Origin of the sequence: Pseudoalteromonas sp. NGC95, assembly GCF_015864705.1 — a bacterium.
Lineage (GTDB): Bacteria > Pseudomonadota > Gammaproteobacteria > Enterobacterales > Alteromonadaceae > Pseudoalteromonas > Pseudoalteromonas arctica.
The window spans coordinates 1-57671 of record NZ_JADYWR010000005.1 but is presented as its reverse complement, the minus strand read 5'-3'; the positions used below and the strand labels follow the sequence as shown (position 1 = coordinate 57671).

Genomic DNA, 57671 nt, shown 5'->3' with positions numbered 1-57671 from the left:
CACGGAAGAACAACCGCCAACGGAGAGCGCTTTAGCCAACAAGCCGCCACGGCAGCCCATTTAGAATTCGATTTTGGTACTAAGGTGGTTGTTACTAATCTAGCCAATAACAAATCAGTCACGGTAAGAATTAACGATAGAGGCCCGTATGTGCGAGGTCGTATTATTGATTTATCAAAAAGTATGTTTAAAAAGATAGCCGACCCTAAGGTCGGCGTTATTGATGTATCAGTAAAGGTTTTAAAACCGGGTAGTTAGCGCAACATAACCAGGATAAGCCCCACTGAGCTCTTTATGAGAGCCTTGTGCGACTACTTTACCGCCTTCCAACCATACAACATTATCCATTTGAGCAAGTAGAGCGGGATCGTGCGTAATTGTGAGCACGCTCGCGTTATTCATAACATGCATTATTGCTTGCATTACCCCTTGCTTAGACTGATTATCAAGACCTTCTGTTGGTTCATCAAGAACTAAAATAGCTGGGCTTTTAAGTAATGCTTGTGCAATGGCTATACGTCTAGACTGACCTTGCGACACATTACGCCCGCCAGTGCCTAATCGTGTTTTTAAACCTTCTTTTAGCTCATTAAACCACGGGCTTAATTGCGCTAACGAGAGGGCTTCAATCATTTGCTCTTTAGTTGCATTTGGCGCGGCATAACGTAAATTTTCACTCAGTGTGCCATCAAAAATATGGTGTTGCTGGGCTAATATATTTATCACACTTGCGCGTATATCATTATTTAACGAATGTAAGTTAACAACGCTATTTTGATTATTTAGCGTTATGCTGCCTTGTTGTAAAGGCCATAAACCAGTCAGTAAATTTACAAGCGTTGTTTTACCGCTTCCGCTTCTACCTACAATCGCTACTTTTTGCTGGGGCATTAGCTCAAAACTGATATTAGTAAGCGCTGTTTGCTCACCATATTGGTAGCTAATATTGTTAAGTGCTAACGTGTGGTTTTGCGCGCTAAAGTTTTCATCAACGTCTACATGTGCATCTTTAGCTTGTGAGTTAGCGGCTTTATCTTCAAGTGTAAACAACCGCTCTGCTGCTTTTAATACACTAGGAAGCTCTATAAACGCATTGGGTAGTAGCAATACGCTTTCAAAGCTTGCCAGTACAAATAAACTTAACATAGCAAGTTCTACATTTACCATACTGCTTGCGTAAACCAGTGGGACAATGGTTACTATGCTAGCAAGCATCGCTAATTGAACAACCAACAAGCTTAACCCATCTGAGTTTGCTAGTGCTTTGTGGCGAATAAATAATTGCTGATTGTACTGCTCGCTTAATTCGTCGCACTTATTAAGTTGCTGCGAACGGGCTTGATAAATACTAAGCTCTCTAAGGCCTGTGAGTGTATCTGAAAGCTCAGAGCGAAGTTGTGCACTAAGTTGTGTTTCTTTATGGCTGTTTTTAGTGAGCTTTGCGCTGAGTAGGGCAGGTATAACCACACCAATAAGTATAATGCCAGTAAAGCAAATAAGGGCGACGTTGCCATTATAGGCCGACATAAACAGCATGATGATTGGCACACTTAAAAGAGCGACCAGCATAGGAAGTAAAACGTTTAAATAAAACTTGTCGAGTGCGTCTACATCGTTTTGTAATCGGTTAACTAGATCAGCGCTGCGGCTCATTGCTAAATCAACATTGTTAAGCTTACTTAACGTTGCAAAGACATTGGTACGTATTTCACTTAGTAATAAAAACGTGGCGTTATGAGTAACTAGGCGTTCGCCATAGCGCGATGCAGTTCGTACAATTGCTAAAAACCGAATCGTTCCTGCTGGAGTAAAGTAGTTCATTTGCACGCCCGCAATACCAGCAGCGGCCATTGATGCTAAAAACCAGCCAGAAATAGCCAACAAGCCCACATTAGCTAATACCGTAATCGTTGCTAAAAATGTACCCAATAGCATCGCTTTATAATGAGGAGCACAAAGCTTTAATAAGCGAATAAAATTATGCATGCGCAACCCCTTGTTTGGCCGTTTTTAATAAATCAGCAAATGCACCATTTTGCGCTGCAAGTGTTTCAAAGTGACCTTGCTCAGCTATTTTCCCATCGTGCATAACAATGATATTGCTGGCATGTTTAACGGTATTTAGTCGATGAGCAATGACTAATACTAAGTTATTTTTAGCATATTCATTAATAGCATCTTGAATAAGCTGCTCTGTTTGGCTATCAAGGTGCGCTGTAGGCTCATCAAGCACTAAAACTGGTGCTTGTTTTATGAATGCACGAGCCAGTGCGATACGTTGCTTTTGCCCGCCAGAAAGTCCTTCCCCTTGCTCACCTATCAGTGTGTTAAAACCATCGGGTAGGGTATTTATAAATTCAAGCACACCAGCTTGCTTTGCTGCATGTTCAAGCTCTTGCTGTGTGGCAGTTGGTTTGGCCAATTTAATGTTGGCAGCAATGGTGTCGTAAAACAGCGTCGCTTTTTGTGGTATCCATGCAATGTTATTTTGCAGGTAAGTAATATCGGTTGTGCTTAAACTCTGATCATTAATAGATAGGTGGTTTATCACCTCAGGGTGAAACCCTAATAAGCAATCAAACAACGTACTTTTACCTGAGCCACTACTGCCCACAACTGCAATTAAGCCTTTATTTGGCAGTGTTAAATTTATATTTTTAATCCCTTCGTTACTATCTGGGTATATAAAATTAAGGTCGGTAATACTTATGGAGTTAATTGTATTTAAAGTTAAATTGTTTTCAGGCGTGTTTGTAGTCGCTGACGCATTTTCGTCACTTGGCAGTGGTGCATTTAAAATCGCAACCATATCGGCAGCGGCACTAATGCCTTGTAAGCGTGCATGGTAATGGCTACCTAGCTGGCGCAGTGGTAAATAAAATTCAGGCGCTAAAAGTAGCACCACAAAGCCAGTAGCAAAATCAAGAGTGCCAAAAAACAGTCTAAAACCAATAATTACTGCGACTAATGCCACGCTAATGGTGGCTAAAAACTCAAGTGCAAATGATGATAAAAACGCGATCTTTAAAACATCGAGTGTAGCGTGTCTAAAATCATCTGAAATTTTAGCTATTTGTTTAAGCTCGGTACGTGTTGCATTAAATAGCTTGAGTTGAGTTAAACCTTGTACGCGGTCAAAAAAGTAATTGCCCAGTACAGCAAGTTGCTTCCAGCGTTTTTGGTTTAAAGCTTCGGCTTTTGAGCCTACCAAAATCATGAAAAAAGGAATGAGCGGGGCGGTTAATAAAAATATCAACCCAGCTTTATAATCTGTCGGAAAAATAACAACCAATATTGCCAGCGGAATAAGCGCGCTGTAAGCAGCACCGGGTAGGTATTTAGCATAATAGTCGTGGAGTGCTTCTACGCCATTATGTAGGGTATTTAATGTAGCGCCTTGGCCGTGTTGTTCTATATAGCTTGGGCCAAGTAAGCTGAGCTTATTTAGAAGTGTTTGGCGCATAGCCGATTTTATTTTAAGTGCAGCATATGCACTCAAGCGTTCGCTTAATGCTAAAAACACCGCGCGCAATAAAATAATGCCTGCTAAGGGCCATAATAAATGAGTAACTTGGGCTAAATTATTACCTTCAAACATAACGTTGTGAATAGTTTGCGCAAGTAAATAAGCACCTGCAATCATAAGTAATGCGTTAAAAGTACCCAGTGCAATGCTTAACTTTAACCACACTGCAGCGGGTTTACTTTGACGCTTTAAAAAAGCGCGCAGTGATTGCTGCTGCGCGCGATCTGGTCGGGGGTTAGTCGTCATCTTTTGTGTTGTTAGCATCGTTTAATAAATCGTGCATGGCTTGTTCATCATCAGCAATGCTGTTTTTATTTTGATGAAATTCGTACCACATTACATTTATTACACCTAAGGTACAGGCCAAAAGTACACCTAAAATCCAAGCGAAATACCACATAGTTTAGTCTCCTTAGTAGCTACCGTGAGTGTTGTTTTCAATTTCTTCAACCGTTACTCTGCGCCACATTTTTACATAACACCAGGTGGTGTAAGTTAAAATAAGTGGGACAAAAATACACACTGCAACAAACATTACATTGAGCGTTTTATGGCTCGATACCGCATCCCAAATTGTTAAGCTAATATTTGGATTGTTGCTTGATGGCATAATAAATGGGAACAGTGAAACACCGGCCGTCATAATCACGCCAATTAACATTAAGCTTGTTGAAATAAGTCCAAGTGCTGGTTTGTTCAATTTAGAAAAAAATAGCGCACTTAGTGCCATTGCAAACGCTAAAATAGGAAAGGTCATAGTCCATGGACGTTCACTGTAATTGCTAAGCCACGCGCCTTGGGCTGTTGTTACTACTTTAGCTAATGGATCTGCATGGCTTTGTGTATCAGGCATAGATACAATTTGGTAACCCGTTAAATTAGCAACCCAAAAACCAGCGCCTGCAAACAGTATAATAAACACAATCAGTGAATAACGACCATATTGCCCTGAGCGATCTGCTACTGCATCAGCTGTACGAAGCTGTAACCACATCCCCGCATGAGCAATTAGCATAGTGATACTCACTAAACCAGCAAGCAAACCAAACGGGTTAAGTAAACCAAAAAATGAACCTTGGTAGCTAACACGCATTAAGTTATCAATATTAAATGGTACGCCTAAAAATAAGTTACCAAAAGCAACACCAAAAACTAATGCTGGAATTGCGCTGCCTGCAAGCAAGCCCCAATCCCAGTTATTACGCCAGCGTTTTGAGTCTACTTTACTGCGGTAATCAAACCCTAGTGGTCTAAAAAATAGAGCAAAGAGTACTAGCATCATGGCAAAGTAAAAGCCCGAAAATGCAGCTGCATAAACCATAGGCCACGCTGCAAATAACGCGCCGCCTGCGGTAATAAACCATACTTGGTTACCATCCCAGTGTGGACCAATGGTATTAATTACCGTACGGCGCTCTGAATCTGTTTTACCAACTAGGCGAAGCAACATAGCAACGCCCATATCCATGCCATCGGTAATAGCAAAGCCAATAAGCAGCACACCAATGATCAACCACCAAAGCATTTTTAATGTTTCATAATCAAAAATCATGATTGCTCTCCTTCAGTTTGATCAGTTTTATTTGGCAATTCAAAATGATATTTACCAGTATGTAGCGAGCTTGGTCCTTGCTTAACAAAGCGGATCATCAACCAACCTTCAACAATGGCTAAACCAGTATAGAAAACAATAAATCCAGTTAAGCTAATTAAAATATCGTTTACTGTTAGTGACGACGTGGCTAAAAAGGTCGGCAGTATTTCAGATATAGCCCAAGGTTGACGGCCATACTCAGCAACTATCCAGCCAAATTCAATAGCTATCCAAGGTAGTGGAATGCTCAATACGGCAGCCCATAACAACCAGCGTTTTTGCTCAATAACGCGATGTGCGTTGTAGTAAAATGCCAATATAAATACACCCAGCATGGCTACACCACAGGCAACCATAATCCTAAATGACCAAAACATAGGGCCTACTTTAGGGAAAGAGTCTTTAACCGCTTTTTGAATGTGCTCTTCGGTAGCATCTACAACATCAGGTGTGTAGCGCTTAAGTAGCAAGCCATAACCTAAATCATCTTTTAGGGTATTAAATTTGGCAATATTATCTGGCGTATCTTCACCGTTTCTGAGTTTTGTAAGGTATTCATAAGCAATCATACCGTTGCGAATACGTACTTCGTGTTGTTTTTCTAGGTCGTTAATACCCGTTACTTGCTCATCAAGTGAACGTGTAGCAATTAACCCAAGTGCGTAAGGTATTTTAACCGCAGCATGTGTTACTTGCTCTTCTGAATCAGGAAAACCAAATGCGGTAAACGCAGCCGGAGCCTCTTCTGTGTGCCATTCAGCTTCAATCGTGGCAAGTTTTACTTTTTGAACTTCGCCTACTTCGTAACCTGATTCGTCACCGAGTAAAATTACACATAGAATTGATGCTAAACCAAAGCCCGATGCGACCGAAAAAGAACGTTTAGCAAACGCTAAATCACGGCCTTTTAATATGTACCAACTACTTATGCCCAGTACAAACATAGATGCAGCTACATAACCTGCCGATACGGTATGAATAAACTTAACTTGTGCTACAGGGTTAAACACAAGCTCTGCAAAGCTGGTCATTTCCATGCGCATGGTTTGATAGTTAAATTCAGCACCTACTGGGTTTTGCATCCAGCCGTTGGCTATTAAAATCCACAGCGCCGACATGTTGGTACCAATGGCCATTAAAAAGGTTGCACCTAAATGTTGGCGTTTAGAGAGTCTGTCCCAGCCTAAAAAGAACATACCTACAAAGGTCGATTCTAAAAAGAATGCCATTAAACCTTCAATAGCAAGGGGAGCACCAAAAACATCACCTACGTAATGGGAGTAATAAGACCAGTTAGTACCAAACTCAAATTCCATGGTAAGGCCTGTCGCCACACCAATTGCAAAGTTAATACCAAACAATTTTCCCCAAAACTTAGTCATATCACGATAAATTTCGCGACCGGTCATAACATAAACCGATTCCATAATAACTAAAATCCAGGTCATACCTATCGTTAACGGTACGAATAAGAAATGAAAGAGAGCGGTAACAGCAAACTGTAATCGCGATAGATCCACAAAGGTTTCATCTATCATTATTGGCTCCTTGAGAGTGACGGATTAACAGGGCAACATTTAATTGGCAAAGTTAAGGTTTAATGAACTTTCAGTAATTACTGAAAGTTTGTAATAGTATTTACTTTTGTGCAATTTTTGTCAACATACATATTAGTAAAACTTAATATATATTTCCTATGCTACATCAGTATTAAAAACAAACAACATAAAGCCTTAACTTACGTGATAAAAAACCAGTTATTTAAAGCGTTTAACCAAACAGTAAAACACGGTAAACTAACAAGCATGAACGCCTGGTTTACTTGTGAAATAAAATCAAATGAATAAAGATAAAAAACAACTACGTATTGGTATTGTGGCAGGTGAACTGTCGGGCGATATTTTAGGTGAAGGTTTAATTAAAGCCCTTAAAAAACATTTTCCGGACGCTATTTTTGAAGGAATAGCAGGACCTAAAATGCAAGCGCAGGGCTGTAAAACACTTTACGACATGGATGAGCTTTCGGTAATGGGGCTTGTTGAGGTGCTAGGGCGTTTGCCGCGTTTGCTTAAAATACGTAAACAACTCGTGCAGCATTTTGTAGATAACCCACCTGATGTATTTATTGGTATTGATGCACCCGATTTTAACTTACGCGTTGAAAAGCCACTTAAAGATGCGGGCATTAAAACAGTACAGTATGTAAGTCCGTCTGTTTGGGCGTGGCGCGAAAAGCGAATTCATACAATAAGTGCAGCGACTAATTTAGTGTTGGCGTTATTACCATTTGAAAAAGAATTTTACGATAAACACCAAGTGCCATGTACATTTGTAGGTCATACCTTGGCAGACGATATAGCGCTTGAGCACGATGATACTAAAGCACGTGCAGAACTCGGCTTAAGCCTTGATGACAAAGTACTGGCGTTACTTCCTGGTAGCCGAGGCTCAGAAGTTGGTTTACTAAGTGAAACTTACATTAAAACAGCCGCAGAGCTGCAAGCTAAAAACCCCAATCTTAAAGTTGTGGTGCCACTGGTTAACGAAAAACGCAAAGCGCAGTTTACTGATATATTAAACGCTACCGCGCCAAACCTTAATGTTAACCTGCTTGATGGACAATCAAAATTAGCGATGCAAGCTGCTGATGCTATTTTATTAGCGTCGGGCACTGCAACACTCGAAGGCATGCTTTATAAAAAGCCAATGGTAGTGGGCTATAAAATAAAGCCTTTGAGCTATTGGATATTTAAAACTTTATTTACGTTTAATATTAAGTATTTTTCGTTGCCTAACTTATTAGCAGACGAAGAGCTAGTGCCTGAGTTTTTACAAAGTGAGTGTAATGTGGCTAATTTAACAAATGCGCTTACTCCTATGCTCAACACTGATAACAAAGAGCTAAAAGCACGCTTTTTAGCTATTCACGAAAAAATTAGATTAAATGCCAGCGAACAAGCAGCGAACGCTGTGGCGGAGTTAATAAATGCAAATTGATAGACCTAATGTATCCTTAATTGCCGGTGTAGATGAAGTAGGGCGCGGCCCACTTGTTGGTGATGTAGTTACTGCTGCAGTCATTTTAGATCCGACTAAACCAATAGCTGGCTTAGCGGATTCTAAAAAATTAACAGATAAAAAACGCCAAGCGCTTGCGATTGAAATAAAAGAAAAAGCATTGTGTTATGCGTATGGGCGCTGCAATCCAACAGAAATTGATGAGTTAAATATTCTGCACGCGACTATGCTTGCCATGACCCGTGCAGTAGAGGCATTAAGTACGCAACCTGAATTTGTATTTATAGATGGTAATCGTTTGCCAAAACTCACTATGCCAGCGCAAGCTATTGTAAAAGGCGATAGCTTAGTGGCCGAAATTTCAGCGGCGTCTATTTTAGCTAAAGTAGCGCGCGATGACGAAATGATTGAGCTTGATAAACGCCACCCTGAATATGGTTTTGCAGGGCACAAAGGGTATCCAACAAAAGCACATTTTGCAGCGCTTGAGCAGTACGGCGCGATTGATGAGCATCGTAAAAGCTTTAAACCTGTGCAGCGTGTATTGGCGCAAGCCAATGGTGAGGGTTAAGCATGGCTGCTCCTGATTTTGTTCATTTAAGAGTTCATTCAGATTTTTCGATGGTTGACGGCCTTGCTAAAACAAAGCCAATAGTTGCTAAAGCGCAAGAGCTGCAAATGCCCGCTATTGCGATTACCGATCAAATGAACTTTTGTGGCTTAGTGCGTTTTTACGGCGCAACACATAACGCCGGTATTAAGCCTATTGTGGGTGCTGACTTTTGGGTTCGTAGCCCAGAATTTCCTGATGAGCCAAGCCGTCTAACCATATTAGCCAAAGACAACGACGGCTATAAAAATATTACCTTATTAATATCTAAAGCGTATCAACGTGGGCATGTGTTTCATCGCCCAGTGATTGACCGAGAATGGCTGGTGGAGCATAAAACGGGCTTAATTATTCTCTCGGGCGCTAAAGATGGTGACTTAGGTAAAGCGTTACTAAAAAATAATCCAAGTGTTATTGAATCGGTAGTTAGCTTTTATAAGCAGCATTTTAGCGACAACTACTACCTTGAGCTTGTTCGCACTAACCGACCGCTTGAAGAAGACTACTTACACATGGCGGTAGAGCTTGCTACCAAAGAGCAGTTACCTGTTGTAGCGACCAACGAAGTAGTGTTTTTAAAGCCTGAAAACTTTGAAGCGCACGAAATTCGCGTTGCTATTTTTGACGGCTACACGCTTGACGATAAACGCCGCCCTAAACGATTCTCTGAAGAACAATACCTAAAAACATCAGAGCAAATGGCTGAGCTGTTTAGCGATATACCAGAGGCGCTACAAAACACCGTAGAAATAGCTAAACGTTGTAATGTAACGGTTCAGCTAGGGACTTACTTTTTACCTGATTATCCAACTGGCTCACTTAAGATTGATGAGTTTTTAGTTAAAGTATCAGAAGACGGTCTTGAAGAGCGATTACAGTTTTTATTCCCCGACGAAGAAGAGCGAAAAGTAAAACGCGTTGAATACGATGAGCGACTTGATATAGAGCTTGGCGTAATTAACCAAATGGGATTCCCAGGTTACTTCTTAATCGTAATGGAGTTTATTCAGTGGAGTAAAGATAACAATATTCCGGTTGGGCCTGGTCGAGGCTCAGGTGCAGGTTCGTTAGTTGCATACGCACTTAAAATTACCGATTTGGATCCACTTGAATTCGACTTGCTTTTTGAGCGATTTTTGAATCCAGAACGTGTATCAATGCCCGATTTCGACGTCGATTTCTGTATGGATAGACGAGACGAAGTAATTGATCACGTGTCGGCTTTGTATGGGCGTAATGCGGTATCGCAAATTATTACCTTTGGCACCATGGCTGCAAAAGCGGTAATACGCGATGTAGGGCGAGTGCTTGGGCACCCTTACGGGTTTGTTGATCGTATCTCAAAAATGATTCCAGGCGATCCTGGGATGACACTTGCTAAAGCGTTTGATATAGAACCACGCTTGCAAGAAGCCTACGATGGCGACAACGAAGTAAAAGACTTAATCGACATGTGTCGCATTTTAGAGGGGTGTACACGTAACGCCGGTAAACATGCGGGTGGCGTAGTAATATCGCCAACCACTATTACCGACTTTGCCGCGCTTTATTGCGATGACGAAGGTAAGTTTCCGGTCACGCAATTTGATAAAAACGACGTAGAAACTGCAGGCTTAGTTAAGTTCGATTTCTTGGGTTTACGTACACTGACTATATTGCAGTGGGCGGTCGATATGACCAATGTGCGCATGGAGCGCCAAGGTAAAGATCTCGTTGATATAAATACCATCCCACTGGATGATAAAAAAAGTATTGAATTGCTACTTCGCGCTGAAACGACTGCTGTATTCCAGCTAGAGTCGCGCGGTATGAAAGACTTAGTACGCCGACTTAAGCCCGACTGCTTTGAAGATATGATTGCACTCGTGGCCTTGTTCCGACCAGGTCCGCTGCAATCAGGCATGGTAGATAACTTTATCGACCGAAAACTGGGCCGCGAAGAAATCTCATACCCAGATGCGCAGTATCAGCACGAAAGCTTAAAACCAATACTTGATCCAACGTACGGCATTATCTTGTATCAAGAACAAGTAATGCAAATTGCGCAAGTACTAGCAGGTTACACGCTAGGTGGCGCCGACATGCTGCGTCGTGCAATGGGTAAGAAAAAACCCGAAGAAATGGCAAAGCAGCGTTCAACGTTTGAAGATGGCGCAAGAAATAACGGCATTGACGGCGAACTCGCAATAAAAATCTTCGACTTGGTAGAAAAGTTCGCAGGTTACGGTTTTAATAAATCTCACTCGGCGGCGTATGCACTTGTTTCGTATCAAACGCTGTGGATGAAAACGCATCATCCTGCAGAGTTTATGGCTGCGGTAATGTCGGCTGATATGGATAACACCGACAAAATCGTTATTTTGGTGGATGAATGTGAAAACATGAAGCTCACCTTATTGCCGCCAGATGTGAATGCAGGTGAGTTTAAGTTTACAGTAAACTTGCAAGGCGAGATTGTTTACGGCATTGGCGCGATAAAAGGTGTAGGTGAAGCACCGGTTGATGCAATATTAGAAGCGCGTGCAAAAGGGGGCCCATTTAAAGATTTATTTGATTTTTGTGCCCGAGTTGATTTAAAACGCTTAAATAAACGCGTGACCGAAAAATTAATTTATTCAGGTGCACTCGATAATTTAGGGCCAGAAAAAACCCAAGCTGGCCGTGCTACATTACTAGCAAGTTTAAAAAGTGCAATGCGTGCGGCCGACCAACACAACAAAGCTGAGCTATTAGGGCAAAGTGATTTATTTGGTTTATTAGCCACTGAGCCTGATGAGGTTGAACAAGCCTTTATTAAAGCCACAGGCCTAACTGATAACGAATGGTTAGATGGTGAAAAAGAAACCCTAGGCCTTTATTTAACTGGGCATCCGATAAATCAGTACCGCCGTGAGCTTAGGCATTATACCAGCGGGAAAATAGTTGATTTACAGCCAACGAACCGCGATGTATTTGCAACAGCCGCAGGTTTGGTGATTGCTTCTAGGGTATTAATTAACAAAAAAGGAAATCGTTGGGCCTTAGTAACTTTAGATGACAAGAGTGCACGGATTGATGTACGCTTGTATTCAGACGAGTTTGAAAAGTACCAAGATATGCTCCAAGTTAACAATATCTTGGTAATATCTGGACAGGTCAGCTTTGATAACTTCTCCGGTGGTATTACAATGACCGCCAGAGAAATAAACACCATTGCTCAAGCGCGTGAAAAGCGTATTAAAGCGATTAAAATGACGCTGAACATGGTGCAAGTCGAGGCAGGTTTCTTCGATAAATTACAAAAAGTACTCGAACCCTATAAAATGGGAACGTGTCCGATCAAGGTTTATTACCAACGTCCAGATGCGTTGGCACAATTAACTCTTGGGATCGAATGGTGTGTTACGCCAAGTGACGATTTAATTCATAAGTTATCACTAATGGCTGCGCAAGATGTAGAACTAGAATTTAACTGATTAGGTAGTTTAGAGCATGAGCCTCAATTATCTTGATTTTGAGCTTCCAATTGCAGAATTAGAAGCAAAAATTGAAGAATTACAAAATATAAGCCGCGCTGGCGAATTAGACCTTGAGTTAGAAGAGGAAGTCAGCAAATTAAAAGAAAAAAGTGCCAAACAAAAACAGGAGATTTTTTCTAATTTAGGCGCTTGGCAAGTATCACAGTTAGCACGTCATCCGTTGCGTCCTTACACTCGAGATTATATCGAGCGCATTTTCACGGAATTTGACGAGTTTGCTGGCGATCGTACTTTTGCTAACGATCCGGCTATTTTAGGAGGCGTTGCGCGTTTAGATGGCGAACCAGTAATGGTTATTGGCCAACAAAAAGGCCGTGACACTGCTGAAAAAATTAAACGCAACTTTGGTATGCCAAAGCCAGAAGGTTACCGTAAAGCATTACGCTTAATGGAAATGGCTGAGCGTTTTAAAATGCCAATCATGACCTTTATCGACACGCCGGGTGCATATCCAGGTGTTGGCGCTGAAGAACGTGGTCAATCTGAAGCAATCGCGCGTAACTTAAAAGTAATGGCGACACTTAAAGTGCCGACAATATGTACGGTTATTGGCGAAGGCGGTTCAGGTGGTGCATTAGCGATTGGTGTGGGCGACAGAGTTAACATGTTGCAGTACAGCACTTACTCTGTAATTTCGCCTGAAGGTTGTGCGTCTATTCTTTGGAAAAGCGCCGACAAAGCCCCACTTGCAGCAGAAGCAATGGGTGTAACCGCAGAGCGAGTTAAAGAACTAGATTTAATCAGTAACTTAATTGATGAACCTCTAGGTGGCGCGCACCGCAATTACGATGCTATGGCACGTAACTTAAAAGTTCGCCTTAAACGTGACTTAGCAGACCTACAAGCACTTACACTTGAAGAAATGCTTGATCAACGTTATAAACGTTTAATGTCGTTTGGTTATTGCTAAACACATTAAATGTTAAAAAAAGCCGCTTATGCGGCTTTTTTGCTTTAAAATGTTCAGAGTTTTTATATAAAAGTGCGCCCATATGCATACATCAGCAATTTATCAGCAATTAAAAAAATCATTAAATAGCTATATTGAGCAAGGTAACACCGCTTTTACAGTGGCGCTTTCTGGTGGCGTTGATTCTGTGGTGTTGTTGCATTTAATGCGCACTTTAAAAGTAGATAACCCTGCAATTAATGTATCGGCTATTTATGTCCACCATGGCTTGAGCCAGTATGCTGATGACTGGCAACACTTTTGCAAAAACGTATGCATTGAGCTTAATGTGCCTTTTGAAGCTGCGAAAGTTGTTATTGAGCCGCAGTCGCGCACAAGTCTTGAAGCCCAAGCACGCGACGCCCGTTATAAAGCACTTGATGAACTAAGCCCACAAGGCAGCATTATTTTACTGGGCCAACACTTAAACGACCAAGTAGAAACGTTTTTATTGCGCTTAAAGCGTGGCTCAGGTTTAAAAGGGCTAGGTTCTATGTATAAAGAGCGCTTGCTGCAAAGTGGGCGTATATGTTTTAGACCATTACTAAATGTAGCTCGCAGCGATATAGAAGCGTTTGCAACGCAGTTTAGTGTTAGCCACATAACCGATGACTCTAATACAGATGAAAGTTTTGATCGTAACTTTTTACGCTCAAAAATAGTACCTGTGTTAGCTGAGCGCTTTAATGGGTTTGAACAATGCACTGCACGAAGTATTGAGCTACTACAGCAGCAACAAACATTACTTGATGAATATACTCAGCTTGATTTAAATAAGTGTATTAACGAGCATCAAGCACTTTGCATTGGCCAGATAAGCGAATACAGCGCAGCGCGCATTGCAAATATAGTACGTGCGTGGCTTGCACTATTTACACAAGTGATGCCATCGCAAAAGCAGCTCGAGCAAATTATTAATCAAGCAATGTGCGCAAAAAACGATGCACAAATGCGTATTGATTTGCTCGATGGGCAAATACGTCGTCATCAAGGTTATTTGTATTTTTTAACACCAAGTGAAGTATTAACAGATATTGAGCTGAATCATTCACAGCTAAAACTGGCAGACGGGCGCTTATTAATTAAAAGCACCGGTTGCGGAGTAAGACCTCCACACGCTAATGAGCAAGTAGTAGTACGCTTTGATTGCAATAGCGCACGCATAAAACCACTTAAAAAGCCTGGTAGTAATACAGTTAAGCATTGGTTTAAAGATGCAAAAATAGCGCCCTGGCTTCGCGCCAGTGTGCCGCTTATTTTTTATAATGATGAATTAGTTCAAGTGGTTGGTTATTTTATAAGTGCTAAACATATTGATGAAAATGGTATTTTTTGGGAGTGTAAATAAATGAGTAAACAGCCGCATGTTGGTTTGTCGTTAGTTACTAAAGCGCCAGTGGGTATGCTAATAACGGCCGTTATAGCTATTATTGCTAATATTTTACTTGAGTTAAATATTGTAACGTTAGGTTATGCAGTTGCGGGTGGAATTGTATCTGCAGTGCTTTTATTAGCTTATTGGTTAGGTAAAGGTGGATTGTTTTTTATTTTAGGCGTGAGCCTGCCACTGCTTTTAGTATTATTTACACCGCTTGCTACTATTACCGCATTACTTAATTTAATTAGCGGATTCTTTTTTGGTTTTTGTGCTGCTTTGTTTATTTATAAATTGGTAAGTGCAAAGCCTAGCGGGGGAAGCTAGGCTTTTTATTTAATACAGTTAAGTAAAAACTAATATGCTTTTGCGCAGTTTCTACCAGATGCCTTTGCTTTGTATAAGCCTTTATCGGCGCGAGCAAATATTTCAGTTTCGCTGTCTTGGCTGTTAGCTAAAGTAAAACCAATACTGGTTGTTACTTTATACTTAGACATTAGAGGCGATTTTCTTACTAAGCACATTATCCGCTCAGCAATCACTTTATTCGTTGTAAACTCAGGGTCTTCAATAAGTAAAGCAAACTCATCACCACCAAATCTAAATACCGAATCGGTGCCGCGTATGCTGCCACACAGTACTTTTGAAAACTCTTTAAGTGTATCGTCACCAATTTTATGGCCAAAGTTGTCGTTAACTTGTTTAAAATTATCTAAATCAAGCAGCATTAAACTAAATGGACGCTGGTAACGACGGCAGTTTTCAAGTTTTTGCAGTAAAAAGTCATTAAACTGACTACGGTTATTTAAGCCTGTTAATGCATCTTTTGTGGCAAGCTTTAGTACTCGGCTATACATCATTGCATTACGAAGTGGATAAACCAGCGCAGTATGTAAAGTATGTAGCTTTTTCTCAATGGCTTGACCAAGCGGGAATTTACTAAAATAAATTAGCTGCCCTAAGTGTTCTTTACCAATCGTCAAATCAAAAATATAGGGTGTACTATTTGTATCACTCTGTGATGTTTGTGTAGTTCCTAGTGTTGACTGAAACTGTAAACCAGAGAAATTTAACAATTGTTTTGTAAATTTTGCGTATATAGCTAAAACATCCTCAATCACTAAGCTAGTTTGTAGCTCTGTAACGAGTTTATGTGTTTCTGTTATTTCATTTGTTGGCGAATGTTCAGCCGAAAACGGCAAAAAATCACCGCGACCAGACACACGCTGCGTCAAAATATGGACGTTTTCCATTAAATTCTCCCCCGAGGGTGTTACTTTGCAATTACTAAGCGATTTTTGTGCCATATTTTAAAACTGGCTGAAAAACAGAAGGTTGCTATATTTAAAGTAAGTCCCTTGGTTTAATTGACGCGTGAGGCCGAATTTGCAGAGTATTAACGTTCAAATTTTTGGCTTGCTAGTGGCAGCAGTTCTTTTTGTGTGGTTTTTTAAACGCATTGGCTTGCCGCCTATTTTGGCGTACCTAGCAACGGGGGTTTTAGCCGGTAGTCATGGTATTGGTTGGTTAGCGCAATCTCATGAAATAGAGTTTGTAGCAGAGCTTGGAATTGTGTTTTTGTTATTTAGTTTGGGGTTAGAATTTTCTATTTCGCGGCTAATGGCAATGCGAAGCCTAGTATTTGGGCTGGGCTCGTTACAAGTAGGTATAACCAGCTTACTCTTCATTATTATTTTATATTGTTTAGACTTTTCCCTACTCACCAGTTTTACCATTGGTACAATTATGGCGCTTTCTTCTACGGCTGTAGTGGTTAAGCTATTAAAAGAAACGGGTGAGCTTAATCAGCGCCGTGGGCAATTAGCCGTTGGTGTACTGCTTTTTCAAGATATTGCTGTTGTTCCCCTATTAATAATACTTCCTTTATTTGCATCAAGCGACTCTCAAAGTATTGGCTGGGCTTTAGCGTTTGCCCTAAGTAAGGGCGCATTTGTATGCGTGCTTCTTTGGGCAATTGGTAAATGGGTATTGCCTATTGTGTTTAAAGAAATAGCGCAAGTACGAACCGATGAGTTGTTTGTGCTTACCACTATATTAGTAGCCTTATTTGCGGGCTTTTTAACGTATATGTTTGGCTTATCTATGGCATTGGGCGCTTTTTTAGCGGGAATGATGTTAGGTGAGAGCCATTACAGGCACCAGCTAGAGGCCGATATACGTCCATTTCGCGATATATTAATGGGGCTGTTTTTTGTAACTGTGGGTATGCAGTTAGATATTTTATTTGTACTGGCGCATATAGTAATAATTATTGGCGCATTGCTTGGGTTACTCGTATTAAAAATTACAGTAGTAGCACTTAGTGCGCGGCTAATGCATGAGCGAAACCAAGACTCGCTCGCCTGTGGCATTATGCTGTGGCAAATGGGGGAGTTTGGTTTTGTACTTATCGCACTTGCTGGCCAGCATCAGCTACTAAACTCAGAGCAAGCTTCATTTTTAATTGCCCTTGGTGTGTTATCAATGGCATTTACACCATTTTTGATTGATAAAACGCCATTTATTTTAAAGCGTTTGGGTATACTCGACCGCCCTAGTTTAGCGCTGGAGAGTGAGCCACAAAGTAGTACACTTTATAGCGACCATGTTGTTATTTGTGGTTTTTCGCGAGTTGGGCAAACTATAGCGCGTTTTTTAAAGCCCGAAGCAATAGACTACGTTGCCATCGAAAGTAACCCAATTTTAGTACAAGAAGGCAAAGCGGCGGGTGAGCCTGTTATATTTGGCTATGTTAAACAAAAAGATATTTTAAAATGCGCAGGAGTAGAGCGAGCTCGCTTGGTTATTATTACTTTTACAGAGCTTGATCACGCACAAGTTGTTATTGATGCCATAAAACAAATAGCGCCCAACGTTAAAATACTTATTCGTACTCGTGACGATAGCCAGTTAGATTATTTAAAAGGGCTAGGCGTAACCGAAGTAGTGCCAGAGTCGTTAGAGGCGAGCTTAATGCTCGTGTCGCATGTGTTGTCTATGTCGGGCGTACCGATGACGCGTATTGTGCGTAGAGTAAGTAAAGAACGTCGTAATCGTTATCCATTAATGCAAAGCTTTTACGCAGGGTATTTTAAAGATAGCGAAGATGCCTCAAGTGAACGATTAGAATACTTACATGTTGTAGCGCTACCTCAGCAAGCTTATGCCGTGGGTAAAACAATTGAATATCTTAATTTAGAAAAGCGGCGAGTGCTCGTAAAAGCACTGCGCAGAGAAGGAGCCGAAATAGATACGCCATCAGCGCAAACAACATTATTGGCTAATGATGTTTTAGTATTACAAGGTAAACCAAGGCGTGTTGAGCGGGTAGAGCACTATCTGCTCGACGGAATCGAATAGTGACTTAGATTAATCTAACTCTGAAAGATTAATCTAACTCTAAGAATTCACGCATCTTAGGCAGCTGCGCCATACCGTCTTCATAGCCAATTTGCATTAAATGCTGGGTGTAGCGTTTTTCAAACAATAGGTAACTGGTTAAGCTCGATTGCGAATGCTTTTTTACACCTATGGTACGTAGCAATACTTTAATGGCCCATGGCATATCGTCGTAATACTGCGCTGCAATTGCGTTAAAGTTTTGCGAAGGGTTAATGACAAAGGTATCTATTTGTTTAAGTTCTTGATGTTTGTCGCGAGCGGGTAATAGCCCTAATGTTCGGTTAACACGAGCCAAACGCTCTAAATCCGATTGCATAGTGTCGGTAAATACACTGTCGAGTAAATGCCCTGCAACAGCGGATAGACCCGGATAATGTGGCGAGTAACCCGGTGGGTGTAATTCTTTGGGTTGGTCGACCCCAATAATAAATATTTTTTCAGCGCCTAAATGAATCGACGGACTCAGCGGAGAAAGTTGATGTATAGAGCCATCCCCAAAGTAATGGTTATAAATATTTACACTGGGAAACACCATAGGGATGGCACTCGATGCCATTAAGTGCTCAACATTAATACGAGTTGCACGGCCTTCGCGTTTAGCACGCTGCCAAGATGTTTGCGTATTAGATTGAAAAAATGCAACAGAGTCGCCCGTTGTATAACTTGAGGCCGTAATAGACAGCGCATCTAAATAATTACGATGTAAATTGCGCTCAATGCGGTGTAAATCTAAAATTTCGTTTAATAAACCACGCAGAGGGCGGTTGTTTAGCAAGCTCGCTGGTGGATGGTTAATATGTTCTGACTGAAAGCTCGTTAAAATATTACGCGCAATATGACCAAATACGCTTAAAAAATCACTTTTATAGACCATAGAGGTTGAAAAGTTTTTCCAAACTGATTCAAGCTTTCGTACAGCCAAATGCGCACAGGAGGCGTAACATGCTAACGCAGCTGAGTTAATAGCCCCAGCAGAGGTGCCATTTATTACTCTAAATGGCAATGGAGCGGTACGAGGCATACTATGAGCTAGCGCTTTAAGAACACCCACTTGATAAGCAGCACGTGCGCCACCACCTGTGAGTAATAAGGCAATTTTAGGTTTTTGTGGATCAACTTGCTTGATTTTCATATTGGTGGTTAAACTGTTCTACGTCTTTACTTTATTTATTAACTGTAAGTCTTTAAGCTAGAAGAATCAAAGGATAACTGCCCTAATACTTATTACATTGTTTAATCACCCAATTTAGTACGTAACTTACTTTGCTATAATTGCCGTATTATAAAATGTAATAGTATTTGTGTAAGAATGAATTTAATCCACTTAGCGTACTCTAAGTGATATCGCATTTTAATTTTTATGGAGTTCGTATGTCAGATAAACCAGAAGCATCAGATGTTCAAAAACGTCCACCTAATAACAATATTCTTTTCGCCGTTATTATTTTAATAGTCGTAGCATGTGCGGCCGCCTTCGTATTGCTAACACCCAGTGACGAGCAAGCAACACGCACTGAGGTAGAGCCCACAGTTAAAGAACAACCTATGATGGAGCTTAAACCCGAGAACGACCCCGTGGTAGATGCGCCGTCTGTAAAACCAGAAAAGCCAGCAGAGCTTGAAGTACCAGCACAAAGTCCAAGTGAGCCTGTGCCAGAAGTAGAGCCACTACCAACGCTTAACGAAAGTGATGCAGTTGTTGTTGCTAAAATGGACGAGTACCTAAGCGACTCAGTAATGAGCTTAATGGTGACCGACGATGTTATTCGTCGTGGTGTGGTATATGTAGATAACTTAGCAAAAGGAAAAATAGCTAAAAAACACATGCCTGTTGTACAGCCAGAAGAAAAATTTAGCGTGAATGAAGGTGATATCTTAACTATTAACCCTAACAGCTACGAGCGTTATACACCGTATGTGAAAATATTTACCAGTATGAGTGCAGCGCAAGCCGTTCGCATGTACGAAGAGTACAAGCCACTTATTAATAATGCATACAGTGAAATTGGTTACGGCGATGACGAATTTAATCAAACGCTAACCGATGCAATCGATTTATTACTTGATACGCCAGAGCCTGAAGGTGACTTGCCGTTACTTCGTGATTCAGTAACGTACCAGTATGCGTTTTCGGAGTGGGAGCAATTACCAGATGCACAAAAACAGCTTTTACGTATGGGTCCAGAAAACATGAAAAAAGTAAAAGCAGCATTACGTAATATAAAAGCGCAGTTAGAGAACAATTAATACGCACTAAAACAGCTAAATACGTCGCGATTGTATATGAAGTATGCAATCGCACTTTCTTTTTAGATTATCCCTTGAATAACAGAGCAAAAGTAGAGATAATCCCTCCCGCGCCAACCAAGGCCCTCAATGGTAGTCTTATTGGTCCTCTCGCAACACTAGCAGGCGAACCTGGTCAGGCCCGGAAGGGAGCAGCCACAGTTTGTGACGTGTGTGCCGAGATGTGGCTGGTAAGACTGCCACCCAAATTCCTCATTTGGGTGTTTGAACTAATAAAGTTAATTCCTCAAAAATAATTCCTCTAATTAAATAATACTATTTATTTATAGATTACTTTATAAATTACTTTATAGATTGTTATGTCATTTTTGTTAAAAATATTACTAATAACTACATGATAGTATTAATTAAAAGTAAATTAACCTCTCTTTTAAACATGTTGCTCATCCTCGATTCGTAAATACGACTTAAGTCTAGATTGTGTAGTACGAAGTTAGGATTAGAATAATGTCAAATTTAGAGAGGAGCTCAGTATGCACTTGGAACGTATTCGCAATAGTAACCTGCATGACAAGGTGATGCCGGCAGAACAAGCAAGCCAATTTATTAAAGATGGAATGACTGTAGGGATGAGTGGTTTCACTCGCGCCGGAGAAGCTAAAGCAGTACCCAGAGCATTAATTGAGCAAGTCAAAAAAAATCCAATCAAAATAAACTTAATGACGGGTGCGTCATTAGGTAATGATCTCGACAAGCTATTAACAGAAGCGGGCATTTTAGCGCGTCGTATGCCTTTTCAAGTAGATAGCACTTTACGTAAAGCGATTAATAACGGTGAAGTAATGTTTATTGATCAGCATTTATCTGAAACAGTTGAGCATCTACGAAATCATCAATTAACCATGCCTGATGTAGCTGTTATTGAAGCAGTCGCTATTACCGAAGAAGGGCATATTGTGCCGACTACATCGGTTGGTAATTCAGCGAGTTTTGCTATTTTTGCCAAAGAAGTAATTGTTGAAATTAATATGCTGCATAACCCGAATCTTGAAGGTTTGCATGACATATACATTCCATCTTATCGTCCTACTCGCCAACCAATGCCGTTAGTTAAAGTGGATGACCGAATTGGTAGTACTGCAATTCCTATCGATCCTGCAAAAATTGTTGGTATTGTTTTTACTAACCAAAGCGACTCGTTTTCTACCGTTACCGACCCTGATGAAGACACCGCCGCTATTGCGCGCCATTTAGTTAACTTTTTTAAAGACGAAGTGGCTCAAAATAAATTGCCAGCTAATTTAGGTCCGCTACAAGCAGGCATTGGTAACATTGCTAATGCTGTAATGATGGGACTACTCGACTCTGACTTTAAAGACCTAACAATGTACTCTGAAGTACTACAAGATTCGACGTTTGACCTAATTGATGCAGGTAAGATGAGCTTTGCATCAGGCAGTTCAATTGTGTTGTCTGAGCGTTGTAACGCGCAAGTATTTAATAATTTAGAAAAATACAAAGACAAGCTAGTGTTACGCCCTCAAGAAATTTCTAACCATCCTGAAATAGTGCGCCGTTTAGGGATTATTGCAATAAACACCGCGCTTGAGTTTGATATGTATGGCAACGTAAATTCAACACATGTGTGTGGCACACGAATGATGAATGGTATTGGTGGCTCTGGTGATTTTGCTCGTAATGCTCATTTAGCAATATTTGTGACTAAATCGATTGCTAAAAATGGCGCTATTTCAAGCGTAGTGCCTATGGCGAGCCACGTTGATCATAACGAACACGATGTTGATATTTTAGTAACTGAGCAAGGTTTAGCTGATTTACGCGGTTTAGCACCGCGTGAGCGTGCTGTACAAGTTATTAAGCATTGTGTGCACCCAGAATATCGCGAAGCGATGTTAGACTATTATGAGCGCGCTTGTGAGCGTGGTGGGCATACCCCTCATTTACTTGAAGAAGCGTTTAGCTGGCATATTCGCTTAGAGCAAGAAGGCAGTATGAAAAAAGCATCTGTAACAAATGCTCCAGCGCAACTGTCTGCATAAGCATTTTGGTTTATTAAAATTGAATTAGTAAGTTTTATACTTACTTTTAAACCGCACTAGTGTCAGCTCAATCAGCTTTGATTAGTGCGGTTTGATAAAAACTGTAAGTCCAAAATAATTTTATACCTACTCTTTGCATACCTTTCCCAGCCACCTTTTATTATTTTATTTACTTAGGTTTAAGTGCTATTACCGTTATTAAGTGTGTAATGTGTTTATTAAAAAATAGAGATGCTTAAATGGCGTTTGACAGAGGGTTAGAAGAGCGACTTTATGAGTTGTTTAATGCGCGCCACGATTTAGTCGTTAAGAAAATGTTTGGTGGTTTATGTTTTATAATTTCGGATTATATGTGCTGCGTAATAATAGGCAACAAGTTGATGGTGCGAGTCGGGCCTGAAAACTACAGCGATTGTTTAGCTAAACCTCATGTAACTGAAATGGACTTTACCGGAAAGCCAGTTAAGGGCTTGGTTTATATTTTGCCTGAAGGTTTTGAGTCTGATTCTGATTTAGCATATTGGGTAAATACGTGCGTTAACTTTGTAGAGTCTTTGCCGCCCAAACCTTTTAAAAAACGACCCGCACTTAAGTAAATTAGCGAAGTATCACCTTAATTAAAATAAGCACTGCAATCAAATTACTGGCGCTATGAGTATGAATAACGCATAATTGAGCGACTGCTCACTTATGCGTTTTTTACTTATGTACGATTCATACTGTTTCAAAAGACGCTTTAAATTTTTTAGTAAATAAAAGAGAGAATGTAATGATTAAAGTAAGCGTATTATACCCAAATAATGAAAGTGCTACTTTCGATATGGACTACTACTGTAAAACACATTTACCACTAGTTGCAGAGTTAGTTGGTAAAGCGCTTATATCAAGTAGTGCAGATGCAGGTTTAGCAGGTGGCGCACCGGGCGAAGCGCCAACTTATATTGCTATGGGGCATTTAGTGTTTGAATCGGTAGAATCTTTTCAGCAAGCCTTTGCACCTCATCAAGAAGTAATAGCGGCTGATTTAGTTAACTTTACTAACGTGTCTCCAGTAATTCAAATTAGCAATATTGCTGGGTAAATTACACGCTAAAACTAATTTAAGAATTACTTAATAACCCCTACCGCATTTAGTGCAGTAGGGGTTTTATTTTAACTGCAATAAAAGGGCTAGCGCTCTGTTTTAAGTAATATTAGTTCTAATATTTAGATGTATTAAACCCGCCCTTGTGTTGATTATGAAAATGATAAAAGTTATCATTTAGGTTGTTGGCTATCTACACTTCTCCCAGGAATTATCATGTTTAACCCTAATTATTTGGCATTAAGTATTGCTGCGTCTTTATCTGTTTTTTCTAATATAGCTTTTTCACAACAAAACGACGATATTGAAAAAATAGAAGTAACTGGCCGTGCCCAGCAATTTTACCTAGAAACCGAAAGTAAAATTGGGACTAAAACTAATTTAGATCTTATTAAGCTTCCGCAATCGGCTCAGGTTTTAACAGAGCAACTTATAATTGACCAAGCAGCGCGTGACATTACCGATTTGTACCGATCTATTGCGGGAGTGAGCGAATATAGCTACTCAGGCGTAACTTTTCGTGGTTTTAGAGATGACGCAAATGTATTTTACGATGGTGTGCGTGGCGACCCATATTCGGGCTTTGGTGTACCGCAGTTATTTAATGTAGAACGTGTTGAAGTATTAAAAGGGCCAGCCTCTGCTTTGTATGGCGGTGGCGAACCTGGTGGGATGATTAATTACGTAACTAAAAAGCCAAGCTACACACAAAAACGCGAATTAAAGCTTACTTTGGGTAACTACAATACCCGAGGTGCATCACTCGATATGACCGGTGGTTTAAGCGATACAATGGCTTATAGATTGGGTGGTTATTATGAAGAGCAAGATAGCTTTCGTAACAATGCAGACTCAGCTAATACCGAGCTAACAGGTGGATTGTTATTTGATTTAAGTGATTCAACAACCCTAACCACAAGTGTTGACTACATTAAACAAGACCTAGGCGGAAACCGCCTACGTGGCGTACCGGTAGATGACAACGGCAACTTTTTAGTTGACCCAAGTTATAACGCCAATGAGTCGTTTGATTATCAAAATATGGAAGCTTTGGTGCTTCAAGCAGAACTTAGCCATTATTTTAATGATGATTTTTCGTTAAGTACTACGTTTCGTTACATGGATAACGAGCGAGACCAAGCCTACCATGAGTCGCAAAGCTGGGTAGATGTAAACGGTGATGGCGTTGCCAATATTGACGATGAAACGATTAAGCGTGAATACCGTAAGCAATTTCGTGCCAATAAAGAGGCAAGTGTAACCACCGACTTTGTTTATAACTTTGGACAAGGACAATTAACCCATCAGTTTTTATTTGGTGGTGATTACCACACCGTTGATACCGAATATGACTACTTTCGTGCTCGATATGAGGCCGATGGCGTCGCTAATTTAAATATTTTTAATTTAAACTACGGTGAAACCGATCCAAGTACTTATAACCTCACTGACATGAACCGCGATGGCGTAGATACCGACCGATTTGGTGTGTATGCGCAAGACGTAATTAGCATAGGCGAGCAGTGGACAATAATTGCAGGCCTACGCTATGACCATTTTAAAGAGTTTAATCAAGAAACTGGTTTTAGTTACTCAGATAACGACATAACGCCGCGCGTTGCTGTTACTTATCAACCTGTCGAAAATACATCGGTATATATTAACTACTCAGAGAGCTTTAATCCTACATCGTCAGCCGATCAAGAAGATGTAGAAGGCGAAGGTAATTTAGAGCCAGAAACCGGCAAGCAAACCGAACTGGGTATGAAAAACCAATGGCTCGACGGCAAAATAATGAGCACCTTTGCAATTTACCAAATTAATAAAGAAAACGTGGTAATGAGCAACCCTGACGATACGGGAGCTGGAGATGGCATTGCTGCACTTTTAAATATAGGTGAAGTAGAAAGCCGAGGGTTTGAAACAACTTTAGTCGGCGATTTATCAGCGCACTGGACCGTAACGGCTAACTACGCTTACAACGATACGCAAGTGGTAGACGGCGTAACGGGTGATACGCTTTCAAATACATTTGGAGATGGTTCGCGCTTTGCTAATGCACCACGCCACCAGGCAGGTTTATGGACTCGCTACGCACTGGATTCGATTGACTCATCAATTGCCTTTGGTGCAAATTACGTAAGTGAGCAACTTAGTACCAGTGGTCAAAAAGTAAAACCATTTACCGTATTTGATATGAGCTGGACGAGTCGCTTTGATGACGTGTTATTGAGTGTAAATATTAATAACCTGTTTGATAAAGAATACGCGGTTAGTGGCTTTACTGAGCGTAATGGCCACTTTCCCGGTAGCCCTCGCGAAATTATTGGGCAAATAACCTACAAGTTTTAATACTTATTAGCGCGAGAGTCTCTCGCGCTTTTTTTTAAGTATCGCCTTGCACCTTTTTATCACTATTAAATTTAGCGGCTTCTTGAGTAGTGTTAATAGCCGTAATAGGGAAGGGGATTACAATACCTTCTTTTTTATAGCGTTTATGCAGGGCTTTTATAAAAGCGGACTTAACCCAAAAGCGATTAAAGTATTCTTTTGCGCGCAGCATAACCGTAAAGTTAATACTTGATCTGTCAAAGGTATGAAAAACCACAAAGGTATTGTAATCATCAACGCCCCATTCGTGTGAAATAAGTATTTCACGAGCCACTTCAAGTGTTACTTGCTCAACAAATTCTAAATCCGAATCGTAATGCACGCTTATATCAACAGGCACGCTTAGCTCTTTTTCAGGGTAAAAGTAATTAATAATACGCGACTTAGATAATTGGCTATTAGGTATAATAATCATATTGTTGGGTAGCATTTTAACCCATGTAGATCGCCAGCCTATATGATCAACAAAGCCTTGCTCCTTAGATTCAAGCTCAATAAAATCACCCACCCTTATAGGTTTATCTATTACTAGCTGCACGCCAGAAAAAAAGTTTTCAAGGGTAGGTTGCAAAGCAAGGGCAACAGCTAGTGATGTAATACCTAACGAGGCAATAATAGGCGTAATAGAAATACCTAGCGTGCCCATTAATACCAGTAATCCCACTGACGATAATGTAACGCGTATCACGCCTTTAATTATGCTTTTTGAATTAAAAACCACGGCTGATTGTTTACCATAGTAATTAATAGTGCCAATAATAAAGCGGTCTAAAAACATAATAAGTGCAAGCAGCGCTAATACAATATTAATGCTATTAAAAGGGATCTGCTGAGAAATAGAAGTACTAACAATGAAGGTGTCGTGCTCTAAAATGGTGAGCAGCACAATAATTGTGCACAGTGTTAGCGGCTTAGATATTGACTCTATTAGTAAAGTATCGAATATAAACGTGGTCTTTGAAGTCCATTTTTTTAGCCAGTACATTACAAAAAAACGAATTAAAAACAGTAGTATAGCTATAAGTAAAAGAGAGGACGCTGCGCTTAACCAAGGTGTGCTGTTAGAAAATTCCAGCGCTTTATTTAGCATAACTTAAACCTGTTCAATATAGTTTTATATATATTGCAGCAAGTTATGTACCTTTGTTTGGGTAAAGTAGCTGCCGAGTTTAGTCGGCAGCAAATATTATACTTTTTTGGCTAACCTCATACCGCCTAGCACGGCTGCAAAAAATAATAAAAACTCCATTTTAAGAGATACTAATTGAACCAAACCCGGGCCTGGGCATATACCACTTAAACCCCAGCCTAAACCAAAAAGTACCGAGCCGATAATCAAGCGCGCATCAATTTTTTTTAAATCACTTAAATTAAACGTTCCTGAAATAAGTGGTTTCTCTTTTTTTGCAACCCATAACCATGTAAGCATCATTATTAGCATGGCAACAGCCATCACTATAATTAAGCTTGCGTCCCATTGGTTTCCATAGGTAAGAAAGTTAATCACTTTAGCAGGGTTTGTCATCCCGCTAATAATAAGTCCTAAGCCAAATATAAAGCCTATAACAACCATCATAATTGCTTTCATTATTTATCCTACAAGGTTTGCTGTAATGAAGGCGACAAGCATAAATGTGCATGTTGCAACCCAAGAGCGAGTAGAAAAGCGCGACATGCCGCACACACCATGGCCACTTGTGCACCCATTAGCTAACGTTGTACCAGCGCCAACTAAAAGCCCTGCAACAACAATAAGCCAAGGCGGTAATTGCAATTCGCCTTCTAATAAAGAAGGCGCAAATACCCTTACAGCGACTCCTGCTAACAATAACCCTAAAATAAAGTATAACTGCCAACGAGAGTCTGAATTTGCTTTAGCAAATACAGATTTAACAATGCCTGATATGCCCGCAATTTTTCCGTATAAAACCAGTAATAACGTACACGCTATTCCTATTAATGCACCGCCTATTGCAGCCGACACTGGGGTGAATTCTGTTATCATTTTTAAATTTCCCAAACAATAGAAACGCCTAAACCGGTTTGTTTCATTTCGATTGATAATTGTTGATTAGGCGCTAAGTAGTTAGCACCCGTTACTTTTTTTGCTGGCGAATAAAAAGCCATAGCGTTTAATTGTACCTTGTTGGTAAAAGAATGGCTAAAGCCAGTAGTAAAATGCCACTCTTGAACGCCCGGCGCTAAAATATTAAGCAAAACGTTTGATGAAGGAATAGGTTGCTCGGTATAAGATGCCCCAAAACGAATCTTTTGTTGCGATGTACGCTGCCATTGATAACCAAGCTTATAAATAGTCATATCGTTCCAGCCAAACCCAGCGCCGGCGTTAGCTCCTAAAGGCGCTGACATCAAGTTATTGACTGGATTTGCAATACTTTTTACTTCGCTGTAATTTATTTTTTGCCAATCAAATACAACCTGATTACTTGGGGTAAGCTTGTAGGCTGCGCCAAGTTGAAACGAACTTGGTAGATCAAACCCGCCTTGCTCTGCAAACAAACCTTTATAGCTATCAAACTCTTGCATAGACACTGACGAGCGGTAACTTGCCCCCCAGCTTAATGACGAATTTATATCTTGGCTAATACCCAGTTGAATGCCTAGGCCTGTGCTTGTATCGGTGCCATTATTTGTAAGCGCTTCTGGTGATCGCGAAAAAGGAGCAAAGTTTCCAAGCCCTTGTGCTTCAAACTGTTGCACCACGTAAATAGGGGATACACCAAGGCGTGTTTGTTCATTCAACTTATAGCTTACTGTTGGGCTAATAAAGAGTTGTTTTAAATCAACGCCCGTCGTACCAGCGTAAAAAGTCCCCTCAGGAGAGGATTCTGCGCCGTACTCGGTATTCATACCGCCGTTGCCATACACTAATAAACCAATATTTACTTTTTCATTTAATTGATGGCCAATAGCAAACTCTGGAATTGCAAATACGGTGTTGTCGCTTTTTTGTGTTTTTGCTTCAAGATAAAATGCGCCAGGGTAAAAAGTATCTACTTTTGATGCAGTATATTTTCGTTCAGGTGAAAAAAGCTCTAAGCCCAGTGATAGCTCTGTTCCGTTAGGTAAAAAGGTTGCTGGATTATTAGCGCCAGACATTAACTCTTCTGACAACGCTACACCTGCGCCAGCCATGCCTTTGTGGGTCATGCCATAGCCGTGAGTAAAATAACCATTAGTAGCAAATGCACTGAACGAACCTAACGCACACGTTAAGGCTAAGCCTGAAATTAACTGTTTTTTCATTTTAGTAAATACATAAAGTTGGAATGGGCGGACAATAGCTAATTTTTGATATTCTAAAAAGGAATTTAAATAGATTAGTTATAATAAAAGGTAATACGGCAATAGTTATAAAGTTAAAATAAATGAGCGTAGATTGCTATTCAGCCTTAACTTAAATTAAAAGTTTCACTAACGTATTGAACTATAATGATATTTAAGCATGCAATCGGTAGCTATACATTTTGATATTAAAAGTATGCTGGTAAAAGGATCGTTTACGCATTAGTAGCTGCATAAAGTAGATTTATTATTTAACGTTTAGGTTATTTAAATCGCCATTATTAAATGGCGCTATTGTATGTAAAAGCAAAGCGGCGATTAATATCACCGCTTTTAAAAATCACATAGATTCAAGCGTTTTACCGCGTGTTTCTTTAATATATTTAACAACAAAAAATATGCTTATAAGTGCCGATAACGCATAAAAGCCATAAGCGCCTGCAAGTCCAATGTTAGCCAGCATAATAGGGAAGGTCATGGTAATTGCAAAGTTAGCAATCCACTGCGCACTGGCAGCAACGGCAAGGGCAGCACCACGAATACGGTTATTAAACATTTCGCCTAATAATACCCATACAATTGGGCCCCAACTTAAGCCAAAAAATACCACAAATAAGTTAGCCATAATAAGTGCAAACGTACCCATGTTATCGCTAAGTGCAAGTTTGCCTGCGTCATCAAGGCCTGCACTGCCAAATATATAAGTAAGCGCGCTTAAGCTAATAAACATACCAATACTGCCTACTAATAGCAGTGGTTTACGGCCAACTTTGTCAACTAGGGCAATGGCAATAAAGGTCGATACAATATTAGTAGTACCTGCGAGCACATTTATAAATAGCGATTGCGACTCATCAAACCCAGCGGCTTGCCAAAGCTCAGAGCCGTAATAAAACACCACATTAATACCCACAAATTGCTGAAATACACTCAGCGCAACACCCACCCAAACAATTGGGTGTACTTTTTTACTGCCATCAATAAATAAATCACTAATACTTGGCTTTGTATCGCTATGCAAGGAGCGTTTAACATCGCTTATTTGCGCATCAACGTTGTCGTTCGATATTTTACTAAATACCGCTTTAGCATCGTCTACTTTACCTTGCGCTACTAAATAACGAGGCGACTCAGGAATAAACAAAACACCGACTAAAAACAACACTGCAGGCACAAGCTCAGCCCAAAACATCCAGCGCCAAGCGGCTATATCAAGCATTAAAATATTTTGTGCACTGCCTGCTGCATCAGCAATTAAGTAATTACTTAAAAAAGCAGCAAATAAACCCAGTACAATAGCGAGTTGTTGTAGTGTAGCTAAACGACCACGAAGTGCTGGTGGAGCAACTTCAGCAATGTAAGCAGGCGCTAATACCGATGCAGCACCAATACCTAAACCACCAAACAAGCGGTAAAAAATAAACTCCGCAGAGCTTTCGCTAATGCCCGAACCAAAGGCACTAATAGCAAAAATAATCGCGGTGATGATCATAATTGCACGGCGACCAAATTTATCAGCCAGCGGCCCCGCAGCAAGTGCACCTAAGGCACAGCCAAGTAAAACAGAGGCAACATTAAAGCCCGTAGCCACACTGCTTGAATTGAAGGCATTACCGAGCGCCGACACCGTGCCGTTAATAACGCCCGAGTCAAAACCAAATAAAAAGCCACCAATAGCAGCAACTGCCGATATAAATATTACGTAAAAAAGAGAGGTGTTTTCAGCTGTGTTGGCTGAGTGGGAAGGCGGTGTGTGCGTGGTCATTATATGCCCTGAAAGTTAAATTAAATTTAAAGGAACATAATATCGTAAAGCGTTATGGTTGAATACATTTGTGCAGGTATAACGATTTAGCGGGGATAAATTAAGCCGTTCTAATACCTTTAAATTAAAGGTATTAGTCTAAAGGCGTTGGATTAAGTACTTTTAACTTAAGTACCGTTTTTTGAATAGCGCAGACTGAATCTCAATAAACAATGTGCTTTGTATAGTAAGTGCCTGTTTAGCCAATATTACTGCTCTCACCCTTTTGGTATGTTTTTGCAATTACATAAACTGATATGAGGTTTAGTAATTGTTTACATGTGGTTATTTGGTGGTTAAGGTTAATAGATTATAAAATAGGGACATTTGTCGGTTTATAATGCGTCAAATGTCGTAAATTAAACTGTCATATTTATAGAGATAGCATGTCTGTAATTCGTAGCTCAGTTTTTCAAATCATTTTTAAATCAATGTTTTTACTATTATTTAACTGTATCGGATTCTTTGCAATATATGCTGTCGCTCTTTTATTCCTTAGCGAGAGCAATACTTCGTTATCGCCAAATGAACAACTTTTGGCGTTAATTCTCGCTTTGGTTACAACATCTATTTTTGCTTGGTGGATGGTACTTAGCTTTCGCCAATACGAAATCAAAATAGACAGTGAAGTAATCCTACTTAAAGGATTATCTGGCTGGAAAAAGATTGACAAAACTTTTCCACTCTCCGATCTTGACGGTGCAGAATTAGGAACGGATTTAGCTTTATTCAAGGGAAAAAAATTGGTGGCGAAACTTTCAATGGTTTCTATAGCATTTGACAATCATTCGCTAAATAAAAGTATTACAAAAACTTTACCCGCTCCTGAATTGGGTAAATAAATATAACAAGCCAATCCAGCAGCGGCTGATAGAGGCATTATACAACCGAGTGTTATGTACTTATGAAATTTTCATTAGTTGACGGATTTAAGCAAGCTCCTCTGCCCAAGATGAAAGGGGTATGTATATATTGTGGTAGTCCAACCGTAGCAAAGTGTGGTTCAAAAATTAGATGGCATTGGGCGCACAAGGTAAAATGTAGTTGTGATCCTTGGTGGGATAATGAATCCCAATGGCATCGAGATTGGAAAAATCATTGGGAAGATCATAATCAAGAAATAGTATACTTTGATAAAAGTGGTGAAAAGCATATTGCAGATGTTGTTAATGAGCAGAATATTGTAATTGAATTTCAAAACTCCCCAATGTCTGAAGCTGAGTTGAAATCAAGAGAGGATTTCTACGGGGATATGATTTGGGTAATTAATGGTCGTAATCTAGCGAAAAACATAAAATTACGTGCGATGCTTCCTGATCCTCTGCATGAATCAATGGAAGATATATCTATTCATTCAAGTAATCATAAAACTCATTTCGTTTATTCTTTTATTTCTGAGTATCGAGGTCCGAATGAGTTAGTAGAAATACATAGCTCAGATAAAATAGATGGAATAATTAAATCCACGCATGTAGGACACTTCCTCTTTGAGTGGAAAAGGCCTAGATATGTTTGGTTTAAAGCAACAAAACCAGTTTATTTGGACTTTGGACAAGGTGTCATCTGGCAATTAATGCGTTTTAACAATTATAGTAGTTTCTGTATTAAGGCATGTATTAAAAATGATTTCTTGGCAAAGTTTAAATGAGTTACATAACAAGTGATCAATCTTATCAGTGCTAATTCATTACAGGCTATAAATAGAATTATTGGCACTATTTATAGTGCTAAATCTTCCCCAACCTCTGTCTTACACCTCAAAGTTCTCAAAGTACTCTTTTTGCAATTCTATAGTAAGCGCTTTAGGGCGAATGCCTTGTACTAGGCTGTATACTTCTTCTTTTGTGTAACCTGCCGAATTTAAAATAAGCGCAGCGACCAAACCTGTGCGGCCTGTGCCGCCTTTACAATGTATGGCAATGGTTTGTTTGTGTTGTATGGCCTGTAATATGTCGGTTTTGTGGGTGTTCCAGCTTGATGTAAAAGGCTGTTTGGGTGCTTCGTCGTCATTTATTGGTAAATGAAACCAGGTTATATCGTGCTTATTGCACTCACTATTAATTGTTTGTACGTTGTTTTTTTCAAGTTCTTTTTGCGGCATAAGCGAAAGCAGCATGTTAGTGCCAGCAGCTTTTAATGTAGCGATTGAATCCGCTAGGTTTTGCGTTTTTGTACCAGGGCAGGGCGTAAAAATAATATTTGCGCCGTTATTGAGTGATAAAACATCGTACGGATGCGCGCTCATGGTAAGTCCTTTATTTTTAATGAATTTGCTTTTATACACTCACTATAGCGTGTTTTAGTTACAAGTTTAAGATTGAATAATAAGCGCAAACACTAGATACTGTTTTTATATACAGTTGTGGCGATATTATGAAAAAAGAATTACCAGCAAAATACTATTTAGCGCATTTTAGAGAGCTTATTGAGTTTGTAACAAGTAAATGTATGCATTTACTTGAGCCTAAACATAGTGAATTTATTAGTAAAATTAACCAGCTAGATGAGCAAAGCCAGTGCATGTTGGCGCGGGTGTATTCGCGCAAGCCTTATTTGGTGCAGGCGCAATCGCTTAATTATGAAGAAATAACATCGCCGCATCAGGCTATTTATACGCTAAAAAAAGCGGGCATTTTATTTGAGCCAAACGAGCAGCATTATTCGCAGCTTTTAGCGCACCTAACTAAGCCTTCTTTGGTTGAGTTACTAAGTAACTACCCAGAGCAAATAAGCTTTAAAAAGAGCGCCGCTAAAGGCGCGCTGGTGGATATTGCGCGTGATTTTTTTAAAGCATGCCCACAAGAGCTTGCACCACTTTATAGCCAGTATGTAATTAATAATCGCAATGACTACTACGAATATTTTGAGTTTTTATTTGCAGGCAAACTAAGCGGTGGTGATGTGAATCATCAAAATCGTTTTGTAATGCGAGACTTAGGCTTAACCGCTACACGCGAAGGACACAGTGAGAGCTTGTCACGCTTTGAAACACTTGACGAAGCGCAATCAAACTATTTACTAAACCGTTACCGGTTAGCATTTAAAAACATTATAGATGAGAGTGATTACGTTGCTTTAGCGTCGCAGGTTTTAGTGCAAGCTGCACATGGTGCAATTGCCGTCGTATTAAAAAATAAATTATTAGTTAGGCTTTATAGGCAGCTAAAAACAGTTGATAGCGAACTTGCTTTTAGCTTACTTGAAGGGTGCGTGGATGATAGCGAAGCACAAGAAATTCAAATAAGAGAGCAATACAGGCTTGGCAATAAAGAGTGGGTAAAAGCTCGATTAGAAGCCATTATCGAAAACCCGCTCACTGATGATTTACTGTATTTTGCTGACGATTTTTTAATGCGTAAGTTTAATAAAAAAACACGTTCGCGTTTAAGTGCCATGCTTGCCAACACTCAGTGCGTGCTAGAAATAGATGAACTGTACCGAGGTGAAGTAGAGCAGGGCGTAAACGATTATTATACTCGCCAAGGTATGGCTGTATTTAATACCGAAAACACGCTTTGGCAAAGTTTGTTTGGTTTAGTATTTTGGCATGAGTTATTTGTGGAGTCGCCTTATCCGCCATGCAATGAGTTTGATATTTATCCGCAAGTATTAAGGCTTGGTAATTTTTATGAAGCGCAGCAAATACAGATAAATGAGCGTTTAGCTCAGTGCCAAACGCCGCAAGCATTACTTAATTTGGTATGCAAAAATGCAGCGCAATACTTTGATCAACCTAACGGTTTGTTTAGATGGCGCAGCAATTTATTAGAGCCACTAGAAGCGCTTATTTTAAACAGCCCTATTAAGGCGCTAATTGCGCATTTAACGGCTATGAGCAAACATTATTTACAACTAAAAGACGGCTACCCCGACTTAATGGTTATCAATAATGGCCAAGTACATTTTGAAGAGGTAAAAGCCCCAGGCGATAAGCTTAGGCGCAACCAACTTACCACTATTGATAATTTAAAAAATGTGGGCTTTACAGTACACATTGCTGCGGTTAAATGGTTTGTAGATCCACACCGTATTTACAGTGTGGTCGATATAGAAACCACAGGCGGCTTAAAAGGCGGTAACCGTATTACCGAAATAGGCCTTGTAAAAGTGCAGCACGGTAAAGTAATTGATACTTGGACAAGCTTAGTTAACCCCGAGCGCCATATACCCGGATTTATAACGTCACTAACTGGTATTAGCGACAGCATGGTTTATAACGCGCCCGTATTTGCAGAGGTTGTAAAACCACTAATTGATAAACTCGCAGGCAGTATTTTTGTAGCCCATAACGTTAATTTTGACTACGGCTTTATTAAAAAAGAATGCGAGATGGCAGGGCACTTTTTTAAAATGCCAAAAATGTGCACCGTGGTTGAATCGCGCAAAGCGTTTAAAGGCTTAAAGTCGTATTCGCTTGGTAATCTCTCATCGCATTTTAATTTAAATTTAACCAGCCATCACCGCGCATTGGCTGATGCAACCGCCACTGCCGAGCTGTTATTGCTGATACAAAATAGTGAAACGCTAACGCCGTAGGGTATTAGCTTACCTTTAAGTATTTGAAATTTAGGTAATAAGTGGTTTTATTGTAATTTTTTAATTTATTTTGGAATAAAGTGTTTTTGTAAATCGTCTTCTTTATGTCAATCCGACAAACTAGAGGACAAAACAATGACTAAATTAAATAAAATTGTAAGCGTAATGATGTTAAGCGGTGTGTGTACTTTTACAGGTGCAGTGCACGCCGCTGATATTGAAATATCTCAGTCAACGTCGGCTCAGCAACAAACATCTACATCTATTGCGCTTTCACAAAACGGTTTAACAGCCAGTGGTAGCAATGACACAAACGCATCTAACAATACACAAGTAACGGCTGATGACTCGCAAGATACAGATTCAACGGCAAATAACACGCGAACTCCAGCGCAAGAAAGCAGCGAGGCCGCAGAGCCTGCAAATTCATTAGTTGCATCTGCCAGCTCATCTTTAAATAACTCATTGAATGCATCGGCATCGTCTTTAAATGCCACAGGCAATACCACAGTCAATACAGCACTTGATGCAACCGCGCAGTTAACCTCATCGGCGGGTTATTTAACAACCACTGTGAGTCAATCGTCATTACTTTCTGTTAGCTCTGAGCAAGCCGCTCAGCCTGATACTACTGATACACCAACAGGTGCCTCTTTACTTTCAAATGTGAGTAGCGCAACCGATTCAGTAACACAAGCAGATGCAACAAATGCGCTTAATGCGGGTGAGCTTACAAACCAATTAGCAATTACTAATACGGCTGCAAACTCAGTGAGCTCTGTACTGCAAGTAGGTGATGCAATTAATACCAGTAATGAAGTTGTAAGCAGTGTTCAGCAATCTTTAATTGCCAGCGTGCAAGATAGTACGGTTAGCAGCTTACAAAGCACGGTACAACAAAGTGTTAGCGGGCAGGTGAGTGCAGCGGTCACTGATCAAATTAGTAACGATGTAGCACTTAGCACTGCAAGTGAAGTAGTAACCAACATTACTAACGACTTAGACCTAGGCCTTTAATACGCCGCGTGTTTGCACAAATGCCGAATAGGGAAACCTATTCGGCCTGTTGGAGAATAAATATGAAAGCAGTTATAACCGCCACATTGTGTGTTTTTAGTGCCCAAGCGGTGCTTGCACAAACTAACCACGTTAAAACAGCTGAGCAAAATAAACCCTTTAAAAGTAGCTTTGAGCTAAATGCAGATGCAGAAGTTGGGGTATTAAGTAATTCGGCGCTCTCAATTCAGGAGCTTGACGATATTTCGTCGCAAAGCGACAGCGGCATAAAAACCGCAGCAGGTGTTAATGCAAAATGGCAATTAACCAAAGGCGCTAAATTAACTTCAAGCTACCGGTTTGAACAGCAAGACTACGATGAATTTGATCAATACGATTTAGACCTTCATCAATATGGTTTAGATGGCAGCTACAGCTTTAATAGCCATGAGGTAGGAGTTCGTTACGATGGCGCAAAAGCAAATGTAGATGGCGAACCATTTTTACATTTTAATCAAGCTAGTGCTTACTATGGTCATTTTTTAAACCCGCATACGTATTTACGTATGAGCATAAAAACCAAAGCTAAACGTTTTGCTACTGCAAAAGCACGTAATGCCGATGGCGTAGGTGCCGATGTAGCGCTTTATCATTTTATAAATAATGGCCAAACCATGCTAATGGCAGCGCTAAGTGCCGATAAAGAAAACGCCGACGACAACCAATACGACTTTAACGGCTACGGTTTTACGACTAAAGTTACGCACAAATTTACGGCCTTTAATGTGGCTAACAAAGTAGGGGCTGGCTGGCGTTATCAAAATAAAGATTACGATGAGCAAACAACGGATGATTTTTTTGAGCAAATACCGTCGCGAGATGAGCACCGAAATGTAGTCAATGCGTTTTATAACCTAGCTGTGTTTGAGCACGTAACACTAATAGCCGAGGCTGAATATGGCGATTATCAATCAAAGCTTAGTAGTAATACCTATACGCAATCGGTTTTATCGGCGTCAGTTAAAGTGCACTTTTAGGTGGGTAAATGGCGCCATAACCAAAGGTGGTGTCTTTGCCTTGCTCGCCTAAATCGACGGCCAGCGATGTAAGCTCGTTAAGTGCTTTAGTTTTATTATTACCATGCTTTAACAATAAACAACTTAATGCCGCGCTTACATGCGGCGCCGCCATTGACGTACCCGACTCCCTACCAAATTTTCCATTACTTTGGCTTGTAACAACATTTACACCAAGGGCTGTAAAGTCTATGTAATCGCCTTTATTTGACCATCTATAAATGTGGTTTTTTGAATCAATAGCACTTACCGCTATCACGCTTTTATATGCACCAGGGTATAACGGCTGCGACGCCGGACCTTGATTACCCGCAGCAGCTACAATTAAACCATTTTGTTTTATTGCTGCAGTAATACTTGCTTCTAAAATTGCGTTATTTGGCCCCGTTAGGCTCATATTTATTACGGGTATTTTATTACTAACTAGCCAGTTAAGTGCTTCTACTATGGCAAATAATGTAGCCCCTTGTGCATATTCAGATTGTCTATAAAACACCTCTGCACTGTAAAGCTCGGCACTGCTTAAAAGCGGGTTAAGTTTTGCGCCTTTACCTGTAATTAGCCCTGCAATGGCGGTGCCGTGTAAATTTGGCGAGCTTAACCCTTTAGGTAAAAAGCTTTGCGTGGTGATATTGGCGCCTTTAAAAGCACTGTGTTTGGTATTAATGGCGCTGTCGATCATGCCAATTTTTACACTTTGTGTGCAGTAGGGGGCAATAGACTTATTTGGTGTTACTTTTGCGGTAGGCTCGCCTGTTTGCGCTTGGTAAATGTGGTTTCGGTCAAGTATTGCAGACTCACCTAAGTTAAGCGCTTTTAATAACTCACTTTTAGAGTTAACACCTTGGGGTACGTTAAAGCGCACTAAGCTCATGTTAAGTGCGTTGTAATTTTTTACCGACACAATGGTTACATTTTGCTGTTTTAGGGTATGAAGTTGTTGGCTATTTGCCATTAATAACCATTGGCGCTCTATTGCTCTAAAGCCGTTTTCAAGCTCCACTTCTACAAATGCGGTGTTTTGGCTATTTATATTAATGTTAAGCACATTGGGTAAGCTGCTAATTGGCTCACTTATTTGCGCTTTTAGTTCATCAATCGATATTTGTGGAACAGGCACCGGAAGCGGCAGGCGTTGTGCTTGCTCTATAGTTTGCTCAATACGCTGCTCTATTGGGTTTAGCTGCCCAAGCACCTGATCGACTCTTACTATGTTGGCTGAACTCGTTGCGCTAAATATGCAAAGCGAAGCGGCTATTATGTGTTTAACGCGTGTGTTTTTAATATTCATAGTGGGTTACTTCTATTAAATTTATCATGCTGGTTAGTTAACGTTTAACACATAGAAATATTTCATTATTTAAATTATTTTGATTATTTGGGAATAAATGTTTTTTTGAATCGTCTTCTTTATAAAAGGGGTAAAAATCAATGAACGAAACTCTAAAAACCTTATTGCCCATGCTTAGGCGTTTTGCCTATTCGCTAACGGGTAGTAAAGCAGATGCAGACGATGTAGTGCAAATAACAATTGAAAAACTATTAGTAAAAGGCATTCCGGATGACGTTGAGCCTGCTAAGTGGGCATTTAAAATTTGCCGTAATGTGTGGATAGACGAATACCGCTCACGCAAGGTAAGGCAAAATACGGCTCAGGCCGATATTTTACCAGAGCCAATAACAAGCAATGAACACGACACACTCGAAAACAAACAAATGCTTAAAAATGTAAATACAGCTCTTGGGCAATTACCCGAAGAGCAACGCGCCATAGTATCGCTGGTGGCAGTGCAGGGCATGGCCTATAAAGAAGTAGCACATACGCTAGATATACCTATAGGCAGTGTAATGAGTAAATTATCGCGCGCACGCAGCACGCTTTATAACTTAATAAAACCCGACTTTAAAAAGGAGCAAGTATGAACATTAACGACGAAACACTTAGCGCCTTTTTAGACTCAGAGCTAAGTGAGCACGAAATGGAGCAAGTGCGTAAAGCCCTTGAAACCGATGATGCGCTAGTAATGCGACTTGCAGAGCTAAGCGAAGTAGACATGTTAGTAAAAGAGCACGCAACAAGTATTGACGACGCCCCCCTTAGTGACTCATTAGCTAAAACGGTTGCAAAGCTTGATATAGCAACGAAAAAAAACACGTTAAATAGCAATGTAGTAACGTTAACGCCTTGGCAAAAGGTTAAGCAATCGGCTAATAAAAGTTTAGCAATAGCAGCAAGCGTTGCTGTGGTATTTGGTATTGCAATGACGAGCTATTTACAACCCAGTGAGGCGCAAAACTTAGTAGCCAGTAATACCGCCTCAGCCCTTAACACACAACTAAGTAGTGGTGTGTTTGAGCAAAGTGATGGCTCAGTATTTAGTGCGCAGCTTAGTTTTAAAAATCAGCAAGGTGAGCTTTGTAGGCAGTATGCACTAAGCTCAAATAATACAACGCAAACAAGCATTGCTTGTAAAACGCAAAGCGGTTGGCAAATTAAAGCGCAAACACCCGCGCAGCAAAGTGATAATAGCGCGCAATATCAAACGGCGTCTAACAACAGTGAGTTAGATGCTGTTATAGATAGCATGATCAGCGGCGCACCACTAGATAGAGCGCAAGAGCAGCAAGCAATTAGCGCAAAGTGGCAGTTAAACAAATAATAATGTGTATAAAACGAGGTGAACTATGAAAACATCTATTTTAATTATCAGTATTTTACTTATGGCGGGCTGTGCATCTAAACCTGATTACCGCGCCGCGAATAATGGCTCACAAGGTTACAGCGAGCAAAAAATTAGCGACGATCAATACCGAGTAGAATTTAAAAGTGTGTCAAACAACGTAGCCGATGCCGGTGACTATGCATTATTGCGCGCGGCTGAGCTTACACAAGCGCAAGGCTACGACTGGTTTGTTGTAACTAATAAAGAAACCTTTGTTGAGTCTAAATCGCAAGCTCCTGCGTCATCTATTAGTGCATCACAAAGCCAGCAATATGATCGAAGCTGTGGTTTATTAACTTGCGAAACACGCGCTAGCCCAACAAGCAGCGTAGGCGTACAGTTAAGCAACAATGATAAACGCAAAGAAGTGCACACCCTGATTGATATTAAAATGGGCAAAGGTATAAAGCCAAGCGAGAACAGCTTTAGCGCCCAAGACTTAATTGAAAACTTAAGCAAAAAGGCGCAAAAGTAAGCGTTTGGTAAAAGCGCTTGATATAAGTACTTAGCTTGTTTTAGCTAAGTGCTTTTTTCGTGGTAAGAAACCAGTAACCAGCATAGTGCCTACAATTACAAATAGTGCGCCTAGTAATGTATTTGGCCCTATTTGCTCATCTAAAAATAAATGCCCCCAAAATATGCCAAATAATGGAATTAAAAACGTGACTGTTAACGCTGAGGTTGGGCCAATATCGTCGATTAATTTAAAAAATAAAATATAAGCAAGGGCGGTACATACTACGCCCAGTACTAATACACCTAGCATAATGTTGGTGCTTGGTATTTCTCGTATTGGCATAAATAAGATAAGCGGTAATACCATAAAGCTCGAAGCCCACATTGAGCCATGGGCATTATCGAATGGGGCCAGTTTAGGCGCGTTTTTAGTGTAATGCGATGCAATGGCATAGCAAAGTGAAGCACTCAATGCTGCTATTATAGCCATTATTGATTGGCTATTTAATACAAAATGATTTTGCCCAACGAGTATTGCAACGCCTATTAAGCCAAGTAGTAAACCAAGCACCATACTTTTATTGGGCTTTGTTTTCGTCCATAAAATTCCAACGACAACACCCCATATTGGTGTTGTCGAATTTAAAATTGAGAGTGTGGATGCGCTAATAGTTTGGGCTGCGTAAGCAAAAAATAAAAACGGAAGGGCAGAATTAAACGCGCCTATAATAAAAAAGTGTTTTTTATGTTGGACAAACGCTAAGCGGCGTTTTAAATACAAAGCAACAATAAATAAAGTAACTGCAGCAAAGCCTACTCTAAACTCAATTAATACCGCAGGCCCCAAGCTGTTAGCTGCCATTCGCATAAATAAAAAAGAAGCGCCCCATATAGCGGCCAGAAAAAATAATCGCAGTAAACTTGCTAAGCTCATGATAGTATTTTAATTAAGCTGATTGGTTTTTAGAATAACAGGGTTTATAAAAAGTGTAAGCCATATTCGGAACTGGCATATAAAAATAATAAATTAAGGATAAGAATGAAAACGTTCTCAGTAGTTTCTATGGTATTTATCACTTTTTTGGGTGGATGTAATTCAAGCTCAATCAACCTTTACAGTGATACCACCATGAAAAAGAATGAATACAATGGTATTAAAGCGTATCGAAAAGGACAGTTTGAGGCCGCTTTCAATTATTTAAAAGAGCCTGCTGGGCTAGGCTATAAAAGCGCACAATACACGTTGGCGTTTATGTTTTTGAAAGGCCAATACTTGGAGCAATCTACTAAACTAGGGATGGGCTGGCTAGGCGTTGCAAAAGAAGCGGGGGTTGAAAATTGGTCTGCGCAATACGATGTATTTTACAGTGCAGCGACTACGCAGCAAAAACAACAAATAGACGAAACAGTTGCGTTGTATATAACGCAATTTGGCGTTAAAGCACAAAATATGACCTGTCGTCGTTCAACTTCGCCTAGGCGTACATTTGGTGAAGTTAAAATTGATTGCACTAAGCACGAAGGTAGCGTTACCGAGCACGAGATACAAATAATAGAATAGAGTTATGGCTTTTCTAGCTTTTTTTCAAAGTCGCTTTTTACAATATCGAGTGCTTTTAAGACCTCTTCTGGAGCAACATCGTGTTGCTCTAGTATCATAATTAAATCTACTGCAAGTTTAATATGTGTAGGGGCTTGATCAAGTGGGCTTGTCATTTAATTCTTTCTTTTTTGATATTTGGCTAATGGCAACATTTATTGCTGTTTGCACACGTTGTTCCATATGTATGCGTTCTGATTGCGGTAAATAAAACGCCATATCTACATCGTAGCGAATATATCGTGGCGGGAGCTGATTTAGTACCGTACAACAAAAGTCAGCCATTACATCTTCATCATATTTTTCATCAAGTTTAAGTTTGATGATTTCTTCAACTACAATCTTTTCGTAATAGTTGTGTATGTCTTCGTGTAATCGCATATTCCCACCGCTTTAAAATAATCCGTTTAACTGAGTCTATACTAAGGCTTACTATAAATCGATAGCGGCTTTAAATAGTTGTTTATGAACATTAATTAGTGAACTCAAATTACGCTGATAACCGCCGCCTAAAGCGCACATTAGTGGGATTTGATGTTGCTTACAGAAGTTGAGAACAAACAAGTCGCGCTCATATACGCCATTGAGCGATATATTAAACAAGCCTAACTCGTCTTTAGTGTAAATATCAACGCCTGCATTATACAAAATAATATCAGGGTTATGTATGCGCACGCAAAAATCGAGTGCTTGCTTTAATGTAGCAAGGTACTCATCGTCGGCTGTTTTAGCGGGCAATGCAAAATCGTAAGTGGACTCTTGTTTATTACGAGGAAAATTTTGCTCACAATGAATTGAGCAGGTAATAATTTGGTTATGGTTATGGTTATGGTTATGGTTATGGTTTTGAGTGATTTGTGCTGTGCCATCGCCTTGGTGTACGTCGCAATCAAAAATTAAAACAGTGTCGGCTTGCTCTGTATTTATTAAATGTGCTGCTGCAATAGCTAAATCATTAAAAATGCAAAAGCCACTGCCAAAATCGCTATGAGAATGATGATAACCACCGCTTAAATTGAAGGTTAGATCGTGACTAAAAGCTGCCTCAGCAGCTTGAGTACTCCCACCAACAGATAGGAGAGTACGCTCTACTAGTTGTTGCGAATAGGGAAATCCCATCTTTTTAATTGCTTTATCACTTAGCGTTCCATTTAAAAAGTCATCTATATAACGTTGGCTATGACATAGCGCAAGTTGAGATACGGTTACTTTTTTAGGCTCTTGAAAGTGAATAGCCGAAACACCTAGATTTTCTATTTCGGTTTTAAGTAACTTATACTTTTGAATAGGGAATCGATGACGTTCTGCAAGGATAAGGTCTGAATACAATGGATGATAATAAAGCTGCATAGTAAAGTGCGGCTTAACGCAGCTGCTGTTTTTCTACTTGTTGTATTTTATCCTCAGTGGCAGAAATTGCTTTTCTGCAGCGGCCTAATCGAGCGTGTGTGCTTAATATTTCAAGGTTAAGCTTTTGTGCTTTAGCTGGCGAGGCTTTATCCATTTGCATTTTACGCTCTTCAATCATGAGCACTAAACGGCGTTCAAACTCATGGTTTTGTTTTAATTCGTCGTAAAGCTCGTGCGATGATTGCATTATTTTTTGTACCGCTTGCTTATAAACGGTTTGCTTAGGGCGTGGTTTATAATGGCTTTTGTTTTCTTTAACCCAAATAGGCGTTGATTTAATAACGTTGAATACAGCTTGTACCTGAGCTCCTATACGTTCAAGCGCGTAGGTATAAGCATGGCGATGCTCACTTGGCGGTAATCTTGACACTTCATCTTCTATCTCTATTACGTAATCGACGAGGTTCATGCTTTTTGTACTAAAAACTGCGCGGTCAAACAAGCTAGGTTGCGCTTGCATGTAACGATTTTTAGAAAAAAGTTTAGCTTTATCAAATTGATCAGCTTGTTGTTTTAGCGTTGCAACTTGTTGGCGTAGTTTATCTAAAGCTGTAGGGTGCATATTAAAAGTAAGCCTCGTAAATTAGTTTTAATGCTAAAAGTATAACCATAGTATTAAATACGGGGCGAATAAATTTACTACCAAAACGTATTGCTGAATGTGCTCCAAACCATGCGCCTAGCATAATAAAAAAGCCCATTGTTATGCCAAGTAAAAAGTTTACATGTCCGAGTGCCACAAAGGTGATGAGCGATATAAAATTAGAAACAAAGTTCATTGAACGCGCTAAACCGCAATTGAGTAGCAAGTTCATTTTATAAAGCATGCCATTAGAAGCAGTCCAAAATGTCCCCGTACCTGGGCCTGCTAAACCATCAAAAAAGCCTAATGCTAAACCCTGTAGCCATTGTTTTATTTTCATCGCTTTGTTTAGTTTAGGGAGCTCATCGCCTTCTGTGGTACTTAAATTACCAAATAAGCTATAAGCGGCAACTAAAATAATAATAATGGGGAGTAGTTTGTTTAAAAAATCGATACTTAAATGATCAACAATAACAGTACCTATCAATGCACCTATTGCAGTAGCAATTATGGAGGCAGCCCAAAACTTTGGACTAAATAAGTTCTTTTTATAGTATGTATAGCTTGCCGTTAACGAGCCAAAACTAGCAGCTAGTTTGTTGGTGCCTAATGTTAAATGTGGAGGTAAGCCTGCAGTTAATAAAGCGGGCACAGTTAACATGCCACCGCCACCGGCGATAGCGTCTATAAAACCTGCGGCAAGTGCAACAGCACATAAAACAGCCCAAGTTGTTGGATCGAGTGCGAGTTCAAACATTAATAATCTATTTGTCTTTTAAAAGGTGGTAGGGTGTCGAGCATGGCTTTACCGTATCGCTTAGTAACTAAGCGCCTATCGAGAATAGTAATACAGCCTTCATCACTCTCTTTTCGCAGCAGTCTACCACAGCTTTGTACCAATTTCTTTGCGGCGTCTGGTACGGTAATCGTTAAAAACGGGTTACCGCCTTTGCTTTGTACAAATTCTGCTTGCGCTTCTTCTATCGGCGAAGTAGGTACAGCAAACGGAATTTTAGTAATTATTAAGTTCTCTAAATATTTACCAGGTAAATCAAGGCCTTCTGAAAGGCTTTGTGTTCCAAATAAAATACTGCCTTTGCCTTCATCTACATTTTTGGTGTGTAATTTAAGCAACGCTTCTCGCGACATCTCACCTTGTACTAATAAGTTAAAACCTTTTGTTCTAAGAAACTTTGTTACATGGTCCATTTGCCAGTAAGAAGCGAATAGTACAAGGTTCGCTTTTTTATCATTTAGGTACTCCGGTAAAGTTTTAGCTAGGTGATCACTAAAGTCTTTGTCGGTTGGCTCTACCTTAGATACCGGAATACGTAAAGTGGCTTGTTTTGGGTAATCAAAAGGAGAAGGTACTTTAATAAATTTAACGCCTTCTTCTTTAGCAAGTCCTGTTTCGTAAGCAAAGTGATCGAACGAGCCCAGTGCACTTAATGTAGCAGAGCACAAAACAGCGCCCGCGCATTCTCGCCACAATTTATCTTTTAAGTAATAACCGACCTCGATAGGGCAGTCGCTTAATAAGTGGTCGTGATGGCTTTTGTATTCAAGGCGTTTTATCCACCGTGCATGAGGAGCTCCTTCGCCTTTTTTTGCGTAACTAAACCATAGTTTGTTTAGTTGTTCTAACCGGTTTATGTATTGACCGCTTTCGCCTAGTATTGGGTCGGCAACGTAAGGTTTTATGTCGCCATCACTTACATCTTGGGTAAGGGTGTCGTGCATTTTGTTTAAACAGCGCAGCGCATCTTGCGTGGCTTCGCTTATATCTTTTGCTTTACTGTGCAGCGATTGTGGAATTTCACCGTGCTCAAAGCGATAAGTATCGTCTTTTGAGTATTCAAAGTCGGCATTATCAAGAATATCGCGAACTACTTTTAAATCTTTATTCGCGTCATTAATGCTGTCGCAAAGTTTAAAGTTTTGCCCAATAGCTCTTTGCCCCACTAAAACCTTCGCCATTTTCCCGCTAAACTTGGTGAGCTTATCAAGCCATTCTATCGTGCCTTTAATTGTGGCAGCAGCTGATGAAAAATCGCGTGTTATATGTGCTAAATGGTGCGCTTCATCAATTACATAAATGGTGTTGTCGGGCTCTGGTAAAATTTTACCACCGCCTAGGTCTAAATCGGCAAGTAATAAAGAGTGATTAATTACCAGTACATCCATTTGCATTAATTGATTACGAGCAAGCTGAAACGGACACGTTTGATGGGCCTTCATTTGGCGTTGGCATGAATGTTTATCGCACGCTATTAAGTTCCACACTCTATCGGGTACAGTATCGGCCCAGCTGTCTCTATCGCCTTGCCATTTTTTATTCACATAGGCGTTATATAGCTCATTCAAACACTTGGCTTCCATTGCGCTCAATGGTGAAGTAAGCGTTGGCATAAAGTCCATTTGTGTTTGGCTATCGCCGTTTACAGCATTATGTAATTTGTGGGCACAAATATAACGATGGCGACCTTTTACTAAATCAAATTTAAAGTCGAGGCCTGAATGCTTTTTAAAAAATGGGAGTTCTTTTGCTATTAATTGTTCTTGCAGTGCAACCGTTGCGGTAGAAATAACTAGCTTCTTTTTTTGCGCTAAGGCAAGCGGTAATGCGCCTAAACAATAGGCAAGAGACTTACCGGTACCGGTGCCTGCTTCAATTACGCAAATGCGCTGCTTTTTATGGTATTCGCCAGCAAGCGTTTTTGCTATTTCGGCTACAAGGTAGTTTTGACTGCTACGAGGGCGATAATCGTTTAGGTTGCTAGCCACATGCTGGTGTACTTGCCTAATTGTTTTTTTTAGTGAGTCAGAAAGCATGGGATGATTTACCTAAAGTATGTATATAATTACAGTGCTATGGATTTTAGAGTTATAAGAGTGTAACTACAAGAAGTGATGAGATTAATTTAGCAAATAAAGTATCTGAGTGTTTATTTAGGTTGAATGTATGGCTTTAAAGCATTTTGAATTAAGTAAAAACTTACATATATATGAATAAGGTTTAGTAATAATGTACTTAACAGCCGGTTTTATTGTTTCTTCACATGCTTATGATACTGCTAGCGGCATCTGCTACGAAGCGTGGTTTTGCAGTGATAAAGGGCCTATAAAAACTATATCAGTTAACGAAAATGCGCTGTTTTTTATCAAAAGTAAAGATGCTGAAATAGTGCATGAAATATTAGCAGCTGAGTCACTTATCTTTAATATTAAAAGTCTTGAGTTAAAAAACTTTCAGCAAGAAGATATGTCGGCCTGTTACTTCAAATCACTAAAGCATTTTTATTCTGCTGCTAAAGCTTTAAAGCAACGTGGAGTTGTATTATTTGAAGAAGATATTCGACCAATAGAGCGCTACCTAATGGAGCGCTTTATAAAAGGAGGTGCTTGGATAACGGGTAATGTTTTTTATCAAAATGGTTATACATTAGTAACAGAGGCAAAATTAAAAGCAAATGATGAGTACTCCCCAACTCTTAATAAGCTGTCGTTAGACATTGAATGTAACGAAAGTGGCGTTTTGTTTTCTGTTGGACTTGTGGGCTGTAATTTAGACTGTGTTTTAATGATTGGCGAGCCAGATAGAGAAGCTGAAAACCTAGAGTTTGATACTATTTGGTGTGTAGATGAGGCTGAGCTCTTAAAGGGATTGGAGCATTTTATTAAGCTTAGCGATCCTGATGTCATAATTGGTTGGAATGTAATTGAGTTCGATTTTTCGGTTATTCATGAAAGAGCTGAAGCACTAGGAATTAAGTTATTACTGGGTAGGGGAGATCAACCTTTATATGTTCGCAAAGGACACTTTACTCGAGTATCGATCCCTGGGCGATGTGTGGTTGATGGAATAGACACTTTAAAAAATGGTACATATAGCTTTGAGAGTTTTTCTTTAGCTAATGTTTCAAATCAAGTGTTGGGTGAGTCCAAATTAATCGACACGGCTAATAGTCTGCAGGAAATTATTAGGCAATTTAATGAAGATAAGCTTTCTTTAGCAAAATATAATCGACAAGATTGTATTTTGGTAAATAAAATTTTTGATAAATTAAAGCTACTCGATTTTTCTATTATAAGAACAAAGCTTACAGGATTAGAGCTTGAAAAAAAGGGCGGCTCTGTCGCTGCTTTTATTAATATGTATTTACCACTACTGCATCGCAGCGGTTATGTTGCCCCTAATATGGGCGATCATGGACTTACATTTGAAAGCCCAGGCGGTTATGTAATGGAGTCTATTCCTGGGCTTTATAAAAATGTCATTGTTTTAGATTTTAAAAGCTTGTACCCCAGTATTATGCAAACTTTCTACATTGATCCACTCGGACTGATAGAAGGTTTAAAAAATCCAAACCAAAGTGTGCAGGGTTTTAATGAAGCCCTATTCTCGCGAGACAAGCATCACTTACCTTTACTTGTTAAAAGCTTAGCGTCCCAAAGGCAGCTCGCCAAAGACAATCAAGATCAAATGCTTTCTCAAGCAATTAAAATAATAATGAATAGCTTATATGGTGTTTTAGGCTCAAAAGGGTGCAGGTTTTACGATCCCAGGTTATCTAGCTCTATTACGTTAAGAGGACACGAAATAATGCTACAAACTAAAAAATGGATAGAAGAGCTTGGTTATAGCGTTATTTATGGCGATACCGATTCTACATTTATTAAGTTGGATGATAATTTAACCCACGACGAGTGTAATGAAATTGGCGTGTTTTTAGCTAAAAAGATAACTACAGATTGGATTAGCGAGATTAAACAAACGCACAACTTAACAAGTCATTTAGAAATAGAATTTGAATCTCTTTATAGCCCTTTCTTTTTGCCAACCATAAGGGGAAAGCTAGTTGGCTCTAAAAAGCGCTATGTCGGTAAATTAATTAAACCAAACGAATCAAAACTAGTATTTAAAGGATTAGAAACAGTAAGAAGTGATTGGACTAAACTTGCTCAACAATTCCAGTTCGACCTATTTACTAGTCTTTTTGATGGAAATTTAAATATAAATGACCTTGTTAAAGACTATACAACAAAGTTATACCAAGGTGATTTTGATCATTTACTCATTTTTAAAAAGAGATTAGGTCAAAACTTAATCGATTATAAGAAAAATATTCCCCCTCATGTTCAAGCAGTTAAAAAACACCAGAAAAAAAATAGCGAATTTACGGTTAATAGAGGTGAATTTGTTACATTCGTTTACACAACCGCTGGAGTTGAGCTGTATCAAGGCCTACATAGCTATGACTATGCAATTTATGTAGAAAAACAGATTGTACCGCTTTTAGATATGGTAGAGCCGCTAATCAATCAAAATGTAAATGATTCGGAGAAGAATCAGTTTTTATTATTCTAATTTAGTATCTCAATTGGATGTTTTTGATTAAATAATCCACTTTCCTGCTTCTAAATCGTACGATAACCCCGGTTTTACGAAAAATATCATTAAAAAACCTCTTTATGATTAATATTTAGTTAACAGAGGTTGGCTTTTTAGTTTTTTTTGTTTACTATTTGTTTCAGTCACTGTTAATAGCATGTGATAATAAAAAATAATTAAATAATAGTTGCTTCTATAAAGTTGTAACACCAGGGAGAATCAAATGTTAAATAATCAAGTTTCAAAGGCAGTTCGCTTAGCGATTGCATTTGGTGCAGTATCTACTGCTGCATTTTCGGCAAGTTCGTTTGCTGCAGAAGAAGATAGCGTAGAAAAAGTAGAACGAATTGAAGTTACTGGTTCACGTATTAAACGTACAGATTTAGAAGGTGCTTCGCCAGTAAACATTATTACAGCAGAAGATATGCAGATTGAAGGTAACTTCACTGTGGCTGATGCACTTCGAGGCAGCAGTTTTAACTCATTCGGTTCATTTTCAGAGCGTTCAGGTAGCTCTGCACAATCTCAAGCTACTATTAACTTACGTGGTGCTGGTTCTAGCAGAACGTTAGTTTTATTAGATGGTAAGCGCATGCCTGGTTCACCAACTCTTGGTGGCCAATCAGCAAATTTAAACTCAATCCCAATGGCTGCAGTTGAACGTATCGAAATTTTAACTGATGGTGCATCTTCAACTTATGGTTCTGACGCAATGGCTGGTGTTGTTAACATCATCATGAAGAAAAACTATGAAGGTCTTCAGTTCCAAGGCGAAGCAGGACACCGTGATCAAGATGAAGGTACAACTTCAGCTAGTTTCTCGGTAACCGCTGGTTACTCTACAGATAAAGGTAATGTAACATTTGCTTTTGACCACCAGAGACGCGAAGGTATATCTGATGGTGATCGTGATTATACTAAAGCTTCAGCAACAGATCTTGATGGTGATGGCGTAATTCAGGCATACGAAGAGACTAAAGGTTGGTCTATCTACGGTGCGACTGTAGCTTCACCTGATTTTTCAGAGGCTCAAGCATCACCAATATGTGACGACTTAACAGCAGAGTACGGTGAGGATACATTCCGTAAGTTTGCAGCTGACAATGACTGGGGTAGTGAAGGCTCTACTTACTGTATGTTTGCTTTCGCAAATGTATCTTATAATAAAGCTTCTATCGACCGTAATACTGTTTATTTAGATGCAAATTATGAATTGAATGATGATATCGAATGGTATGGCCGTGCTATGTTTGTTCAAAATAGCTCATTTGGTCGTTATGCTCCACCTGCCGCAGCATGGAATAATTTAGCTGCAGACAATGAAGCAAACCCTTATGATGAAGAAACAACAGGTTACTGGCGTTGGGCAGGTATTGGTAATCGCGATGGTAACGTTGATGATTACAGCCAAGACTACCTAATGGGTTTACGCGGTGATTTAGAGTGGAATAATGCATCTTGGGATGTTTATTATCATACTAATAAAGCTGATAATAAATCTGTAGGTACTTATTACCTTAGCTACGGTGGCTTAGCTTACAACCAAGCAAATGGAATTGATTTAGGTTCTGATGAAGGTGTTGCAAATATGAAAGCAACAACCCTACAAAGCTCATCTTCTACTTTCAATCAATACAATGCCGGCATCGGATTCGATTTGTTTGAATTACCAGGCGGTACGGTAGCGCATTATTTCGGTGCTGAATTTTTAGAGCAAACGTATGCTGATATTTACGATGGTCAGTCAGAAGCTGGTTTAATAGGCGGCTCTGCAGGTAACTCTGCGCTTGGTGATCGTGACATTACGGCTTTCTTTTATGAAGTTGCAATGCCAGTAGTAGATTCACTAGAAGTTAACATTGCCGTACGTTACGATGACTACTCTGACTTTGGTGATAATGTTGCTCCTAAGATATCTGCTCGTTGGCAGGCAACAGATACTGTTGTAGTACGTGCTTCTTACTCTGAAGCTTTCCGTGCACCAGGTCTTGACCAATTAAATGCCGCTACTACTTTTAGTGCTGAATCAGCGATTGATTACTCTCAAGGTGATACATCGTCTAAGCAAATTGATACATACTACAAATCAAATACAGAGTTAGGTCCTGAAACATCAGAATACACTAACTTAGGTATAGCTTGGGATGTGATTGAGAACTTCGGTGTTAAAGCTGATTACTTCAATTTATCAATTGATGACGTTATTCAAACTAAAACTGTTCAAGGTCTTCTATCGGATGAAGCGGCTGGCAGAATAACTGCTTTCGCACCTGGTTCTGATGTAAGTAATGAAACTTTTTACTTAATACGTTCAGAAACTGGTCGTTTATTAGAAGCTGGTACTGGTTACTTCAACGGCAATGGTTTTGAGATTGAAGGTTTAGATTTAACTCTTTACGGTCATATCGATACTAGTGTTGGTGAGTTCCGCATGAACACTGTAAATAGTTTTGTATTATCTTACGATGAAGAGCGTGGCGGTAGAGTTTATAATACTGCTGGTTGGAGTGGTCAACCTGACTTCAAATCTAATACTACATTAACTTGGGCGCTTGACGACCATAGTGTAGCTTGGAACATGAACTACACGTCATCTACTTCTGAGAATGAAGCACCAAATGAAGATGGTATTTTAGAGCAAGATGGTGAACTTGAAGATTGGTTGATTCATAACCTTACGTACAGCTATAACGCAGGTGTTTATGGTACAGTTCGCTTATCAGTAAGCAACTTAACAGACGAAGATCCTGTACTTACATCTACAGGCGCTTACGATAACGCTGATTTATATAACAACTATGGTCGTGATTACCGTATCAACTATACAATTAACTTTTAACTTTTAACTTGTTAATTTGTTAATAAAAAAGGGCTGAATTTATTCAGCCCTTTTTTTATAAAAATGCTTCGTATTAATGTCAGTTTATGCATCAGGATTTTTAAATGAAAAACCTAAAAACTTCGCGTACTACATACCTAAAATAAGACTATATCCAGAACTTTAAATTAGCAGAAGTAGATAAAGTGAAGGCATCGTTACTATAACAAGCCCTAAGTATAAGAGTGCCCATGATTAATACTGTATTTTTTATCTGAAATAGATTGGGTTGCTTGAAGCTAATATGTCCAAATCCTCGCACGAAGATTTTACACCTCTAACGCCAACTCGAAAAGTGAATGAAAAATCTCATGCTCAATAAAATGCTTTCTGTAATTGATAAAGAGTGTGGTGCAAATATAAGGAGAAATATGCAACAGATTTCCCTAGTAATGCACGACTCTGGAAATAACAACTCAGAATCTGTTTGCTTTGCTACTCATTAGTTACAATTTATATCAGTTGTATTGGCATAGCATAGAGAATGGTTAGGAGGTTTAAGCTAAAATTTTATTGAATAAATGTAACTCATTAAAAAGTATAATAATACTCGTTTAGCAGCCAATATTTATATACAATAAAATGAGACTGTACTTAATTATTAGAAATAAAATATCAAATTAAGTGCATAAAAAGCTCGGTACTTGAGCCTCTGGCTCTCTATTAAAATCTTCAACTTATCTCAGAACAGGACAAAATAATGATGAAAAACTATTGGAGTGATTATTGGGCTCAAGGCTATCTAACCTCATTTGGACAAGATATAAAGAGTAATTACACGGGTAAATTAAAGTCTTGTTGGTTGGAGTTTGCTGAAAAGTTAAATTGTAATGACAAAGTACTTGATATTGGTACTGGGAATGGTGCTCTTATTCGATTAATTCAAGAGAATAGTAGCGTTCAATTTAATGTCATAGGTGTAGATAAAGCTATTGTTAACGAAAAAGTAGCCGGTATAGAGTCATCAAATATTTTATCTAATGTAAGCGCTGAAGTCTTGCCTTTTGAAACAGCAGAATTTGATGCGATAGTAACACAGTTTGCTATCGAATATAGCGAGTTAGCGAGAAGTATCCCAGAGCTTTTTAGAGTATTAAAGAAAGGAGGCCTATATCAAATTGTGTGTCACGAAATGGATTCGGACATAGTGAAGCCAAATGTACTAATATTAGAGTCTGCAATTCGGGTGCAGAGTGAATTATTAGTTCCTTTAAAACAACTAATAAGCGCACTAAAAAAAGAGAATAAAGATCTGATTAATAGCAATATTTCTATTATTAATGAATATGTGGAGCTAGAAAAAAAGATACACCCACTTGCAATAAAAGGTACCAGGTACACTGATTTTTATCATTTTATTTTAAAGAATAGAAAGATAGATCTCGAGAAAGCTTATTACCTATTTTCTCAAGAGTTAGAAGGGCTGATTTATAGGTTAACTGATTTAAAGCAAGCCGCTTTGAATGCCCAGCAACTTAAACAACTGTTAGCTTCAAGAGGGGATGTATATAAAGAAGTTCTTGTTGATTCAAATAAAGAGTATATAGGCACGCTTTACAGGGGCTATAAACGTTAAAATTAAGTTTTATTAGCCTATTCTAATATTAATATCCCTACCTGTTAAAAAGCAATAAAATCTCTCCATCTATAATTATGTCTCTTGGGGCATACCTAATGAGGCTGTCACTTCAACTGATAGAGTCGCAGCCGTCTTCGTATTCTTTAAACAAAGCTTTATTAAATTGTGTTGTTGAAAGCCAGCTTCAAATTTACTCTATAGTCCGACGAATTAGGGCAGTGTTTTAATATCGTTGAGTTATAAAAGTCATTAGTTGCGTCATATTGCTCCAGTCATAACGATAGCATATCTCCTCTGTTGCTTTGAATAAGGGACAATGTATGTTGCATATTTATACTACTGTTACCTAAAACTGTGCCTAAGCATTTTTTAGCGGGATATCTGTGCGTGCTTTCCGGTTCGCTTCTATCTCACCATTTTTTGCTACTTTTATATCTATATTTCTCATCCCTAAAAGAAAATTAGTAACTTACTTAAGATGATTATTAAGATTTAATTTTGCAAAAAAAACAAAAGTTAATGTTTTGCAATAATGCAAAAATAACATCATGTTTGTTTTTTGTTGCGTTAGAGCGTTGTAAATAAAAGGGTTTATTTGGTTAGCTAAGTGTTGACCTTTTGCATAAGTTGGGACTACTATTCAAATCGAAATAGGTATTGTGATTAATTACAGACCGTTTTGAAAATAAAACAATTAAAATAGTATTCTAGGGAAAATTAAATGTTAAATAATAAAGTTTCAAATGCTGTTCGCTTGGCGATCGCTTTTGGTGCTGCTTCAACAGCAGCTTTTTCTGCAAGTTCATTTGCTGCGGAGACGGGAGTGGACAAAGTAGAGCGTATTGAAGTAACAGGCTCTCGTATTAAGCGAACTGATCTTGAAGGTGCATCACCTGTAAATATAATTACTTCAGCGGATATGAAGGTTGAGGGTAATTTTACTGTTGCTGATGCATTACGAGGAAGTAGTTTTAACTCTTTTGGCTCATTCTCTGAGCGCTCGGGTAGTTCAGCTCAATCTCAAGCTACTATCAATTTACGTGGAGCTGGCTCGAGCCGAACTCTTGTTCTGCTAGACGGCAAACGCATGCCTGGTTCACCTACATTAGGTGGTCAATCTGCAAATTTGAATTCTATTCCAATGGCTGCTGTTGAGCGTATCGAAATATTAACCGATGGTGCATCATCTACTTATGGTTCAGATGCAATGGCTGGTGTAGTAAACATCATAATGAAAAAGAATTATGAGGGTTTACAATTTCAAGCTGAAGCCGGTCATCGTGAGCAAGATGAAGGTACTACCAATACAGGCTTTTCTGTAACGGCAGGGTACTCTACCGATAAAGGTAATGTAACAATTGCATTCGATCATCAAAAAAGAGAGGGGATTGCTGATCGCGACAGATCTTATACAGCACCACAACTAATCGACCGTGATGGTGATGGTACTATTCAAGCATATGATGAAACTGTAGGCTGGTCTTGGTATGGCGCAACAGTTTTATCACCTGATTATTCTGAGGCACAAGCATCTCCAATTTGTGCAGATCAAGCTGCAAAATATGGTGATGATGCGTTTAAAGAAATAGCAGCAGATACTGATTATGCACCAGGCTCTAATTACTGCATGTATGCGCACGCTAATGTATCTTATAATAAAGCTTCTATTGATCGTAATACAGTTTACATAGACTCAAATTATGAATTAAGTGATTCAGTTGAGTGGTACGGACGTGCAATGTTTGTACAAAATAGTTCATTCGGCCGTTACGCGCCGGCTGCTGCACAATGGGCATCATTGAGTGCTGATAACCCAGTAAATCCTTATGGCGAAGATGGAGCATTAGGTTTATGGCGCTGGGCTGATTTAGGTACGCGTGATGGTAATGTAGATGATTATAGCCAAGATTATTTAACTGGTTTACGCGGAGATTTAGATTGGAACAATGCTACTTGGGATATTTATTTTCATACAAATAAAGCTGATAACAAATCGGTTGGCACCTATTACCTGAGTTATGGTGGGCTTGCACATAACGAAGCGAATGGTATTCCTCTTACATCAGACGTTGGTGTAGCTAATATGAAAGCTACCACTTTACAAAACTCATCATCAACATTTAATCAAATTAACGCAGGTTTTGGCTTTGATTTATTTGAATTACCAGGTGGCGATGTAGCACATTATTTTGGAGCTGAGTATTTAGAGCAAACTTATGCCGATATTTATGATGGTCAATCTGAGGCAGGACTAATCGGTGGTTCAGCCGGTAATAGTGCTAGAGGAGAGCGTGATATAACAGCCTTTTTCTACGAAGCGGCTCTACCGGTTTCAGATACAGTTGAAGTGAATTTAGCTGTTAGATATGATGACTATTCAGATTTTGGCGATAATTTAGCACCAAAAGCTTCAATTCGCTGGCAGGCAACGGATACTGTTGTTGTTCGCGCTTCATATTCTGAGGCATTCCGTGCTCCAGGTTTAGATGAATTAAATGCTGCAACAACATTTAGTGCTGAGGACGCAACCGATTTTGCTCAAGGAAGTACATCAGATCAGCAAGTTGATACATATTATAAATCTAATCCTGATTTAGGCGCAGAAACTTCAGAATATTTAAACTTTGGAGTTGCTTGGGATATTGTTGAAAACTTTGGCGTTAAAGTAGATTACTTTAATTTATCAATCGATGACGTAATACAAACTAAAACCGTTCAAAGTTTATTATCAGATGAGTCGGCAGGTTTAATTTCTTCGTTCTTACCTGGGTCAGATACATCCAATGAGACCTTTTATCTAATCCGTGCTGAAAATGGTCGCTTACTAGAAGCTGGTACGGGATATTTCAATGGTAATGGTTTCGAAATTGAAGGTCTAGATTTAACTCTGTATGGTAATGTTGATACTAATGTAGGTATGTTCCGCTTTAACTCTGTCAACAGCTTTACCTTTTCTTATGAGGAAGAAGTTGGAGGTAGGGTCTATAATACAGCGGATTGGAGTGGCCAGCCGGATTATAAATCGAATACAACGATAAGTTGGTCATTAGATGAGCACAGTGTTGCATGGAATATGTCTTACACAGCATCAACATCTGAAAATGAAATTCCAAATGAAGATGGTGTATTAATTCAGACTGGTCGCTTAGATAGCTGGTTGGTTCATAACCTTAACTATACTTATGATGCAGGTGATTTAGGCTCGATCAGTCTTGCTGTTAATAACTTAACAGATGAAGATCCAGTTCTAAATTCTAAAGGTGAATATACCAACCCTGAGTTATACAACAACTACGGTCGTGATTATAGAGTTAGCTATACTATAAAATTCTGATAGCAGTAACCAAATGCAGAATTTATTTAGTAATGCCGTTCACTTAAGGTGAGCGGCATTTTTGTTTCTGGCATACCATTGCTTTCAGGGCTTGGCTGATTCTGAGAGGGTGTAACTAATTTTGTGTAACTGCCTATCATAATTTACTCTATCAAGAGTTTAAGGATTAGGCGATGAACATGAATAAAGAAGAACTCGAAGCGTTTGCTAAAGAAGCTGCTAAA

47 protein-coding genes and 1 other RNA gene (1 of these 48 running past the window's edge) are annotated in these 57671 nt (G+C 39.5%); 27 read left to right on the top strand and 21 right to left on the bottom strand.

Annotated elements, in window-relative coordinates; genetic code table 11:
• Positions 1-258: the 3' portion of a septal ring lytic transglycosylase RlpA family protein gene (locus I6E70_RS06145; RefSeq protein WP_007581000.1), read on the top strand. The gene continues 135 nt to the left of window position 1, outside the view; 258 of the gene's 393 nt are visible here — the last part of the coding sequence; its start codon lies beyond the left edge, outside the window; it ends in the stop codon at positions 256-258.
• Here the strand turns inward: I6E70_RS06145 and cydC are convergent.
• The 5 genes from cydC to I6E70_RS06120 are packed head-to-tail and all read right to left on the bottom strand — an operon-like array spanning position 241 to position 6658.
• Positions 241-1986, bottom strand: a complete 1746-nt coding sequence (gene cydC / locus I6E70_RS06140) for a thiol reductant ABC exporter subunit CydC (protein WP_165725416.1) — start codon at positions 1984-1986, stop codon at positions 241-243. The two genes, I6E70_RS06145 and cydC, sit on opposite strands and share 18 nt — an antisense overlap.
• Positions 1979-3772, bottom strand: a complete 1794-nt coding sequence (gene cydD / locus I6E70_RS06135; protein WP_007581004.1) for a thiol reductant ABC exporter subunit CydD — start codon at positions 3770-3772, stop codon at positions 1979-1981. The genes cydC and cydD overlap by 8 nt, the downstream gene beginning before the upstream one ends.
• Complete coding sequence (gene cydX, locus I6E70_RS06130; protein ID WP_002958303.1) at positions 3762-3926, bottom strand: cytochrome bd-I oxidase subunit CydX; 165 nt, start codon at positions 3924-3926, stop codon at positions 3762-3764. Before cydX ends, cydD begins: the two co-directional genes overlap by 11 nt.
• Positions 3927-3938: 12 nt before the next feature.
• On the bottom strand, positions 3939-5078 hold the full coding sequence (gene cydB / locus I6E70_RS06125; RefSeq protein ID WP_007581007.1) for a cytochrome d ubiquinol oxidase subunit II: 1140 nt from the start codon (positions 5076-5078) through the stop codon (positions 3939-3941).
• Positions 5075-6658, bottom strand: coding sequence for a cytochrome ubiquinol oxidase subunit I (locus I6E70_RS06120; RefSeq protein WP_007581009.1), 1584 nt, complete (start codon positions 6656-6658; stop codon positions 5075-5077). Before I6E70_RS06120 ends, cydB begins: the two co-directional genes overlap by 4 nt.
• A gap of 301 nt (positions 6659-6959) precedes the next feature.
• Here I6E70_RS06120 and lpxB point away from each other — a divergent pair, with 301 nt between their 5' ends.
• From lpxB to I6E70_RS06090, 6 genes are all read left to right on the top strand, one after another.
• On the top strand, positions 6960-8117 hold the full coding sequence (gene lpxB / locus I6E70_RS06115; protein WP_024608696.1) for a lipid-A-disaccharide synthase: 1158 nt from the start codon (positions 6960-6962) through the stop codon (positions 8115-8117).
• Entirely contained in the window at positions 8107-8709 is a 603-nt protein-coding gene (gene rnhB / locus I6E70_RS06110) for a ribonuclease HII (protein ID WP_010553737.1), read from the top strand. Before lpxB ends, rnhB begins: the two co-directional genes overlap by 11 nt.
• A gap of 2 nt (positions 8710-8711) precedes the next feature.
• Positions 8712-12203: a DNA polymerase III subunit alpha gene (dnaE, locus tag I6E70_RS06105; protein ID WP_024590731.1), complete on the top strand. Its 3492-nt coding sequence runs from the start codon at positions 8712-8714 to the stop codon at positions 12201-12203.
• Positions 12204-12219: 16 nt separating this feature from the next.
• Positions 12220-13176 carry an acetyl-CoA carboxylase carboxyl transferase subunit alpha gene (gene accA, locus I6E70_RS06100; RefSeq protein WP_007581016.1) on the top strand — a complete coding sequence of 319 codons (957 nt, stop codon included), beginning with the start codon at positions 12220-12222 and terminating at the stop codon, positions 13174-13176.
• An 82-nt stretch (positions 13177-13258) separates the two neighbouring features.
• Complete coding sequence (gene tilS / locus I6E70_RS06095; protein ID WP_165725417.1) at positions 13259-14563, top strand: tRNA lysidine(34) synthetase TilS; 1305 nt, start codon at positions 13259-13261, stop codon at positions 14561-14563.
• A complete protein-coding gene (locus I6E70_RS06090) occupies positions 14564-14917 on the top strand; it encodes a hypothetical protein (RefSeq protein WP_010553734.1) in 354 nt (117 codons plus the stop codon).
• 29 nt (positions 14918-14946) lie between these two features.
• Here I6E70_RS06090 and I6E70_RS06085 read toward each other — a convergent pair whose 3' ends face one another.
• Positions 14947-15843: a GGDEF domain-containing protein gene (locus tag I6E70_RS06085; RefSeq protein WP_165725418.1), complete on the bottom strand. Its 897-nt coding sequence runs from the start codon at positions 15841-15843 to the stop codon at positions 14947-14949.
• A gap of 133 nt (positions 15844-15976) precedes the next feature.
• Here I6E70_RS06085 and I6E70_RS06080 point away from each other — a divergent pair, with 133 nt between their 5' ends.
• Positions 15977-17950: a monovalent cation:proton antiporter-2 (CPA2) family protein gene (locus I6E70_RS06080; protein ID WP_169061105.1), complete on the top strand. Its 1974-nt coding sequence runs from the start codon at positions 15977-15979 to the stop codon at positions 17948-17950.
• Positions 17951-17978: 28 nt separating this feature from the next.
• Here I6E70_RS06080 and I6E70_RS06075 read toward each other — a convergent pair whose 3' ends face one another.
• A complete protein-coding gene (locus tag I6E70_RS06075) occupies positions 17979-19124 on the bottom strand; it encodes a patatin-like phospholipase family protein (protein ID WP_007584072.1) in 1146 nt (381 codons plus the stop codon).
• Between the two features lie 239 nt (positions 19125-19363).
• Here I6E70_RS06075 and I6E70_RS06070 point away from each other — a divergent pair, with 239 nt between their 5' ends.
• The 6 genes from I6E70_RS06070 to I6E70_RS06045 all read left to right on the top strand — a co-directional run bounded on the left by I6E70_RS06070 (position 19364) and on the right by I6E70_RS06045 (position 25735).
• On the top strand, positions 19364-20239 hold the full coding sequence (locus tag I6E70_RS06070) for a DUF3014 domain-containing protein (RefSeq protein ID WP_197188306.1): 876 nt from the start codon (positions 19364-19366) through the stop codon (positions 20237-20239).
• Positions 20240-20378: 139 nt separating this feature from the next.
• An RNA gene (gene ffs, locus I6E70_RS06065) (signal recognition particle sRNA small type) lies at positions 20379-20475 on the top strand.
• A gap of 297 nt (positions 20476-20772) precedes the next feature.
• Positions 20773-22299: an acetyl-CoA hydrolase/transferase family protein gene (locus I6E70_RS06060; RefSeq protein WP_197188305.1), complete on the top strand. Its 1527-nt coding sequence runs from the start codon at positions 20773-20775 to the stop codon at positions 22297-22299.
• A gap of 239 nt (positions 22300-22538) precedes the next feature.
• Positions 22539-22895 carry a TfoX/Sxy family protein gene (locus I6E70_RS06055; RefSeq protein ID WP_010553728.1) on the top strand — a complete coding sequence of 119 codons (357 nt, stop codon included), beginning with the start codon at positions 22539-22541 and terminating at the stop codon, positions 22893-22895.
• A 173-nt stretch (positions 22896-23068) separates the two neighbouring features.
• Positions 23069-23380 (top strand): EthD family reductase, encoded by a 312-nt coding sequence (locus tag I6E70_RS06050; protein ID WP_002958288.1) that lies wholly within the window; start codon positions 23069-23071, stop codon positions 23378-23380.
• Between the two features lie 219 nt (positions 23381-23599).
• Positions 23600-25735 carry a TonB-dependent siderophore receptor gene (locus I6E70_RS06045; RefSeq protein WP_197188304.1) on the top strand — a complete coding sequence of 712 codons (2136 nt, stop codon included), beginning with the start codon at positions 23600-23602 and terminating at the stop codon, positions 25733-25735.
• A gap of 34 nt (positions 25736-25769) precedes the next feature.
• On the opposite strand, the gene I6E70_RS06040 is transcribed toward I6E70_RS06045, so the two are convergent.
• From I6E70_RS06040 to I6E70_RS06020, 5 genes are all read right to left on the bottom strand, one after another.
• Entirely contained in the window at positions 25770-26864 is a 1095-nt protein-coding gene (locus tag I6E70_RS06040; RefSeq protein ID WP_197188303.1) for a mechanosensitive ion channel family protein, read from the bottom strand.
• A gap of 96 nt (positions 26865-26960) precedes the next feature.
• The gene (locus I6E70_RS06035) at positions 26961-27362 is read right to left on the bottom strand and encodes a DUF6691 family protein (RefSeq protein WP_197188302.1); all 402 of its coding nucleotides are present in this window, start codon (positions 27360-27362) and stop codon (positions 26961-26963) included.
• A 3-nt stretch (positions 27363-27365) separates the two neighbouring features.
• Complete coding sequence (locus tag I6E70_RS06030) at positions 27366-27779, bottom strand: YeeE/YedE family protein (RefSeq protein ID WP_021032090.1); 414 nt, start codon at positions 27777-27779, stop codon at positions 27366-27368.
• A gap of 2 nt (positions 27780-27781) precedes the next feature.
• Complete coding sequence (locus I6E70_RS06025; protein ID WP_197188301.1) at positions 27782-29041, bottom strand: OmpP1/FadL family transporter; 1260 nt, start codon at positions 29039-29041, stop codon at positions 27782-27784.
• A gap of 379 nt (positions 29042-29420) precedes the next feature.
• Entirely contained in the window at positions 29421-30845 is a 1425-nt protein-coding gene (locus I6E70_RS06020) for a sugar porter family MFS transporter (protein WP_197188300.1), read from the bottom strand.
• 425 nt (positions 30846-31270) lie between these two features.
• Between I6E70_RS06020 and I6E70_RS06015 the strand changes: the two genes are divergently transcribed.
• On the top strand, positions 31271-31726 hold the full coding sequence (locus I6E70_RS06015; RefSeq protein ID WP_197188299.1) for a hypothetical protein: 456 nt from the start codon (positions 31271-31273) through the stop codon (positions 31724-31726).
• Between the two features lie 62 nt (positions 31727-31788).
• On the top strand, positions 31789-32532 hold the full coding sequence (locus I6E70_RS06010; protein WP_197188298.1) for a competence protein CoiA: 744 nt from the start codon (positions 31789-31791) through the stop codon (positions 32530-32532).
• Between the two features lie 102 nt (positions 32533-32634).
• Here I6E70_RS06010 and I6E70_RS06005 read toward each other — a convergent pair whose 3' ends face one another.
• Entirely contained in the window at positions 32635-33129 is a 495-nt protein-coding gene (locus tag I6E70_RS06005; RefSeq protein WP_197188297.1) for a phosphatase domain-containing protein, read from the bottom strand.
• A gap of 128 nt (positions 33130-33257) precedes the next feature.
• Here I6E70_RS06005 and I6E70_RS06000 point away from each other — a divergent pair, with 128 nt between their 5' ends.
• The 3 genes from I6E70_RS06000 (at position 33258) to I6E70_RS05990 (ending at position 37453) form a co-directional block, all read left to right on the top strand.
• The gene (locus tag I6E70_RS06000; protein WP_197188296.1) at positions 33258-35420 is read left to right on the top strand and encodes an exonuclease domain-containing protein; all 2163 of its coding nucleotides are present in this window, start codon (positions 33258-33260) and stop codon (positions 35418-35420) included.
• 135 nt (positions 35421-35555) lie between these two features.
• A complete protein-coding gene (locus I6E70_RS05995; RefSeq protein ID WP_197188295.1) occupies positions 35556-36437 on the top strand; it encodes a hypothetical protein in 882 nt (293 codons plus the stop codon).
• A gap of 62 nt (positions 36438-36499) precedes the next feature.
• Complete coding sequence (locus I6E70_RS05990; RefSeq protein WP_197188294.1) at positions 36500-37453, top strand: surface lipoprotein assembly modifier; 954 nt, start codon at positions 36500-36502, stop codon at positions 37451-37453.
• Here the strand turns inward: I6E70_RS05990 and I6E70_RS05985 are convergent.
• Positions 37437-38783, bottom strand: a complete 1347-nt coding sequence (locus I6E70_RS05985) for a S8 family serine peptidase (protein WP_197188293.1) — start codon at positions 38781-38783, stop codon at positions 37437-37439. The two genes, I6E70_RS05990 and I6E70_RS05985, sit on opposite strands and share 17 nt — an antisense overlap.
• A 140-nt stretch (positions 38784-38923) precedes the next feature.
• Between I6E70_RS05985 and I6E70_RS05980 the strand changes: the two genes are divergently transcribed.
• The 3 genes from I6E70_RS05980 to I6E70_RS05970 are packed head-to-tail and all read left to right on the top strand — an operon-like array spanning position 38924 to position 40690.
• Entirely contained in the window at positions 38924-39415 is a 492-nt protein-coding gene (locus I6E70_RS05980) for an RNA polymerase sigma factor (protein ID WP_197188292.1), read from the top strand.
• Complete coding sequence (locus I6E70_RS05975; RefSeq protein ID WP_197188291.1) at positions 39412-40152, top strand: hypothetical protein; 741 nt, start codon at positions 39412-39414, stop codon at positions 40150-40152. The genes I6E70_RS05980 and I6E70_RS05975 overlap by 4 nt, the downstream gene beginning before the upstream one ends.
• Before the next feature lie 25 nt (positions 40153-40177).
• Positions 40178-40690, top strand: a complete 513-nt coding sequence (locus I6E70_RS05970; protein WP_197188290.1) for a CC0125/CC1285 family lipoprotein — start codon at positions 40178-40180, stop codon at positions 40688-40690.
• 30 nt (positions 40691-40720) lie between these two features.
• On the opposite strand, the gene I6E70_RS05965 is transcribed toward I6E70_RS05970, so the two are convergent.
• Positions 40721-41605 carry a DMT family transporter gene (locus tag I6E70_RS05965; RefSeq protein WP_197188289.1) on the bottom strand — a complete coding sequence of 295 codons (885 nt, stop codon included), beginning with the start codon at positions 41603-41605 and terminating at the stop codon, positions 40721-40723.
• 105 nt (positions 41606-41710) lie between these two features.
• Here I6E70_RS05965 and I6E70_RS05960 point away from each other — a divergent pair, with 105 nt between their 5' ends.
• Positions 41711-42232 (top strand): sel1 repeat family protein, encoded by a 522-nt coding sequence (locus I6E70_RS05960; protein ID WP_197188288.1) that lies wholly within the window; start codon positions 41711-41713, stop codon positions 42230-42232.
• A 2-nt stretch (positions 42233-42234) separates the two neighbouring features.
• Here the strand turns inward: I6E70_RS05960 and I6E70_RS05955 are convergent, their stop codons facing one another.
• From I6E70_RS05955 to dinG, 6 genes are read right to left on the bottom strand one after another with little or no spacing between them, the layout of a single operon-like run.
• Complete coding sequence (locus I6E70_RS05955; protein WP_007584045.1) at positions 42235-42387, bottom strand: DUF2496 domain-containing protein; 153 nt, start codon at positions 42385-42387, stop codon at positions 42235-42237.
• Positions 42371-42652, bottom strand: a complete 282-nt coding sequence (locus tag I6E70_RS05950) for a late competence development ComFB family protein (RefSeq protein ID WP_024590772.1) — start codon at positions 42650-42652, stop codon at positions 42371-42373. The genes I6E70_RS05955 and I6E70_RS05950 overlap by 17 nt, the downstream gene beginning before the upstream one ends.
• Before the next feature lie 51 nt (positions 42653-42703).
• Entirely contained in the window at positions 42704-43621 is a 918-nt protein-coding gene (locus I6E70_RS05945; protein WP_197188287.1) for a histone deacetylase family protein, read from the bottom strand.
• Positions 43622-43634: 13 nt separating this feature from the next.
• Complete coding sequence (locus tag I6E70_RS05940; protein WP_024608252.1) at positions 43635-44243, bottom strand: primosomal replication protein; 609 nt, start codon at positions 44241-44243, stop codon at positions 43635-43637.
• Position 44244: 1 nt separating this feature from the next.
• Positions 44245-45021: a sulfite exporter TauE/SafE family protein gene (locus tag I6E70_RS05935; protein WP_024593658.1), complete on the bottom strand. Its 777-nt coding sequence runs from the start codon at positions 45019-45021 to the stop codon at positions 44245-44247.
• On the bottom strand, positions 45021-47096 hold the full coding sequence (gene dinG, locus I6E70_RS05930; protein ID WP_197188286.1) for an ATP-dependent DNA helicase DinG: 2076 nt from the start codon (positions 47094-47096) through the stop codon (positions 45021-45023). Before dinG ends, I6E70_RS05935 begins: the two co-directional genes overlap by 1 nt.
• Positions 47097-47289: 193 nt before the next feature.
• Here dinG and I6E70_RS05925 point away from each other — a divergent pair, with 193 nt between their 5' ends.
• From I6E70_RS05925 to I6E70_RS05910, 4 genes are all read left to right on the top strand, one after another.
• The gene (locus I6E70_RS05925) at positions 47290-49632 is read left to right on the top strand and encodes a DNA polymerase II (protein WP_121954054.1); all 2343 of its coding nucleotides are present in this window, start codon (positions 47290-47292) and stop codon (positions 49630-49632) included.
• 247 nt (positions 49633-49879) lie between these two features.
• The gene (locus I6E70_RS05920) at positions 49880-52495 is read left to right on the top strand and encodes a TonB-dependent receptor domain-containing protein (RefSeq protein ID WP_121954055.1); all 2616 of its coding nucleotides are present in this window, start codon (positions 49880-49882) and stop codon (positions 52493-52495) included.
• Positions 52496-53234: 739 nt separating this feature from the next.
• A complete protein-coding gene (locus I6E70_RS05915) occupies positions 53235-54110 on the top strand; it encodes a class I SAM-dependent methyltransferase (RefSeq protein WP_121954056.1) in 876 nt (291 codons plus the stop codon).
• 724 nt (positions 54111-54834) lie between these two features.
• On the top strand, positions 54835-57447 hold the full coding sequence (locus I6E70_RS05910) for a TonB-dependent receptor (RefSeq protein WP_197188285.1): 2613 nt from the start codon (positions 54835-54837) through the stop codon (positions 57445-57447).
• Positions 57448-57671: the final 224 nt, after the last annotated feature.

Bases quoted from the DNA above. Each gene is read 5' to 3' on its own strand.
- cydC (WP_165725416.1), bottom strand. From the start codon at position 1,986: ATGCATAATTTTATTCGCTTATTAAAGCTTTGTGCTCCTCATTATAAA.
- cydD (WP_007581004.1), bottom strand. From the start codon at position 3,772: ATGACGACTAACCCCCGACCAGATCGCGCGCAGCAGCAATCACTGCGC.
- cydX (WP_002958303.1), bottom strand. From the start codon at position 3,926: ATGTGGTATTTCGCTTGGATTTTAGGTGTACTTTTGGCCTGTACCTTA.
- cydB (WP_007581007.1), bottom strand. From the start codon at position 5,078: ATGATTTTTGATTATGAAACATTAAAAATGCTTTGGTGGTTGATCATT.
- I6E70_RS06120 (WP_007581009.1), bottom strand. From the start codon at position 6,658: ATGATAGATGAAACCTTTGTGGATCTATCGCGATTACAGTTTGCTGTT.
- lpxB (WP_024608696.1), top strand. From the start codon at position 6,960: ATGAATAAAGATAAAAAACAACTACGTATTGGTATTGTGGCAGGTGAA.
- rnhB (WP_010553737.1), top strand. From the start codon at position 8,107: ATGCAAATTGATAGACCTAATGTATCCTTAATTGCCGGTGTAGATGAA.
- dnaE (WP_024590731.1), top strand. From the start codon at position 8,712: ATGGCTGCTCCTGATTTTGTTCATTTAAGAGTTCATTCAGATTTTTCG.
- accA (WP_007581016.1), top strand. From the start codon at position 12,220: ATGAGCCTCAATTATCTTGATTTTGAGCTTCCAATTGCAGAATTAGAA.
- tilS (WP_165725417.1), top strand. From the start codon at position 13,259: ATGCATACATCAGCAATTTATCAGCAATTAAAAAAATCATTAAATAGC.
- I6E70_RS06090 (WP_010553734.1), top strand. From the start codon at position 14,564: ATGAGTAAACAGCCGCATGTTGGTTTGTCGTTAGTTACTAAAGCGCCA.
- I6E70_RS06085 (WP_165725418.1), bottom strand. From the start codon at position 15,843: ATGGAAAACGTCCATATTTTGACGCAGCGTGTGTCTGGTCGCGGTGAT.
- I6E70_RS06075 (WP_007584072.1), bottom strand. From the start codon at position 19,124: ATGAAAATCAAGCAAGTTGATCCACAAAAACCTAAAATTGCCTTATTA.
- I6E70_RS06070 (WP_197188306.1), top strand. From the start codon at position 19,364: ATGTCAGATAAACCAGAAGCATCAGATGTTCAAAAACGTCCACCTAAT.
- I6E70_RS06060 (WP_197188305.1), top strand. From the start codon at position 20,773: ATGCACTTGGAACGTATTCGCAATAGTAACCTGCATGACAAGGTGATG.
- I6E70_RS06055 (WP_010553728.1), top strand. From the start codon at position 22,539: ATGGCGTTTGACAGAGGGTTAGAAGAGCGACTTTATGAGTTGTTTAAT.
- I6E70_RS06050 (WP_002958288.1), top strand. From the start codon at position 23,069: ATGATTAAAGTAAGCGTATTATACCCAAATAATGAAAGTGCTACTTTC.
- I6E70_RS06045 (WP_197188304.1), top strand. From the start codon at position 23,600: ATGTTTAACCCTAATTATTTGGCATTAAGTATTGCTGCGTCTTTATCT.
- I6E70_RS06040 (WP_197188303.1), bottom strand. From the start codon at position 26,864: ATGCTAAATAAAGCGCTGGAATTTTCTAACAGCACACCTTGGTTAAGC.
- I6E70_RS06035 (WP_197188302.1), bottom strand. From the start codon at position 27,362: ATGAAAGCAATTATGATGGTTGTTATAGGCTTTATATTTGGCTTAGGA.
- I6E70_RS06030 (WP_021032090.1), bottom strand. From the start codon at position 27,779: ATGATAACAGAATTCACCCCAGTGTCGGCTGCAATAGGCGGTGCATTA.
- I6E70_RS06025 (WP_197188301.1), bottom strand. From the start codon at position 29,041: ATGAAAAAACAGTTAATTTCAGGCTTAGCCTTAACGTGTGCGTTAGGT.
- I6E70_RS06020 (WP_197188300.1), bottom strand. From the start codon at position 30,845: ATGACCACGCACACACCGCCTTCCCACTCAGCCAACACAGCTGAAAAC.
- I6E70_RS06015 (WP_197188299.1), top strand. From the start codon at position 31,271: ATGTCTGTAATTCGTAGCTCAGTTTTTCAAATCATTTTTAAATCAATG.
- I6E70_RS06010 (WP_197188298.1), top strand. From the start codon at position 31,789: ATGAAATTTTCATTAGTTGACGGATTTAAGCAAGCTCCTCTGCCCAAG.
- I6E70_RS06005 (WP_197188297.1), bottom strand. From the start codon at position 33,129: ATGAGCGCGCATCCGTACGATGTTTTATCACTCAATAACGGCGCAAAT.
- I6E70_RS06000 (WP_197188296.1), top strand. From the start codon at position 33,258: ATGAAAAAAGAATTACCAGCAAAATACTATTTAGCGCATTTTAGAGAG.
- I6E70_RS05995 (WP_197188295.1), top strand. From the start codon at position 35,556: ATGACTAAATTAAATAAAATTGTAAGCGTAATGATGTTAAGCGGTGTG.
- I6E70_RS05990 (WP_197188294.1), top strand. From the start codon at position 36,500: ATGAAAGCAGTTATAACCGCCACATTGTGTGTTTTTAGTGCCCAAGCG.
- I6E70_RS05985 (WP_197188293.1), bottom strand. From the start codon at position 38,783: ATGAATATTAAAAACACACGCGTTAAACACATAATAGCCGCTTCGCTT.
- I6E70_RS05980 (WP_197188292.1), top strand. From the start codon at position 38,924: ATGAACGAAACTCTAAAAACCTTATTGCCCATGCTTAGGCGTTTTGCC.
- I6E70_RS05975 (WP_197188291.1), top strand. From the start codon at position 39,412: ATGAACATTAACGACGAAACACTTAGCGCCTTTTTAGACTCAGAGCTA.
- I6E70_RS05970 (WP_197188290.1), top strand. From the start codon at position 40,178: ATGAAAACATCTATTTTAATTATCAGTATTTTACTTATGGCGGGCTGT.
- I6E70_RS05965 (WP_197188289.1), bottom strand. From the start codon at position 41,605: ATGAGCTTAGCAAGTTTACTGCGATTATTTTTTCTGGCCGCTATATGG.
- I6E70_RS05960 (WP_197188288.1), top strand. From the start codon at position 41,711: ATGAAAACGTTCTCAGTAGTTTCTATGGTATTTATCACTTTTTTGGGT.
- I6E70_RS05955 (WP_007584045.1), bottom strand. From the start codon at position 42,387: ATGACAAGCCCACTTGATCAAGCCCCTACACATATTAAACTTGCAGTA.
- I6E70_RS05950 (WP_024590772.1), bottom strand. From the start codon at position 42,652: ATGCGATTACACGAAGACATACACAACTATTACGAAAAGATTGTAGTT.
- I6E70_RS05945 (WP_197188287.1), bottom strand. From the start codon at position 43,621: ATGCAGCTTTATTATCATCCATTGTATTCAGACCTTATCCTTGCAGAA.
- I6E70_RS05940 (WP_024608252.1), bottom strand. From the start codon at position 44,243: ATGCACCCTACAGCTTTAGATAAACTACGCCAACAAGTTGCAACGCTA.
- I6E70_RS05935 (WP_024593658.1), bottom strand. From the start codon at position 45,021: ATGTTTGAACTCGCACTCGATCCAACAACTTGGGCTGTTTTATGTGCT.
- dinG (WP_197188286.1), bottom strand. From the start codon at position 47,096: ATGCTTTCTGACTCACTAAAAAAAACAATTAGGCAAGTACACCAGCAT.
- I6E70_RS05925 (WP_121954054.1), top strand. From the start codon at position 47,290: ATGTACTTAACAGCCGGTTTTATTGTTTCTTCACATGCTTATGATACT.
- I6E70_RS05920 (WP_121954055.1), top strand. From the start codon at position 49,880: ATGTTAAATAATCAAGTTTCAAAGGCAGTTCGCTTAGCGATTGCATTT.
- I6E70_RS05915 (WP_121954056.1), top strand. From the start codon at position 53,235: ATGATGAAAAACTATTGGAGTGATTATTGGGCTCAAGGCTATCTAACC.
- I6E70_RS05910 (WP_197188285.1), top strand. From the start codon at position 54,835: ATGTTAAATAATAAAGTTTCAAATGCTGTTCGCTTGGCGATCGCTTTT.